41 protein-coding genes and 1 pseudogene (1 of these 42 only partly in view) are annotated in these 57671 nt (G+C 36.4%); 12 read left to right on the top strand and 30 right to left on the bottom strand.

The genetic code is table 11. The features are described from left to right. Positions 1 to 144: 144 nt before the first annotated feature. Positions 145 to 7197 carry a type I pullulanase gene (gene pulA, locus H7K77_RS16350; protein WP_186579286.1) on the bottom strand — a complete coding sequence of 2351 codons (7053 nt, stop codon included), beginning with the start codon at positions 7195 to 7197 and terminating at the stop codon, positions 145 to 147. 298 nt (positions 7198 to 7495) lie between these two features. Here pulA and H7K77_RS16355 point away from each other — a divergent pair, with 298 nt between their 5' ends. Continuing rightward, entirely contained in the window at positions 7496 to 8317 is an 822-nt protein-coding gene (locus H7K77_RS16355; RefSeq protein WP_186579288.1) for an alpha/beta fold hydrolase, read from the top strand. Between the two features lie 53 nt (positions 8318 to 8370). Here H7K77_RS16355 and H7K77_RS16360 read toward each other — a convergent pair whose 3' ends face one another. The 9 genes and pseudogenes from H7K77_RS16360 to H7K77_RS16400 form a co-directional block, all read right to left on the bottom strand. Next, the gene (locus H7K77_RS16360; RefSeq protein WP_186579290.1) at positions 8371 to 9669 is read right to left on the bottom strand and encodes a globin-coupled sensor protein; all 1299 of its coding nucleotides are present in this window, start codon (positions 9667 to 9669) and stop codon (positions 8371 to 8373) included. A gap of 145 nt (positions 9670 to 9814) precedes the next feature. After that, positions 9815 to 10037 (bottom strand): annotated as a pseudogene (locus H7K77_RS16365) (metal-sensitive transcriptional regulator). A 41-nt stretch (positions 10038 to 10078) separates the two neighbouring features. Beyond that, positions 10079 to 10426 (bottom strand): hypothetical protein, encoded by a 348-nt coding sequence (locus H7K77_RS16370; RefSeq protein WP_222599410.1) that lies wholly within the window; start codon positions 10424 to 10426, stop codon positions 10079 to 10081. A gap of 174 nt (positions 10427 to 10600) precedes the next feature. Beyond that, positions 10601 to 10759: a hypothetical protein gene (locus H7K77_RS16375; protein WP_186579292.1), complete on the bottom strand. Its 159-nt coding sequence runs from the start codon at positions 10757 to 10759 to the stop codon at positions 10601 to 10603. A 100-nt stretch (positions 10760 to 10859) separates the two neighbouring features. Continuing rightward, positions 10860 to 12227: a dipeptidase gene (locus H7K77_RS16380; RefSeq protein ID WP_186579294.1), complete on the bottom strand. Its 1368-nt coding sequence runs from the start codon at positions 12225 to 12227 to the stop codon at positions 10860 to 10862. A gap of 154 nt (positions 12228 to 12381) precedes the next feature. Continuing rightward, complete coding sequence (locus H7K77_RS16385) at positions 12382 to 12849, bottom strand: S-ribosylhomocysteine lyase (RefSeq protein WP_328701146.1); 468 nt, start codon at positions 12847 to 12849, stop codon at positions 12382 to 12384. A gap of 216 nt (positions 12850 to 13065) precedes the next feature. Beyond that, positions 13066 to 15279, bottom strand: coding sequence for a YhgE/Pip domain-containing protein (locus H7K77_RS16390; protein ID WP_186579296.1), 2214 nt, complete (start codon positions 15277 to 15279; stop codon positions 13066 to 13068). A 144-nt stretch (positions 15280 to 15423) separates the two neighbouring features. Then, complete coding sequence (locus H7K77_RS16395; RefSeq protein WP_186579298.1) at positions 15424 to 15999, bottom strand: TetR/AcrR family transcriptional regulator; 576 nt, start codon at positions 15997 to 15999, stop codon at positions 15424 to 15426. 402 nt (positions 16000 to 16401) lie between these two features. Beyond that, entirely contained in the window at positions 16402 to 17106 is a 705-nt protein-coding gene (locus H7K77_RS16400) for a YhcN/YlaJ family sporulation lipoprotein (protein WP_186579300.1), read from the bottom strand. A gap of 357 nt (positions 17107 to 17463) precedes the next feature. On the opposite strand from H7K77_RS16400, the gene H7K77_RS16405 reads away from it, so the two are divergent. Then, positions 17464 to 17703 (top strand): YhdB family protein, encoded by a 240-nt coding sequence (locus H7K77_RS16405; RefSeq protein WP_186579302.1) that lies wholly within the window; start codon positions 17464 to 17466, stop codon positions 17701 to 17703. Between the two features lie 40 nt (positions 17704 to 17743). Here the strand turns inward: H7K77_RS16405 and H7K77_RS16410 are convergent, their stop codons facing one another. The 8 genes from H7K77_RS16410 to H7K77_RS16445 all read right to left on the bottom strand — a co-directional run bounded on the left by H7K77_RS16410 (position 17744) and on the right by H7K77_RS16445 (position 27303). Beyond that, positions 17744 to 19294, bottom strand: coding sequence for a bifunctional GNAT family N-acetyltransferase/carbon-nitrogen hydrolase family protein (locus tag H7K77_RS16410; protein ID WP_186579304.1), 1551 nt, complete (start codon positions 19292 to 19294; stop codon positions 17744 to 17746). A gap of 18 nt (positions 19295 to 19312) precedes the next feature. Beyond that, positions 19313 to 20236, bottom strand: coding sequence for a Gfo/Idh/MocA family protein (locus tag H7K77_RS16415; RefSeq protein WP_186579306.1), 924 nt, complete (start codon positions 20234 to 20236; stop codon positions 19313 to 19315). A 243-nt stretch (positions 20237 to 20479) separates the two neighbouring features. Then, positions 20480 to 21211, bottom strand: a complete 732-nt coding sequence (locus H7K77_RS16420) for an anti-sigma-I factor RsgI family protein (RefSeq protein ID WP_186579308.1) — start codon at positions 21209 to 21211, stop codon at positions 20480 to 20482. Further along, positions 21208 to 21942 (bottom strand): RNA polymerase sigma-I factor, encoded by a 735-nt coding sequence (sigI, locus tag H7K77_RS16425; RefSeq protein ID WP_186579310.1) that lies wholly within the window; start codon positions 21940 to 21942, stop codon positions 21208 to 21210. The genes H7K77_RS16420 and sigI overlap by 4 nt, the downstream gene beginning before the upstream one ends. A gap of 325 nt (positions 21943 to 22267) precedes the next feature. Further along, complete coding sequence (locus H7K77_RS16430) at positions 22268 to 23080, bottom strand: S1C family serine protease (RefSeq protein ID WP_186579312.1); 813 nt, start codon at positions 23078 to 23080, stop codon at positions 22268 to 22270. A gap of 187 nt (positions 23081 to 23267) precedes the next feature. Beyond that, positions 23268 to 25298: an ABC transporter ATP-binding protein gene (locus H7K77_RS16435; protein ID WP_186579314.1), complete on the bottom strand. Its 2031-nt coding sequence runs from the start codon at positions 25296 to 25298 to the stop codon at positions 23268 to 23270. Continuing rightward, the gene (locus tag H7K77_RS16440) at positions 25298 to 27046 is read right to left on the bottom strand and encodes an ABC transporter ATP-binding protein (protein ID WP_186579315.1); all 1749 of its coding nucleotides are present in this window, start codon (positions 27044 to 27046) and stop codon (positions 25298 to 25300) included. The genes H7K77_RS16435 and H7K77_RS16440 overlap by 1 nt, the downstream gene beginning before the upstream one ends. A 116-nt stretch (positions 27047 to 27162) precedes the next feature. After that, positions 27163 to 27303 (bottom strand): hypothetical protein, encoded by a 141-nt coding sequence (locus tag H7K77_RS16445; RefSeq protein WP_186579317.1) that lies wholly within the window; start codon positions 27301 to 27303, stop codon positions 27163 to 27165. A gap of 666 nt (positions 27304 to 27969) precedes the next feature. On the opposite strand from H7K77_RS16445, the gene H7K77_RS16450 reads away from it, so the two are divergent. From H7K77_RS16450 to H7K77_RS16470, 5 genes are all read left to right on the top strand, one after another. Further along, positions 27970 to 28515 carry a beta-class carbonic anhydrase gene (locus tag H7K77_RS16450; RefSeq protein WP_222599411.1) on the top strand — a complete coding sequence of 182 codons (546 nt, stop codon included), beginning with the start codon at positions 27970 to 27972 and terminating at the stop codon, positions 28513 to 28515. Positions 28516 to 28788: 273 nt separating this feature from the next. Beyond that, positions 28789 to 30297: a spore germination protein gene (locus H7K77_RS16455; protein ID WP_186579318.1), complete on the top strand. Its 1509-nt coding sequence runs from the start codon at positions 28789 to 28791 to the stop codon at positions 30295 to 30297. Positions 30298 to 30309: 12 nt separating this feature from the next. After that, on the top strand, positions 30310 to 31422 hold the full coding sequence (locus H7K77_RS16460; protein ID WP_186579320.1) for a GerAB/ArcD/ProY family transporter: 1113 nt from the start codon (positions 30310 to 30312) through the stop codon (positions 31420 to 31422). Further along, positions 31419 to 32549, top strand: coding sequence for a Ger(x)C family spore germination protein (locus H7K77_RS16465; protein ID WP_186579322.1), 1131 nt, complete (start codon positions 31419 to 31421; stop codon positions 32547 to 32549). Before H7K77_RS16460 ends, H7K77_RS16465 begins: the two co-directional genes overlap by 4 nt. A gap of 168 nt (positions 32550 to 32717) precedes the next feature. Continuing rightward, complete coding sequence (locus tag H7K77_RS16470; protein WP_186579324.1) at positions 32718 to 33257, top strand: CBO0543 family protein; 540 nt, start codon at positions 32718 to 32720, stop codon at positions 33255 to 33257. A 1-nt stretch (position 33258) separates the two neighbouring features. On the opposite strand, the gene H7K77_RS16475 is transcribed toward H7K77_RS16470, so the two are convergent. Next, positions 33259 to 33603, bottom strand: a complete 345-nt coding sequence (locus H7K77_RS16475) for an ASCH domain-containing protein (protein WP_222599412.1) — start codon at positions 33601 to 33603, stop codon at positions 33259 to 33261. A 151-nt stretch (positions 33604 to 33754) separates the two neighbouring features. On the opposite strand from H7K77_RS16475, the gene H7K77_RS16480 reads away from it, so the two are divergent. Both H7K77_RS16480 and H7K77_RS16485 read left to right on the top strand, forming a co-directional pair. After that, positions 33755 to 34237, top strand: a complete 483-nt coding sequence (locus H7K77_RS16480; RefSeq protein WP_235988966.1) for a MarR family winged helix-turn-helix transcriptional regulator — start codon at positions 33755 to 33757, stop codon at positions 34235 to 34237. A 42-nt stretch (positions 34238 to 34279) separates the two neighbouring features. Next, positions 34280 to 37396 (top strand): MMPL family transporter, encoded by a 3117-nt coding sequence (locus H7K77_RS16485; RefSeq protein WP_186579328.1) that lies wholly within the window; start codon positions 34280 to 34282, stop codon positions 37394 to 37396. Positions 37397 to 38080: 684 nt separating this feature from the next. Here the strand turns inward: H7K77_RS16485 and H7K77_RS16490 are convergent. Together H7K77_RS16490 and H7K77_RS16495 are read right to left on the bottom strand one after the other, a co-directional pair. Further along, positions 38081 to 38524, bottom strand: coding sequence for a hypothetical protein (locus H7K77_RS16490; protein WP_186579330.1), 444 nt, complete (start codon positions 38522 to 38524; stop codon positions 38081 to 38083). A 75-nt stretch (positions 38525 to 38599) separates the two neighbouring features. Further along, complete coding sequence (locus H7K77_RS16495; protein WP_186579332.1) at positions 38600 to 39673, bottom strand: undecaprenyldiphospho-muramoylpentapeptide beta-N-acetylglucosaminyltransferase; 1074 nt, start codon at positions 39671 to 39673, stop codon at positions 38600 to 38602. 65 nt (positions 39674 to 39738) lie between these two features. Here H7K77_RS16495 and H7K77_RS16500 point away from each other — a divergent pair, with 65 nt between their 5' ends. Continuing rightward, positions 39739 to 41151, top strand: a complete 1413-nt coding sequence (locus H7K77_RS16500) for an MATE family efflux transporter (protein ID WP_328701149.1) — start codon at positions 39739 to 39741, stop codon at positions 41149 to 41151. Between the two features lie 100 nt (positions 41152 to 41251). Here the strand turns inward: H7K77_RS16500 and H7K77_RS16505 are convergent, their stop codons facing one another. The 5 genes from H7K77_RS16505 to H7K77_RS16525 all read right to left on the bottom strand — a co-directional run bounded on the left by H7K77_RS16505 (position 41252) and on the right by H7K77_RS16525 (position 49727). Further along, on the bottom strand, positions 41252 to 42679 hold the full coding sequence (locus H7K77_RS16505) for an aldehyde dehydrogenase family protein (RefSeq protein WP_186579334.1): 1428 nt from the start codon (positions 42677 to 42679) through the stop codon (positions 41252 to 41254). 122 nt (positions 42680 to 42801) lie between these two features. Beyond that, positions 42802 to 43311, bottom strand: a complete 510-nt coding sequence (locus H7K77_RS16510; protein ID WP_186579336.1) for a hypothetical protein — start codon at positions 43309 to 43311, stop codon at positions 42802 to 42804. Between the two features lie 445 nt (positions 43312 to 43756). Continuing rightward, positions 43757 to 46705, bottom strand: a complete 2949-nt coding sequence (locus H7K77_RS16515) for a sensor domain-containing protein (RefSeq protein WP_186579338.1) — start codon at positions 46703 to 46705, stop codon at positions 43757 to 43759. A 244-nt stretch (positions 46706 to 46949) separates the two neighbouring features. Continuing rightward, positions 46950 to 48125, bottom strand: a complete 1176-nt coding sequence (gene yhbH, locus H7K77_RS16520) for a sporulation protein YhbH (protein ID WP_186579340.1) — start codon at positions 48123 to 48125, stop codon at positions 46950 to 46952. 345 nt (positions 48126 to 48470) lie between these two features. Next, on the bottom strand, positions 48471 to 49727 hold the full coding sequence (locus tag H7K77_RS16525; protein ID WP_186579342.1) for an MDR family MFS transporter: 1257 nt from the start codon (positions 49725 to 49727) through the stop codon (positions 48471 to 48473). Positions 49728 to 49823: 96 nt separating this feature from the next. On the opposite strand from H7K77_RS16525, the gene H7K77_RS16530 reads away from it, so the two are divergent. Continuing rightward, positions 49824 to 51548 carry an SgrR family transcriptional regulator gene (locus H7K77_RS16530; protein ID WP_186579344.1) on the top strand — a complete coding sequence of 575 codons (1725 nt, stop codon included), beginning with the start codon at positions 49824 to 49826 and terminating at the stop codon, positions 51546 to 51548. A gap of 121 nt (positions 51549 to 51669) precedes the next feature. Here H7K77_RS16530 and odhB read toward each other — a convergent pair whose 3' ends face one another. The 3 genes from odhB to H7K77_RS16545 all read right to left on the bottom strand — a co-directional run bounded on the left by odhB (position 51670) and on the right by H7K77_RS16545 (position 56398). Further along, positions 51670 to 52938, bottom strand: a complete 1269-nt coding sequence (gene odhB / locus H7K77_RS16535; RefSeq protein WP_186579346.1) for a 2-oxoglutarate dehydrogenase complex dihydrolipoyllysine-residue succinyltransferase — start codon at positions 52936 to 52938, stop codon at positions 51670 to 51672. After that, on the bottom strand, positions 52935 to 55787 hold the full coding sequence (locus H7K77_RS16540) for a 2-oxoglutarate dehydrogenase E1 component (RefSeq protein ID WP_186579348.1): 2853 nt from the start codon (positions 55785 to 55787) through the stop codon (positions 52935 to 52937). Before H7K77_RS16540 ends, odhB begins: the two co-directional genes overlap by 4 nt. 359 nt (positions 55788 to 56146) lie before the next feature. Further along, the gene (locus tag H7K77_RS16545; RefSeq protein ID WP_186579350.1) at positions 56147 to 56398 is read right to left on the bottom strand and encodes a hypothetical protein; all 252 of its coding nucleotides are present in this window, start codon (positions 56396 to 56398) and stop codon (positions 56147 to 56149) included. A gap of 152 nt (positions 56399 to 56550) precedes the next feature. Between H7K77_RS16545 and H7K77_RS16550 the strand changes: the two genes are divergently transcribed. After that, entirely contained in the window at positions 56551 to 56706 is a 156-nt protein-coding gene (locus H7K77_RS16550) for a DUF4021 domain-containing protein (RefSeq protein WP_186579352.1), read from the top strand. 67 nt (positions 56707 to 56773) lie between these two features. Here the strand turns inward: H7K77_RS16550 and H7K77_RS16555 are convergent, their stop codons facing one another. Continuing rightward, positions 56774 to 57671 carry the final stretch of a PrkA family serine protein kinase gene (locus H7K77_RS16555; protein WP_186579354.1) on the bottom strand. The gene runs 998 nt beyond the window's last position, so the window shows 898 of its 1896 coding nt (coding positions 999–1896); its start codon lies beyond the right edge, outside the window; its stop codon occupies positions 56774 to 56776.

Below are 57671 nucleotides of genomic sequence, written 5' to 3' on the forward strand. Positions count from 1 at the left end.
TAATGATGCTTTTTAACTTTATATCAAGATTTCTCTATAATACTAGTTAACATTGTGACTTAAGAATTTCTCATTCTGAAATGTAGAGACATGAGTATAAATAAAAGGGGGATATCCCCTAAATGAGATATCCCCCTTAATTTACTAAGCATTTTTTCTTCGCTGGCCGATAAATACCGATCCACCTAATAGGATTAATATCAATCCTAATATAATCCAATTAAAAATGGAAGTTGCTGTATCTGGTAATTCATATTTATCATTTGATGGAGCAACTAAGTTTTCAACTTCCTCTTCATTCTCAACCTCTACTACAGAATAAATACTTAAGTGGTCAGTAGAAACGGTTACGACTCCGTTTGCATAAGTTGCCCCCGGTACGATTTCCCATTTCTCAGTATTTTCATTAAAGTAAACAGCTTTCAAATTATCTGGATTATTAACCGTTTTTGGATCTACTTTGAATTCTAGTTGAAGTGGTTCATCGAATTGATGAAGTGTAGCATTCCCCACTTTAATTGTAAAATCATAGATACCACTTACAAACCGCTTATCTGTTGAATCTTTTAGACGTTTTACTTCAACATCCGCACCATCTGGAAGTTGAGATACCGGGATACTAATGCTAGTATCTAATCCTCTTGAAGATAAAACAACCCTTTCAATCCCTTTATCTTTCAATAGTTCGATGTTTTCTTTTGTTAATGTAAAGATTGTATTTGTAACTTTCTTATCATCAACCTCAATGACAATTGATTCTGTATCCTCTTTAACTTTTTCAATCACTTTATTATCAACAGTTGCTTTACCATTTTTCACTTTCGATTTAACAACCACAGGATTTTGTTCCTTCTTCGGTTGCTCTGGTTTAGACGTCGTTGGTGTTGTCGGTGTCTTTTCATCATTTCCATTGTTTGGATTTGTTGTCGGTGTCTCTCCTCCACCTTCTCCTGGTTGCTCTGGTTCTGGTTGGACAATAGGATCAAGCGCTAAGATTAATGTCCCACCGCTGCTATTAGTAGGGATTTCAACCGTTACTTCTTGATCTGAACTAACTTGATATTGTACTCCACTATATTGATCTATAACAATTGTATTAGCAGGATAATCTACTTTAAATGTTGCTTTTTGTATTGAATCTTTTGTATTTAAGCCAACATAGACGCTTTCCCCATCATATTCTCTCGAAAATACTGTATAGCCTACTTCGTTACTACCTGCAACTTTGCTACGTGTACCTTTAGAAAATACTATTGAATAGTCTGCGCGAATATTCAATAGTTTTGTATAGTGATTGTGTAATGCCATTGCTTCGGTATCTTGATTTCCATACAATTCCCAAGGCATATCTGCACGATTTTGACCAAAGTTCAAGATAGTTTCTCCATCTTTTTCCCAGTCTGACTTTCCAGATCTACCAAGCTCTTCACCATAGTAAATTACCGGTTGACCTTTTGCTGTAATCTGAAGGGCTGCAGCAACCTTTAATTTAGCTACATCTCCTCCAACATATTCGGTCAAGAAACCATTTTGGTCGTGACTGCTTAGGAATTGTCCTAGTGTCGCAGTATTATCTAGTTTACCGTTTCTTTCTTGAAGGTATGTTTCAACACCGTCGATATCACCGTCAACGAATGCTTTCGCTTTTTCTTTAAAATCAAAGTCTAATAGCGAGTCCATTTGTCCGGTGCCTAAATAACCACCATCATTATTGACACTAGCACCCCAATATTCACCGATCATTTTAAACTTAGGGTCAATTTCTGTTAATCCATTTTTTAGGGCTTGCCAGGTTGCATCGTCAACATGTTTTACTGTGTCAATACGGAAGAAATCAATCGTATCACCGCGATCAGTTCTCGCCCTATTCAACCATGCAGTTTGCCACTCCACTAATTGTTGACGTACTTCAGGATCCTCTGTTTTAAAATCAGGAAGTCCATCTAGTTCGCCTCTTATTTCATGTCCTTCTATATTATCTTTTTCAGTACGTAGCATACCATCAAAGTTTGCTAATTCCTCTTTTGTTGGAAGGTTTTCAGCATCAGCATTCCAAGTTTCTTCAAACTCGCCATTCATACCGTAACCTGCATGGTTTACAACTACGTCAAGCATGATTTTAATACCCTTATCGTGCGCCTTTTCAATTAACTCTTTAAACTTATTAATGTCCCCTAGATGGGCATCTAATTTTTCAAAGTCTTCAGCCCAATAGCCATGATAGCCATATTGTTTTGGAGCAAGACCTTCCGTTGTATCAAAATCTATCCCTTTGTTAAAGTCAATATTATCAACGACTGGTGTAATCCAAATTGTATTAATACCAAGGTCATCAATGTAGTCCAATTTATTAATAATACCTTGGAAATCACCACCATGAAAAGCTTCTGGGTGGTTAGGATCATACTCAGATAGATCGCCATCTTCTCCACCGTTATTTGATAAATCACCATCTGAAAATCTGTCCGTTAACATAAAATAAATTCTGGCTTCATCCCAATCAAAGCTAAGCTCATCCCCTACAGTTTGCTTAGGAATCACTGTAATCTTGACAGTTTTCTTATGATTATTACCATATTCATCTATTACTGTTACGACTATTTCCTTTTCCCCTGCGGTTACTGTGTCACTGGCGCTAATGCTTACTGCTCCTACTGATTGATCAATCACTATTTTATCTTTTCCACCTAAAGCAGTTAAGTTAGCAGAAATTTCTTTAATAGCTACTTCTTCTTCAGTAGAGCTTGAAACTCTTAGTACAGCAGATTGACCTGCACTAATCTCATTTTGCGAAACAGATGCATCAATCGTTATATCAGGTCGATTGTAAGTAATCACTGACTTACCATCTTTTGTATTATATGGATCCGTCACTTCACTTGTCTTGCCGTCTTTCGTAACCAAGAATGTATACGCTTGTATACCTTCTTCAAGTTCTGACAACGTGTAAGAGAAGTATTCATTAGCTTGGCTATATTCCATTTCGTATTCTTTACCATCTACTTTTACTTTCACAGACTCAATTGTATCCATCTCATCTGTTTTGAATAGCTCTTCATCACGATAGTAAAACGTAACTTCTCCATTTTGTAAAACAGGACCTTCTACATGTGGTACTTGCGTAAATCCTGCAACTCCAGTAACAACGGTTACCTTTGTAATAATAGCATCTGGATCTATTTGTACATTATGGTCATCACTATCTGGCGGAATTTTAGCTGTATCCCAGTTTGTTCCTTTTCGTATTAAGAAACCAATCGATTCCGTTTCTGGAGCGATTTCTATGTTGGCTGTAGCTGTATCTCCGTCAAATGATTCAAAGTTTATTTGATCGTTTTTCACGCCTGTGTTCCATGCCCACAGGTTCCATTCACCAAAGTCACCAGTGAAGTCACCATCTGGTCTAACATATTTCACACGTACATAACGCTTCACATTTTCTTTTACTACCATATCGAAAGTTGCGATTGCATCACCTGATTTGGCCGTTATTGTTACAGAACCTGGTTTAACACCAGTAACTTGTCCTGAATTATTAACTGTTGCTATAGAAGAATCACTTGAAAACCAAGTTACCTTTGAACCTAGTAATACTTGATTGTATTGGTCTTTTACAAGCATCGTTAACTGAGTGGAATAGGTTTCAAAAACAGATTCATTTCCGGAAATAAAGATAGTATTTGGTACTAGTTGATCAACTGTAACTTTTATGTCAGTCTCAATCGAGCTAGACTTAACAGTTATCGTTGCATCTCCTTTTGAAACACCCGTAACTCTTCCGTTACTCACTACTGCAACTTCAGGATTAGAAGATGTCCAAGTCAACGTTTCCCCAAGCATAACGCGACCTTTTTGGTCTTTCACATAAGCTGTAACACCCTTTTCTTCTCCTGGGTTAATAGCAAATGAGTCTGTGTTAACCTCGATAGAATTTGCCTCTGGAGTATAAGCAGATTCTGATTGGTCATAAAGAACCATCATAGATAATCCCTCTACGTTAACCGTGCCGCCATCTACTGTTCTAATTACTTCAGTACCAGCAGCTTGATCATCCACAACTACGTTCCATTGTCCTGCTGTCGGAAGTGTAATGTCCTTAGCGCTTTCGTTTGCGTTATAGATTACAACAATATTTTTCCATGTATCGTTATTTGCATTATCTTTTAACTGATAAGCAACAACATTTTCTTCTTGCTTCCATACCTCTAAACGTTCATTAACTTCAGTAGCAGAATCCATTTTAAAGGCAGCATGCTCTTTTCTCAATTCTATTAAACCTTTGTAGTAATCAAATACTGATTGATAGTTAGCTTTTAGATTCCATCGAATTTTGTTAATACTATCAGGACTTTTATAGCTGTTATGTTCACCATATTTACTTCGAAGTATTTCTTCACCAGCATGTAGGAAAGGAATACCTTGTGAAGTTAAAACAATACCATTAGCAAGAATACTACGTTTTACATATTCATTATCTAATGGGTTATCCTCTGTGATAACCTCGTGTGGATCATAAGTTTCCTCTCCATGACCACTATCCTCACCAGCAACTCTCATAATCTTATCCCATAAATTCAAGTTATCATGTGCAGTTACATAGTTAATACTTTCTGCTGGTCGATTGGTGAACTGGTCTATAGCACCTTTTACTCCTGCAACAATATCTGCTTCTTTATCGGCAGAACCCGTTGCAAATCCTGTACTTGTACCATCACTATCACCTTTAATCGCACCACGAAGGTTATCATTAAAAACTGCATATCCTTGATCTTTTTGTGAACCTTTAACATGTTGCATGGATGATGGAAGTGCCGATGATCCACCAGTCCACGGTTCTCCATAAATTAATACATTTGGGTCTACTTCGTTTCTAAGTTCTTTAGTCAACTCCTGCATTGTTTGCTTGTCAATCAGCCCCATTAAGTCAAAACGGAAACCATCGACACCATACTCAGTAGCCCAATAATTTACAGAGTCTTTAATATATTTACGTACCATTGGTCTTTCAGATGCTACTTCATTTCCTGTTCCAGAACCGTTAGTTAATACGCCAGCATCATCTGAGCGGTAATAATAATTTGGTACTATTTTGTTAAAAGAAGCACTTCCAGGTAATTGTGTGCTTTCATTTTCATACGTATGGTTATAAACTACGTCGGCAATTACTCTGATTCCATTGTCATGTAATGCTTGTACCATTTGCTTATATTCTTTAATTCTACTTGTTGGATCCGTAGGGTCAGTTGAATAAGAACCTTCAGGAACATTAAAGTTAACTGGATCATATCCCCAATTATACTTAGCATCTGTCGACTCTGGATCTTCCACAGTTAGTTCATTAACTGATCCAAAGTCATAAGTTGGTAATAAATGAACATAATTTACACCAAGTTCTTTTAAGGAATCAACACCAGTTTTCACACCACTAGGTCCTGTTGTTCCTTGTTCAGTAAAGGCTAAATACTTCCCTTTGTTTGTCATACCAGAATTTTCATCAATAGAGAAATCACGTACATGTAACTCGTAAATAATTGCATCTGATGGTGAAACTACTGTAGGTTTGTCCATTGGATCAAAACCGGCTGGATCTGTACTATCTAGATCAACAATTGCTGATCTTTGGCCATTTGCTGAGGTTGAGCGTGCGTATGGATCTACTGCATAGTTTACATCGCCATTAGCAAACTCTACTTTATACATGTAATACTTATTTTTTAAATCTCCATCAGCTGTCAAAGACCATACACCATTATCTGCTCTACTCATAACGGTTTCTTCTCCACCAGTGTGGTCTGTTACAAACGCACCCTCATAACTACTAGCCTCGTCATATAATGCAAGACTTACTTTAGTTGCAGTTGGTGCCCATAGCTTGAATGTAGATTTAGTTGGAGAATACGTATAACCTAAATCTTCACCACTGTAGAAAAATTTGTCGTCATTTAAAACATTTCGCATTACAATAGTTTTTGCTTCCGTATCATTAGCCGAAACTTCATATATTTTTCTAATATCTACTGATTCATCATCAGCTAACGTTAATCGGTAACTTTTGTCTCCAATGCTTGTTACATTAAAATCTAATGCTGTACCGGTCTCTTTTTCAATTACCGAAAGTTCTACATCTTCCGGAACTGCTTTATTAGTTGTTACTAGAATTTCAGATAAAGAATCCATTAGTGCTGACTCAATCGTAACTGGTTCTGATGATTTTATTCTAAAGCTTGAATTCCCATTTTTTTCATTTGGATTCAAGGGGTCTATAATATCCTGACCATTCCAAGCTCTTTCATTACGTAAAAACTTATATTCATATTCACCTGGTTCTAAACCCGATACAGTAGCAGAAAACACACCATCTTTCAGTGTCATTTCAACTGCTTTGGCTGTATCCCAACCATTTAAGCTACCGATAACATAGACAGACTCTTCCTCATCTTTTGATTGCTTATAGTTAAAGGTAACGCTTCCATCTCCGTTAATAATAGGACTTTGCAAACGTTCAACAGTAAATACAGAATTATCACCGCTTGAATTTGGGTTTGCAGGATCTTTTATAGATTCATCCCATGATCTTTTATTTTGAACAAATTTATACTCGTAGCTACCGTTCGCTAAATCCGAAATTGTCGTTGAATATATACCATTTTTTAGTTCCATTTCAACTGCCGTGTCTATGTTCCAATTATTAAAACTACCGACCACATAAACAGCTGTTTCACCTTGACTATCATAATTAAAGGTAACATTTCCATTTTGATCGACAATAGGACTAGTTATGGATACCTCTTCATCAGAAGTACCTGGAATAGTTAAAATAGAGTTTCCGTTTTCTTGATTCTCATTAAGCGTATCTACACTTGATTCCTCCCAAGATAAATCATTCAGCATGAATTTATACTGATAATCACCCGGAGCTAAATCAGGAACTGTTGTTGTGAAAATCCCATCCTTTAGTTCCATTTCTATCGCTTGATTTACATCCCAATCAGGGACAAAGTCACCATTTAGGTAAACAGCTGACTCTCCCTTACTAACGTAATTAAACGTTACGCTTCCATCCTCATTAATTACCGGACTGCCTACTGTATCTTCTTCGGCATGAACAATGCCTGTTGGAATTGCAGCAGAAAGCATTTGGAAGACTAAACTTATAATCATAAGTAATGAAAGCATTTTAGCATATGACCGTTTCAAATAAACTGCCTCCTTTATGTAATAATAGTTTAATCAGTGCAATCGTTTGCATTTAGTGGTAAATAAAAAAACAATTTAATAGTTATTTCATTCACAATATAAATCTATAAAATTATCAACAAGGTGCAAACGATTTCACTAATCTATCTATTAAGATATCATTATGTAACCTATTTTTCAAGCCATTTTTGTAAGCGCTTCTAAATTAACTATTTGAAATTGTTTTTCTAGACAGGCAACAAGACCTATAGAAAACATACCTTAACCATGAACGGAAATATAAGGGGAGAGATATCAGATGCATCATGAAAAAAAAATTAATGTTGGAAACTATGAAATGAATACACGTTTTTTTAATCCCGGGAATTGTAGCGAAGTAGTCGTCCTTATTCATGGAATACCAACAAACTCTCATCTATGGGATCGTGTCATTCCCTATTTAGAGAAGAATTATGCTGTCCTTGCCATTGATTTAGTCGGGTATGGCAAATCAGATCGCGGACCATATTATGATTTAACTTTACCAAAACAAGCTGAGTATATCGTTCATGCATTGGATCAATTTAATATACCTGCAGCACATTTTGCTGGCCATGATCTTGGTGGAGGTATTGTTCAAATCCTTGCTGTGACACAACCCAATCGAGTGAAAAGCATTGCCATTGTTGATGGAGTCTGTTTTTCCAATTGGCCACTTCCAAAAGTGGTTTCTATGCTATATCCTGTAGCAGATGAGTTCATTCCAAATCCATTATTTATCGAACGGATGCTTCGAGAAGGTGTTTATTTTCCGAATATGCTAACACCTGAATTAATCAATGTGTTTAAAGAACCCTTTGATTCACCAAATGGACCTGCAGAATTACAACAGGCTGCACTTGCTTTAGATCATCGTCAAACAGAAAATTTAGTTCCTTACTTACCACATATTAAATGCCCAGCAACGTTCCTTTGGGGACAGCACGATCGTTATCTTGTACCTTATTGGGGCAAACTGTTACACGAAACCGTTCCTCATTCCACTTTTAAGCTAATTCCAGATGCTAGCCATTATTCTATGATTGATCAACCGAGTATAGTAGCAGAGGAATTACTAAAGCATTTGGCATACGTACAATAATAATTTTCTGATTAATAAAAAGGATGTCCCATACTTTGCGGGACATCTTTTTATTAATCATTAGTCAATTCAACTAATTCATCTACAGACTTAGTTACATGAGTTAACGCGTTACTTACTTCTTCTAAACTATTCCAGAAAGTCTCTATTTCTTTTTCAACCGTATCGCTTTGACTTTTACTTTCATTCATTTGTTTTACAATTTCATCAAAGGACATGTTTATTTGTTTCATATGATTCGTACCCTCTGTTACGGAGGTTCTTACCTCTTCAATATAGGTAGATACTGTGTTAATCTGCGTGTTCGTTTTATCAATCAAACCAGAGACATTTGATACGGAACTCTTTGTTTCTTCGGCTAGCTTTCTAACTTCGTCTGCCACTACGGCAAACCCCTTACCATGTTCACCTGCTCTTGCCGCTTCGATTGCAGCATTTAAAGCAAGTAAATTTGTTTGTTCAGCAATCCCAGTAACTATACTAACAATCCCGCCAATTTGGTTGGAGATATCTTTTAGTCCTTCTGTTTGCTCCTTAATTTCGTGCATTCTTTCGTCAATATCATTCATCTTTGCCTGTTGGTCCTCTAAATCTCGTTTACCACGAATGGACGTTTCTTCAACATCCACTGATGTTTTTGTACCCTCTTTAGATGTATGGAGGATACCGTCTAACTTAGATACTAATTCTTGTATGGACGCTGTTGTTTGTTGAAAGACAGCTGCTAATTCTTCAGAAGTATCCCCAATCTTTTCATGTAACTGATTCTTCTCTTGTTCCTGCTTTTTAGTTACTTGATCAACTTCTGCTTGGAAAGCATCTAAAACTAATTGCTGTTCAATGTTTAAAATCTTTGTTGTGGCATTAACCGCTTCTCTAAATTCTTTCTTGCTAGCAAATCTTTCATCAAATATATCCATTAAGGACATTAACAAATCCTGAAAAGCACACATATACCATTTCGGAAGAAGACCTATTCTAAAATGAATATGAGCAATTTGCTTTCGCTTTGCTATAAAAGTATCATCAACGATACCGTCAAACATCTCTTGAATATGAATCGTTAACGTCTTCTTTAACCTTTCAACAGAGCTATTTGTTTGTATAATCTCCATAAGAGAGCCCTCGTGTTCTAGGTTTTTATAAAATTGATTGACAATACTGTCGATATTCTCTGATACATACGGCTTTACTGACTTTAGTGTAACTAAGTCTGTTTCTGTAAGATTGATCATTGCTAATTGTTGATTAATGTCATGATTGTCTTCAATACTTATAATATGACTTTTACTTTGATTGAGAACTGTATGTGGTTGCTTTTCTATTTTCTTTCTCTTTGTAATAAACTTCATTTTAGTAACCCCCAAGTTGTATTAAGAAAAACCCTCATTATAGGTAGTATCGGATGGACCTATTTTTTATAAAGTAATTTATACGCATTGGGGGTATTTTTCTAAATAAAAAAAGAAGTCCTCTACTGATTTGTTAGAGAATTAATTACCTACTTTTTACAAGTAAGTCAACTGCTTCTCTAACGAATTCCTCAGAGTCTTCTCCCTTTTCTTCTGCCTCACGAACGCATTCCACCAAGTTTGTACTAACGATTAGCCCCATTGTCCGGTCAATTGCAGTTCGAACTGCAGACATCTGTGTGATAACATCTTTACACTCGGATCCCATTATCCATCATTTTCAGGATCCCTCTTGACCCTAATCTCATTTGATCTGTATATTCTAAATTAAATATCTCCTCTAAAATAACTAATCCTTACAAATACAATTTGTCAGCGTATAACCAACAACTTTAAATCCTTTATTATGCAAAAAACGAATACCTAAATTTTTTTCCATATGATCAGAAGCGATAACATGAATCTCCTTACCCGGGATTTCATGATGGTATCTCTTCAAATATGCAATCGGCATCACTATAGAATCATCAACCATTTGTTTTGCGGCTATATTGTAGTCACGAATGTCTAACTTAACCTTCTTTTGTTCTGAGTGGCTATTGGCATCTATACACGGAATCCCCTTAACAGGAACATATCTTGAATACAAAAAATATAAGCACAAACTAATGACAAAAACAGAAAATAGAATGAGCAATCCTTTTCCCCCACATCTATATATTCAATGTTGATTAAATACATGTTATGTCTTTAAAGGTATTAATGTCAACTAATTACCCCATCGCTTATTCTATGCTTTAAGTATTGATTGATTAACAATAAAAGTATGCTCTTATTCAAGAGCATACTTTAGATCAAACAATAACTGCAATTACTCTACATTTCTCCCAGTTGCGCCAACATTTCTATTCGAGTTTCCACGTTGGTTTGCCTTTGGATCTGGATTAACTCCTTTTTCTCCATTCCCGGGATACAGACTCTTATGCCCTTTTTGTGCTTTCATGAATTGATCAAAATCTGGATTTACCATTATCCATCCCTCCTCTCTATTAGGTTACCCAATCGAGGATTCCTTACCACATTTGTAACAAAAAAGCCTATGTAGCTTTCGCAGCTACATAGGCTTTCATTTAATTACTTACTTCTTCCCAATAATAAACTAATGTTTCCATCCCTTTGTCAAAGCTATCCAATGGGAAACTTTCATTAGGTGAGTGCAACCTGTCTTCTGGTGTTCCGAATCCAAGTAAAACAATCGGCATCTTAAACAAAGAATCAAACCACTCTACGACGGGAATCGATCCACCCATTCGTACATAAACCGCTTCTTTTCCGAATCCCTTTTCTAAGCTTTTCGCTGCTTTCTCAATTAGCGGGTGATTTGGATCAACTTTATACGCTTTTGCCGATAATGGTTCCCGTGTGATAGTAAGCTTCACTCCAGATGGGACATGTTTTTCAAGATGTTTAACTAGCAGATCCTGAATATGATTAGGATCTTGCCCAGGAACAAGGCGACATGTTAACTTAGCAGTTGCAGAAGAAGGAATAATTGTCTTTGTTCCTTCTCCTTGATATCCACCAAACATTCCGTTTATTTCTAATGTTGGACGTGCCATCGTATGTTCTTTTGCTGTGTAACCTTTTTCAGAAACTGTTTCGGATACACCAGTAGATAGTTGATAATCCTCTCCAGGTACTTCCTTTATTAACTGTCTCTCTTTCTCTTCCAGGTCATCCACATCATCATAGAATCCAGGGACTTTGACTACTTCGTCTTCTCCTTTAAGAGAGGCAAGTAAGTGTGCCATTGCCATTACAGGATTACGAACAGCACCCCCGTAAATTCCCGAGTGTAAATCACTAGAAGGTCCAGTCAAAGTAAATTCCAATCCTGTAAATCCTTTTAGCCCATAACAAATAGTTGGTTGTCCCTTTTCGACCATACCAGAATCAGAAATAACTACAAAGTCTGCTTCAAACTGCTCCTTCTTATTTTGAAGCAAGTCATACAGATTTTCACTTCCAATTTCCTCTTCCCCTTCAATACAAACCTTAACATTGATCGGGAGTTTACCAACTGTTTTCATATAAGCTTCAAACACAGCTAGATGCATAAATACTTGTCCTTTATCATCACTAGCGCCACGAGCAAATAACCTTCCATCTCTAACTTCTGGTTTAAAAGGCTCACTTTCCCATAGCTCTAATGGATCTGCTGGTTGAACATCATAATGCCCATAAAATAAAGCAGTTGGAGCATTGTCCCCTGCACCTTTCCATTCAGCTGTAACTAAAGGGTGTCTCTTAGTCTCTTGCACTTCTACAGATTCAAATCCTATCTCTTTCAAATAATCTGCGACAAAACGAGCAGCATTAGCTACATCACCCTTATGTGCACTATCCGTACTAACACTTGGAATTGACAAGAACTCATTTAATTTATGTAAATTATTTTCTCTATTCTCTTTTAAATATTGGAGAATTTTCTCAGTCAATTTTTTCACTTCCCTTTCTTCTTTTTCCTTATTTTAGCACAGGTCAATCCTTCTTTACTATTGTCTACTAAATGAATTAAATCTAATAATCCGCAAAATGCTTTTTTCTGTAAAAAAACAGTGTTCATAAAAAGAACACTGCCTTGTGACAATCCTATTCAGCAAACACTATATGCCATTCGTCTTTACCCTCTAGCATGCGAGCAGCAATATCTTTTGCCCCTTGTAGGCTATGATTAGCGGCCCAACCACATTGAACTTCATTACAAGCTGGAACTTCATCAGCTTCTAATACATCCTTGAGTGTTTTTTCTAGAGCCACAGCAATATCATCAAAACTATCATTATTGAGTATTGCAAGGTAAAACCCAGTTTGACATCCCATTGGTCCAATATCTAATACATTGTCAATGTGATTGCGGATGTTTTCTGCCATTAAATGTTCAATCGAATGTAGGCCAGGCATGTCCATATGATCCCTATTAGGCTGACAGAAACGGATGTCATATTTATACACCTTGTCTCCACTATGGCCAGTAGTAACACCTACTAATCGTATATAAGGTGCTTTTACTTTTGTATGATCCAAATTAAAGCTTTCCACATTCATTTTTTTAACCAAAAAATCATCTCCCTTATATTACGGATAAATATTAGTTCATTTACTTAGATATCCGTTACCTGTTAAACTAAGTATCTTACTTCAAATCACCATTGTTCGATATCATTGTATCACATTGTGTACATATATTTGATGATAAAACATCTTAATATAAAGGAAATGCTAGTATAGTTAAGTAAAGGGTCTTGATCATAATTATTCAAGACCCTTCCTTCTTTAGATTGAGAGTTGTTCAAGGTTTTCCAACCGTACGTTCTTTTTATGCTTAATTATAAAGTAAGCTAACGTTATTAGGAGGCTACTCACTAAGAAAATGGACAAGATACTTAAATCATGCCACATAACATTATAGTTTCCGATTGAAATAATCTCCCTAAATCCTTCTAACGTATAAGACATTGGTAATAAGGAATGTATTGGCTGAAGTGGTTGAGGAATTAACTGAACAGGGAAAGTCCCACCACTTGTAGTTAATTGTCCAATAAGAATCAAAATAGCCAAGAAACGTCCTGGATTCCCCATTGTAGTAACTAACATTTGAATAATCGCAACAAACGTTAGACTTGTTGCAACAGCAAAGACATAGAACATTCCAATGCTATTCACCTGTAAATCCAACCCGAAAAGGATAAAGCTTGCTACAATTAGCGCTTGTAGAATACCAGCTACGGCCAACACACCAAATTTCGCCATAAACCAACCAATGCCCGAAGATGGCAAAGCTGCAGGTTTGTTAATATCGTAAATAATCGTTAACAATAAGGCACCTACGAATAATCCTAATGAAAGAAAGTAAGGTGTTAGTCCTGTACCATAGTTAGGCACACTATGATATTCCTGTTCCTTTACTTCAACTGGACTGGCCATCATATCTTCCGTTTTCGAATTAGGCTGAAACTGATTGGCTTCCTCGCTAGCTGTGCTTAGTGTATTTTTGAATTCATTTGTTCCATCATGTAAATCAACCGTTCCATTCGATAATTCAACTGCACCTGTACTTAAGTTCTTTGAACCATCTGCCAACTGACTTGAAGAACTAGTTAAGGTGTCTGTTTTTGCATGCAATTGATTCGTGCCATCTGCTAATTTTTGAGCACCACTACTAGCATCTGATAAGTTACTTGCAAAGGTTTCTATTCCCACTTTTAATTTTGTTTGTCCCTTTATTAGCTCAGTGGTACCAGCGTATAGTTTCTGATTCCCCTCATACATCTCATTTGTTGCTTGATAAAGTGCTGTTTGACCTTCTGCCAGTTTACCTATATTCGTAGGCAAATCCTTCGCTTTACTAGCTAATTGTTCTGTTGAGCTTGCAAGTACCAACGTCTGTTCAGAAAGTTTTTTAGACCCATTTGCTAACGCCGCTATCTGCGCTCTAATTTGCTTTTGCTGTTCTTCAGATAATGATGCTATAACTGGCTCTAATGATTTCTGTAATTGGTTCATTCCTTCATTTAAAGTTTCTGCACCAGACTGAGTTGCAGAAGTACCCTGACTCAATTTTGAGAGTTTTCCTGATAAAGAATCAGCTCCTGTTTGCAATTCCTCTGTCTTTGTCATTAGTTCAGAAAAGTTGGCCTGGAAATCTTTAATTCCGTCTCCGCCCTCTTTAATTCCATTTTTAATCGATGTAATCCCATCTATTGAATCCGATGCACCTGATTTAATTTCATTAAAGCCAGAATCTAATTTTGTTAAACCACTGCTTAGCTCCTGAGTTTTTGTTGTCAGCTCAGAAATACCATTTGCCATTTTATTAGTCGACTGACTGAACTGTACTTGTTTAGAGGCGAACTGAGCCAAATTTGTTTTTAGTTCTTTTGCACCTTTATTTAATTCTTTTGCACCTTTATTTAATTCAGATGCTTTATTGTTAGCCTCAGTGAATCCTTCTTGCATGTCTTGGAACTTTTTAAACATCGTATCAGCATAAGTCTTACTAATTTCATTCGACAAATCAGACTTCATTTTTTCTGTAGCACTATCGCCTATTTTACCTGCAATATAATTCATACCTTCATTAGAAATATACGTAAGCTCTAATTTCTTAGGTTCTTTATCTAGTAAAGTGGAAGCATGTTCAGAAAAGTTTGCTGGAATTTTGAATACCAAGTAGTAAGTTTGATTGTCTAATCCTGCATACGCTTCTTCTTCCGTCACCAACTTGTAATCGAAATTTCCTTTCTTTTGCAATTCTTCAACAAAGTCTTTCCCAATTTCTAAGTTCTCCCCATCGAGCTTAGCACCTGTATCCTGATTAACGATAGCTACAGGTAGTTGTTCCACAGTACCATAAGGATCCCAATTGGCCCATAAAAACATTCCCCCATATATGAGCGGCACAAACAGAAGAACAAAAAACGGAATCAAAACCTTACGATTTGTTGCAATCCCCTTCCATTCAGCCAACCATAAACGAAACCCATTCATGCTGTCATCTCCCCTTTTCTGGTGCCTGTCACCACCCGGTTTTTGTCGAATGGTGCAGGGCTTCAGTAATGCATGACCACATTAGACATTTGGTCAATTGTCATCATAATAAAACCCGGTTAGACCGAGTTGAATTTTCCTATTTTAACATTTGCTTAATGCCAATCCTTTAAATATATATTCATCAAAGTAGCTAAGTATTTGTTCTTTTTCTAAAGGTTGGTGATTTTCCTCCCAATCAAATATAAAGGAGATGTATATCTTTAGAAGTACAAATGCTGTTACTTCTGGATCACACTTACGAATAAATCCTTTTTTAATTGCTGCAGTTAATTTTTCCTTGATATATTCAATAATCGCTTGTTCCATTTCATTGATGGCTTGTTTAGCTTCTTTCGTACCCATTTCCTTTGCCTCTTGAAATAATTTAGCGGTCAATTGGTGATCCTTCCTATAAGTAAGTAAGACAAATAGAGAATTGTGTAAATTTAACTTGAAATGCTCATTATCGTCTATCACTGCTTCTGCCTTCGACTTCATGTCTCGGAGTAACTCTAAAATGATTTGTTGGAATAGCTCTTCTTTATTTGTGAAAAATGTATAAATCGTACCCTTTCCAACATTGGCTATTTTGGCTACTTGATCCATGGTTGTTGCTTTATACCCAAACATGCCAAAAGAATCTCTTGCAGCATTCATTATACTCTGTCTTTTATCCATTTAATCACCACCAACTGACTGTATCGGTATTTTGGTCATTTTTGTATTATAAATGCTTCTTTTGTTTTTTTCAACTATTCTTTATAAAATAATTACCTTATATACCAAACAAAGAACAAAAGCGCAGAGCGCCGGTAAGCGACGTACGGACTGGGACTGAGGTTACTCGTCCCACCGAAAACATTTGGACTGAGCCGTAGGAGATAAAGGCAACACGGTGAACGAAGTGACTTCGGAAATTCGACTAAGCGTCGAATTGTTATCGTACGAAGGTGAGGGAAGTCTCGCTAGTCGCTGGCGCTCGGAGCTGGACGAGACTAATCTTGCGTTATCCGCATTTAGCAGATTTTATAATTTCCTAAACTACAAGCAAAAAGTGAGGGTATTGTACCCTCACTTTATTTAGCCTCTATTTGGAAAAATTCGTTCAATCATTTGACCCATTTGATCAAAGAACCCTTCTACTGGTTCCCCATTCTCAGCGTCATTAACATAATTATTTGTCAAATCAACAAAATCTGGATTTGTGGAAACATACACGTTCTCGATACCAGGATCCACACTCTTTACTGCTCTTGATACTGAATCTTTAACTTCATTACTAATCTCATCCGTATTATTTGTCAATTGAGTAGCGACATAAGCATTATTTTCAGTCGTTAAAACATAAGCTCTATCAACTTGTTTCACTTGTTCCGTAATCCGATCTGCTGCACGATCAGCGATTTCAAAACGGTTTTCATCCTGTTTGTTGTCCGCAATATTTCTGTTTTTGTTTTGGTTATTCTTACCGATATTTAAATCAATGTTCCCTGGGGCGTTCTGAACGTTACGAGTTCCAGGCAATTCATTTCTATTATCGTTATCAACATCATTGCCTCGTTGATACGTACCATCGTAGGTCCCTCGATTTGCCCCATAATCATTTGTATTATATTGTGGATTTAGGTCTCCACGATTGGTTGGATAATCAGTTGTACTATTAAACCTTGTTTGTTGTACTCCGTCATTCATGTCACCTTGACCAATATTCTGATCATTTTGTGCCCCACAAGCTGCTAAAGTAAAGGTTGCTGCTATTGTTAACCCCATGCCTTTCCAATTCATCTATGACTCCTCCTTTATAAAGAGTTGCCTTTAGTATGTTTTATCTGACACATCTTATTCCATTATAAAGCACCCAAACAATGTATTTAAAAAGGATTTTTTTTCAACTATTTTTAACGAATAACTTTAGTACTGATTCCGAACACTGTTTAAATACGGGGCATATAAATATTGAATACGAAAAAAGTAGAACTCGTTAAGATTTGGAAACATGTCCATAAACGATTACTACTTAGCATTCAAAAATGACAAATACTAAATAAAACTTGATCCATTTGCTTAAGCAAAGGCTAGTTTAACTTATACTATTAATCCATAGTATAAAATACCCTTTGATAAAAGAAAGGGGAGTGTATTATGTATATCCCGGATTATGATAAAGCTTTGTATTTTACACTATGGGGCCAATGGGATGATCTACTCGTCCTTATGGTCAGAACAAATGATGATTTATTATCTAAAAAAATTGAAATCTTTCTCCATGCTTTCCATTACAAAAGAAGTGAACAAGAAGTAATGGATAGTCATGAACAACTACTCCATTATATAGACCATGCTATGGGTCACATCCCTGCTGCTGCTATGATGGAGGTATAAGGAAAGGGACCAGTTCATTCAGAACTGGTCCCTTTGTATTTTATTGCGTTTCTATGTCTTTATATTTTATTTCAAACAAGTCTCTACGACGGTCTCTTAGTTGTCTAACTGTACCTGATTTTCTTTGTCTACGGAGGATCTCTAGATCTACATCCCCTACAACAACCGTTTCAATATTTGGGTGACACTCACCAATGATACCATCTCGAGCAAATTCAAAATCAGATGGTGTAAAAATACCAGACTGTGCATACTGAATATCCATATTGTCAACCTGTGTCAAGTTACCTACTGTACCAGCAATTACTGTATAGACTTGATTTTCAACAGCACGTGCTTGCGCGCAGTATCTTACACGGAGATAGCCTTGACGATCATCCGTACAAAACGGAACAAAGATAATATTCGCCCCTTGATCAACAGCATAACGAGCAAGTTCAGGAAATTGGATATCGTAACAGATTTGGATAGCTATTTTCCCACAATCCGTATCAAACACTTTTACTGTATCTCCAGGTTGTATCCCCCACCATTTGCGTTCATTCGGTGTGACATGTATTTTATATTGTTTTTCAATTGTACCATCTCTTCTAAATAAGTAGGCAATGTTATACACATGATCATCTTCCTCCACAAAATGGGAGCCCCCAACGATATTCACATTATATTTAACTGCGAGATTGGTGAACAACTCAATATAATCCTCAGTATATTCTGCTAACCTTCTAATTGATTTGGATGGTACCTTTTCCTCAAGAAACGACATCAACTGCGTCGTAATTATTTCTGGAAACACTGCAAAATCAGAATCAAAGTCATAAGCAACATCTACATAATATTCAACTTGTTTAGCAAATTCTTCAAATGATTCTATGCTTTTCATCATATACTGGATAACAGTTATCCTTACCGGATAGGCTGTCTTGAAATGGCGCTTAGTTTTAGCATGATATTCAATATTATTCCATTCCATCAATGTCGCATATTGCGCTGACTGTTTATCATCAGGTAAGTAACCGGGGTTTATTCGCATAACCGTAAAACCATTCATTACTTGGAAAGTTAATACAGGATCATAAATATTTTTGCTCATTACTTCCTCAACATATTCCCGAGGTGACATCTCTTCCTCATATTTATGATAATTAGGAATTCTTCCTCCGATAATTATACTTTTCAAATTCATCTCTCTTGCTAATTCTTTACGAGCTTCATACAGCCTTTTGCCAATCTTCATCCCCCGATAATTCGGATCAACCATCACTTCGATTCCATATAGGTTATAACCCTCTTGATTATGATTGGTTATATATCCGCCGTCGGTTATATCATCCCATGTATGTTTATCATCATATTCATCGAAATTAATGATTAAACTAGAACAACTTCCAATAATCTTCCCGTCATATTCCACACAAAATTGACCTTCTGGAAAAACATCTAAATGACTCTCTAAGTGCTCTTTTTTCCATGGCTCCATATTAGGAAAACAAATTTTCTGCATCTCTAATATCTGAGTAAAATCGTCTTTTGTTATGTTACGTACCTCTAGCTTCTTCTCAAAACTTGATAAATCCAATTTATCGGACATATATTCATCTGTCCCTTCCTATCGTTTTGCATTTATGATTAGTTTTTCTACTAGTTGCTGGGACTTCAATGCTTCTAAGCCATCCACATCTGGTATTGTATCGTTTAGGACACTATCAATAAAATGTTGCACACAATCCTCAAAACCTCTAGTCTTTAATATAGATTCCCAGGATCCTGGGGTTTCAATCCCTTTTTTTTGCTTATTTTCTACTTCTAGAGAATTCATATTCACAACCCTTATCAGGCTTCCTTCTGTGATTATCTCTAATCTTTCCAAGTCGGTACCAGCATGCCTGTGCATTGCAGTGGAGAAAATTTGTTGTTTTTGTTGAAAGCTATGTCTTGCATAGATTAATTGATCCTCTATATTAATATTAGTAAAACTCCCAATAATCTGCAATTCATCTGCAGCTAACCATCTTATTGTGTCAATTAAATGCAAATAATCATCTAGCATAACAATAGAAAAGGGTTGTGGTCCAATTGCAGTAGGTCGGTGTTTTTCGATTTGAACCGAATCAAATTCGCTGGCCATTTCTTTTGCTTGTTTGTACATCGGCGCAAATCTACGGTTAAAGCCAACCATAAGTTTTCTTCCATGCTTCTCAGATAGATGAACTAATCTTTCTGAATCCTCTACATTTGTAGCAAGCGGTTTATCAACATAAACATCAACTCCATGCGACAGTAAGTAAGCAACTACTTCGTAATGGGAAGCTGTAGAGCTATGAACAAACGCAGCATCACAAGATTGACTAGCATGTCTTAAGCTAGTCAATCTATTTAACCTATATGCAGATGAGACAGCTTTGCTTTTCGCTTCATTCGGCGTAAAAACACCAACTAGTTCCCAATTATTTTCCCTCGATAATATAGGTAGATATGCCTTCTGTGCAATATTACCTAGTCCAATCATCGCGACTTTTAATTTCCTCTCCATTCTTATGACTCCTCATAACTGACCTAAAACAAGTGTAACATTTTTATGTATAGAGGTCGCATCCCTAAGAACTGTAGCCCTATTCGATTGCTATGAAGTGAGTATCAGATTCTATCTGGACATAAACAGTAGTTATTAATTTATATATCAAAAGGACTAGAAGCAAGTCTTCTAGTCCTTTCTACTATCTTAAATATATATTTCCATATGCTACTCATAGGTTATACGAGGTGTTTAAGTTGATTATTTATAAAATAATTGTATAAGTTCTTCTTCATTACTGTCTAAGCTATTGCCTTTAGCCTCTTCAAAGGTGCTAGCTTGGTAGCCTCTTTCTATTTCATTAGCCATTACCTGGTTAACTGATACTTGTTGCTCATGAGCTAAATTTCTAATGTCCACTGGTACCTTATAAATCACCAAATTATATAACTTATTATTTTGGAAGTAGTCATCTAATTCAGAAGTAATATCATCTTTTTCTTGTTTATTGTTTATATAGCTAACTCCGATTAAAACGGACTCCCTCTCCTTTAACATGGAAAGCTCAGCAGTTTTATCCAGTATTGCTGCTGTACCATTCGAGACAAAGCTTCCTTTTATATCACTTAGATTGTCCAATAAAGTTTCGGCTTCCTCGTTTAAAGCAACAATTGATTTAATATTCATATCTTCATTTAAAACTAATTCAAGACTCGGTTGTATATCAATACTAACAAAGGCATAAGTATCTTCACTAGAATTCCAAATATAAAAAGGGAGGATACACGTTAGAAGTAAAAGCAAAATAGCTGGAAGTATAAATTTTGAACTAGTTAGAAAACGATATATAATAAACCACTTTGGGTTCTTATTCTCGTAGTAGGTTTGGGCTCCTATATCAAGTTCTAATGGAATAGCTTTGTGAAATTGACCATTTTCATCCATTACAATGGTATAATTTCGTCGTTTCTCCATTATAATCCCTTTTTTCACAAATCTATCCCCCTCAAGTATTCTTTTAAATATACGTAATCTTCATTTAAGATAATAAAGATCGCTAGTATAAATTTCCGATTTCTTTCCAATGTCTTCTTACTAACATCTACTAAATTAACTAAAGACTTAATCGGCACTTTCTTCTTTGTTAATACATATTCTTTTAATTTAACATCATTAAATAATATTTTAGCAACGTTAATAGCCGATTCCCTAGCATCCTTATGCTTCGGAGAAACACGCGTTAAATCATCAAAAGATAGTTTGAATTCTTTCAATTTCATACTGAATTCCTTTATTTCTTCCCGTCTATGTGACTGGTCAAGCTCATATTCATACTTGGCTTTGGCAGCACTTACCTCTAAAGGGTTTTCTATTTGATCCCTTTGTAATAATTCATCTAATGAGGTAGCTTTTATTTTATTTTTTTCTTTTCGAATATAGTCAATAATCTTACGCTTTATCACAAGTCTAGCAAATGTTAAGAATGTGCTCCCTTTTCCTGGCATATAAGCATACATCGCTTCATTAAATGCCATAAGTCCAATACTAAACTCATCATCTTTCGTTCTACTTATATATCGCTTACAGACCTCAGATACACATTTAGCAATAAACGGCTGATAGATTTTCAGCAAGTAATTTTCAATTTCACTGTCACCATGTTTCACTAACTCAACTTGTTCTTCAATTGTAAGTAATACGCTACTAGCTTGGGATTCAATCACTCCTCTTCACCACCAGCACTATAAGTTTCGTTAGCATCTCTATTAATTTGACGGTTAGATTTATGTACTTTCTCATTATTTATCATTTAAAACGCTCCAATTTAGCTCTAGTATGGATAATCATACAGGAACATTTTGTTACTATCTATCATCTTTTGGTTACATTTTCATTAAGTTCAATAACAAAACACACTACAAAATACCCATTTATTAAAGAAATTGAAAACTATCTGTAAATTTAGAAAGTTACTTAGATTATTGTATGAATATAAAAAATAATGCTATTTTATACCATTTAAAAGCCTATGGAAACAAATCCATAGGCTTAATCTTTTGCCCTATCATGATAATAATCTATTGGTACTGCCAGGCCAATTCTGCCATGTTTTTCGTGGTTCAACGTAGCAAAAATGACAGCAATCACTTCTCCATCACTATTTATAACCGGGCTTCCGCTATTTCCACGGTAAACTGGTGCATCTAACATGAGCACTTCTTGGTCCCAATCTTTTAACTGCGTGTAGCCTAATACGTTTCCTTCATTGGCAATCCCATTAAATTTAAGAGGATTCCCAATGAAATTGATGTGCTCTTTTTCAGAAAAAGTAGTTTCTGTCGCTAGAGGCAAAAATGGTAATTTTTCCCCCTCCACTTTCAGTAAAGCGAGATCAACTTCTGGGTAAGTCTCAACTATTTTCGCGTCAAATAAGCCTTCTTCCGGAAAAGCTGCTAACGCATCCCGGGTATCATCAATGACATGATAATTTGTAATAATGTAGCCGTCGCTAGAAATTGAAAAACCAGTTCCTTTGCCCGTTTCGGTTTCAATAACCACTATCGATTCCTGGTATTCGTCTATCGCTGGGTCTGCTACCAATCGTGCTGATGTAACTAAAAATTCTAGAGCAGGAATGGAAAAGGTTTTTGGCAATATAGCAATGACATTTATAAACATTGCAATAGCTATTAACCAAAACGCCCATTTAGGAAACGGACGTTTTGGCTTCTTTTCCTCTTTCGATTTTGCAAGTGCTTTTTGTCTTTCCATTTCAATTAACTCGAATAACTCTTCATCATCGAATTCTTCATATAAATCCTCATCAATAACATCTCGATGAAATTCATCTGATTTATTCATTGCCCACCTACCTCGTTACAAAAACTTATCTAGCGGGTGTTTCTGCGTAAAGCTTATCATATTTTTTGCTAGATCTAAGATTTACCAAGCCTAACACTCCATATACTAGCCACTACTTGTCGATGCGTCGAATTCTATGATAGGTAATATATCAAAATGTGCGTAAAGTGACTAACCAAAACTCTTATTAACTAACTGACTGTACCTTTTTTCCTTGTTGCATTTGGTACATATTGTAATAAATGCCTTGTTGTTCTAGTAATTCCTGATGATTTCCCTTTTCTTTTATTATACCATGGTCCAATACAAAAATCTGGTCAGCCTTTTGAATCGTCGATAGTCGGTGGGCAATAACTAAGGTAGTCCGACCCTTTTTTAAGACTTCGAGAGCTTGTTGGATAATTGTTTCGGTCTCTGTGTCAATATTTGCTGTAGCTTCATCAAGAATTAAGATTGCTGGATCAAAGGCAAGTGCCCTTGCAAACGAAATTAGCTGACGTTCACCCATAGATAACGTACTTCCGCCCTCTTTTACTGGCTCATCATAGCCATTCGGCAATTTCTCGATAAATTGATCTGCTCCCACAGACTTTAATGCGTCAATCGCCATTTCCCGGGAAATATCTTGGTCATTCATGGTGACATTCGACAAAACCGTTCCACTGAATAGAAAGGGGTCTTGTAGAACAATGCCCATATGACTCCTAACTTGTTGTCTCGACAAATCATTAATATCTTTACCATCGATCCTAATCGACCCTTTTTGCGGATCGTAAAATCGAAACAATAAATTCATGATCGAACTTTTACCTGAACCTGTGTGACCGACAAATGCCGCAGTTTTTCCAGGTTGAATATCCATGTTTATATCTTTTAACACATATTCATCCTGATTATAAGCGAATGACACAGAATCAAATTGGACATGCCCTTTGTATCTATCAATATTTCTTTGATCAACCTTTTCTCCTTCATGGTCCATTAATTCAAAAACTCGGCTCGAAGCTACTCGTGCTTGCTCTAGTAAAGGAAGTTGGTTCACAATATCATTAACTGGGCCAAATAATCTATTTAGATAGTCGACAAATGCGTATAATACCCCTGCCGTCACAATTCCTTCTACCCCCATTGAAGCTGAACCGAAGTACCATATAAATGCCACGAACGCTAAATTTCGAAGTACCGTTACTAGGTTATGGGAAGTTAAAGCACTTAATTTTACAAGTTTTCGTTGATAAACGAAATGCCGATCATTTAGCGCTTCAAATTCATTACTTATCTGCTTCTCTTTTTGAAATGCTTGAATAATAGACATTCCTCTTATTGACTCATTTATATTCCCATTTATTTCACTGAGAGTCGAACGAACTACTTTGTTGTACTTTGTTCCATAATGTTTATATAATTTCATCCAACCATAAATGATTGGTAACAATAGTAAACAAATGGCTGCTAGTTTTGCATCTAGAAGCGTTAATGCCACAAAAATTCCCGTCATATAAAACGCACTTGTTACAAACACAGATAATACTCTTTCGTAAAGGTCACGAATTGCTTCTGTATCATTGGTGATCCTTGCAACAATTTTACCTGCTGGTTGTTCTACATAATAATTAATTGGTACTTCTTGCGTGTGATTAAATACATCATTTCGCATTTTTTGCACAATACGATTAGAGGATTGTTGTAACAGATAAGTTTTTCCAAACTGAAACAATGCGGCAACTAATAACAAGGCTACATACAGAATTAGTAAGTACAAGATTGGCTTCTGTTCTGGTTTAAAGAAATGATATAATTCAGCCAATGACATTTTTTCAACTTGTACTGTTTGACTATTTTCTGCTGTTTCAACGATCAGCATATTATCTTCTAATTTCATTTTCCCGTTAAGCGGAATCTCTTGATTTGTCCAATAATACCCTCTATTAATTTGCACAATTGTGGCGGTACCTAATGTTTCTTGATTCGAATCAATCCTGTCTTGTCTCTTATAGAAGTTATTTTCATAAGAAACCGCAGTTCCATCGTTATTATCTTCTACTTGATACCAATGATTTTCCACACCTGTAATGTGTTCATCAATAATTATCTTCGCTATAAATGGACCAGCTAACTCTAATGCAACAGCTACTACTAAACATGTTAAGCCTAATAAAATCGTCTTTTTAAAAGATAGTGCATAATCGAGAAGCCTTTTTTCTGTCGATCGTTTCATTAGGAGATCGCCTCCTGTTCCTCAAGCTGTTGTAACTTATATTGCGTACTATACCAATTACCTGTAGCAAGAAGTTCTTCATGCGTACCTTTTTCGGAGATCTTTCCATCTTCTAAAACAATGATAATATCAGCATGTTGTACTGCCGATAATCGATGGGCAGCAATAAAGGTTGTTTTCCCTTGTCGATCTTGTTTCAAATGACTGATAATCATCGATTCCGTTTTTCCATCTACTGCCGAAAGCGCATCGTCTAGCAGTAAAATTTCAGGATCTTTGATAAATGCACGTGCTAAAGCCACACGTTGCTTTTGCCCCCCTGATAAAGTCACACCACTTTCGCCTACTTTTGTATCTAACCCTTTAGATAAGTTTTTAATGTCCTGAATAAAGTGAGCTTTTTCCATTACACCGTAGATTTCGGTATCAGAGGCATTCTTTTTTCCAAACTGGATGTTTTCTCGAATCGTTTTGGAAAACATTACTTGGTCCTGTGGTACGTAACCAATCCATGATCTTGTTTTGCATAGTGGAATGGAATCAATAGGCACACCAGAGATGGTTAATGCACCTTTATTACCTGGGTATTCTCTTAGTAATTGGCGAAGTAGAGTTGTCTTTCCAGCTCCAGTTTTCCCTACAATTCCTACAGTTTGACCTCTCTGTACATTTAAATAAATGTCAGTTAAGCTATTTTGTTTCGCTTCTGGATAGGAGAAACTTAGATGGTCAAATGTAATCTGATTAGGTAACACAACATCCACTGGTTTATCCGCATCTTTGACGTCCATTGGATAATCTAACGTATCGTTAACACGATCTAAGGATGCATTACCCCTTTGCATAACATTGATTAATTCCCCTACAGCAAACATTGGCCATATTAACATCCCTAAATAGACGTTAAATGACACTAGTTCCCCTAATGTAATTAAGTTATCAAACACCAATAACGCTCCATAACCAAGGCCAATCGTATACGATAAACCGACTAGAATTTTCATCGTTGGTTCAAATAAAGCATCGATTTTAGCTACTTCGATGTTCTTTTGGTACACATTTTCTGTCATACGTTGAAACCTATCCACATCATGCTTTTCTTGAACAAATGCACGGATTACCCGAACACCACGTATGGATTCTAATACGTCATTGTTCATGTCACTAAATGCAGCCTGTGCCTTCATAAATCGTTCATGGATTGCACTTCCATATTTGTGCATGACCACTGCCATGATAGGCAGTGGTATAAGGGAAACAAGTGTTAATTTCCAACTAATGGTAATGCCCATCACAGCAATGATCATTAACATAAAGATACTAGAATCGACTAAAGTTAAAATTCCGAACCCAGTAGTCATTGAAATTGCTTTTAAATCATTTGTTGCTTTAGCCATTAAGTCACCTGTACGATATTTCCCATAAAAGGTCGGACTCATCTTTAGGAAATGATTCATTAGCCGTGAACGCATTAAACGTTCCATAATGGCTGCACCACCAAAAAGATTATAGTCCCACAAAAATGAGATAGTGTAACTTGCTACAATCAATACCCCATAGATCATGATTATCTCTACAATCCGATCAAAAGTTAAGGAATTAAATTGAATCTCATCAATTGCCATTCCAATTAACTTTGGAGGTAAGATATCGATAAAACTTGCAATAATTAATGCGATTATCGCAAACGTATATCTTTTCCAATACGTTTTAAAAAACCAGTCTAATTTTTTAAATATACTAAACATATAATCACCCGCTCCTTATAAACTTACTATCCACTATCTTTCCAATCATCATTTGTAATCCTTTTTACAGCTTGCCTAATCATATTCATTCTCCTTCCAAATTTTAGGTAATACACTTATTGACCATGTCTAGAAACGATAAATACCATCTGATCGATTAATGGACTATTTTTCTTAAACGTTACGACAAATACAAATCGATAACGGGGTATAAAATCAGAAATAAACCAATCAATCTTCCTAACTAACGAAAACATCCTCTCACCTACTCTTGTAATAAATTTACTAACTATCCGCCATCTTTCCTTTCATCCACCGCAATTTGTTTTGATAATCTTTTAGACATTTTCCATCTCTCCTTCAATTTGATTTTATATATATATAACTGGTAAACCAGTTTATATCGCCATTTACAATTTTTTCCTAAAGAAGACAAAAAAAAGCATACGCCCCTCGACGAATGCTTTTCTACATAGAAAAAGGTCACGGACTAATCGGCGTGACCTTTGGAATCAAAATATTGTGTGAAACACGTTCAAGATAAGAAATGCTAAAAAAAAGCGATAATCTTCCCTATCTTAATTGTGCTTATTAAACAACTTCCTGAAGGTCACATAATTATTTACTTTAGCTGCGAACTGTAACGATTGTAATACATGAATCTTTTTCATTTTCGTGACCTCCTCTCGTTTATTTGCGTTTTAATTATATTACTAAAAAAAGGCATAGTCAACGTAATTTTCACATTTTTGTAAATTTTGCCTATTTACAATTTTTCAGATTCAATGTTGCCATATAAATTGCAACAAATTGTTATTTGATTTATATTGAAAAATAAGAAAATTTGGTTAAGAACTACCCTAAAAAGGGTATTGTTACATAACCACTAATAGAATACATAAAAGAATGGAGTAGAGATTATTATGTTGTTAGATGACATCCTGACTTATAACGAAGAATTTGTTAGTAAAAAAGAATACGTGCCATATGAGACTGATAACCTACCGAATAAACGTGCTGTTATTTTCACTTGTATGGATACCCGTTTAATCGAACTATTACCAAAGGCATTAAATTTTAAAAACGGCGATGTGAAAATGGTTAAGAATGCCGGAGCTATTTTAACTGATCCCTATGATAGTGTCATGAAAAGTATTCTCGTTGCTGTACACGCATTACAAGCTGATGAGGTTTTTGTCATTGCCCATCACCGTTGTGGTATGAACCATTTAGATACTGACGGATTACTATCTACAATGCAAGAAAATGGAATTGATACAAAATCTATTCAATCTGTTGATAAAGATTTAAATCAATGGTTGCAAGGCTTTGATGATGTTGGAAATTCCGTAGAAAAATCCGTCGATATCATTAAAAACCATCCATTATTGCCAAACAATATTCCCGTACACGGTCTAGTCATTGATCCCGCTACCGGTGAGTTAGATCTAGTAACAAGAGGATACTAAAGAACTTAGAAAAGCAACCATCTTCTATATGAAAGGTGGTTGCTTTTCTATATACCCTATCAATACATTCACTTTTAATTTTAGATAAAACCGTAGCTCCCCCCTCTTTATGAATTGGTGCAAGTCCCAGGCATGTTAGAGCCCTCCTAATAATTAAGTCTATAAAAAATTTTTGTTGGAATAATCATTAAAATCACTAATATGCTCATTTTTTACATAATTTACTGTTATCTTCCCATAATAAAGTTGACCAATTGTGTATGGGAGGGCCATATGAGAAAACGACCATTCAGCAAAGATAAAGATATAAAATCTTTCCCAACAACTATTGAACAATTTAAGAGTATCCTTGAAAAGTACCTACAGAATAGTACAGATATATCCTTCACTCAATATGAGGTACAGGGCCAAAAAATAGCAGTCTTTTTCATTGATTATATGGTAGATAAAAACCTATTAGACGATAAACTTCTTGGTACATTGTTAGCTAGCAAAACCGATTGGGATGCTTCTTCTATACTTAATGAGGTACCTTTAGATGGAGGAAAACAACACATTAACCTAATCGAGCTTGCAACTACACTTCTCTCCGGATCAGTTGGTGTATATGTGGAGAATGAAGATCAAGCAGTATCTTTTTCTATTTCAAAACTAGAAAAAAGGCCTTTAGGTAAAGCAGAAACAGAATCCCTTGTATTAGGACCACAAGTATCCTTTACGGAGTCACTATCAACTAATCTAAACGTTATAAGGTGGCGCCTTGGGACACATGATTTAGTAACTGAGAAATTTATTATTGGGGAAAGAGGGCAATCTGAAGTTCGACTTGTCTATTTAAAATCCCTTGCGAACGACACAGATGTCCAAACAATGAGACAACGCTTAAAAGACCTGGTAGTCGATGAGGTGGAAGATGCATCTGTTTTATCACAATACATAGAAGATAATAATAGTTCCTTATTTCCACAATATTATTTAACAGAGTTACCAGACCGGCTCTGTTATGCGGTTAGTAAAGGGCGACTTGGTGTTTTGGTCGACAAAAGCCCTACAAGTATTATTGCACCGTCTACCTTTTTTAGTTTTTTTGAATCGACTGAAGATATTTATATGCGATGGAATATCGGTTCGTTCTTACGTATGCTCCGCTTCGTCGCCATGTTTATATCCTTTGTTGTGACACCTACTTACGTTGCCTGTGTGACGTTTCATTATGAAGTAATTCCAACTCCACTCTTAGCTTCACTAGGTTCATCTAGGGCACAAGTTCCCTTTCCACCTATTATAGAAGCAATGCTCTTGGAATTACTAATAGAGTTATTAAGAGAGTCTGGTGCACGTCTCCCGACAAAAGTCGGTCAGACGATCGGTATCGTGGGTGGTATTGTTCTTGGGCAAGCTGCCGTGGAAGCGGGATTAACGAGTAATGTATTAATTATTGTAGTAGCAAGTAGTTCCTTGGCATCTTTTACTGCACCTAGTTATTTAATGGGGTCTGCTATACGGGTTATTCGTTTTCCTTTAATCTTAATCGCAGGCCTAATTGGTCTTATTGGTGTGACATTAGGGTTAATCTTTTTTTTCATTCATTTGATTAGAATGACGTCTCTTGGTCGACCATATTTATTACCGGCTTATCCAGTCAATTGGAAAGACATGGATGATTCCTTTTTTCGTCTTCCTTTTTCACTTAACAACACTAGGTCAACATCATTTCGTCCTAAGGATATGAACCGATATCCAAAAAAGAAGGCAAAAAAGAAAAAAGATATAGATGAATAGGAGGTTAGGTCGATGGAAGTAAACAACGTTGTGAAACCTAACCTGCAGATACGGGCTTTCTATCTATTTTTTATAATTGTCAATATTCAAACAGGACTAGGTATCCTGGGGGCTCCACGACACATATTTCAAGAAGCTAAGCAAGACGGATGGATGTCTGTTTTAATTTGTGGGGTTCTCATGCACCTAGTTGTTTTTGCCATGTTATTTATTTTAAAAAAATATGAAAGTGCTGATTTGTTAGGGATACAAGTCGATATATTTGGAACATGGATTGGCAAGTTATTAGGAACACTTTACCTTGTTTATATTTTTGCAACACTTTTAAGTTCTTTAATCAATTATATCCAGATTGTACAAGTATTTATTTATCCGCAAATGCCTTCTTGGATGTTAGGCTCCCTATTAGTTATTCTGATTGTTTACACCGTATCAGGAGGAGTAAGGACTGCTGTAGGTATTGCCTTTGTTTTTTTCTTTTTGTCATTTTGGTTGTTTTTTTTCTTATATAAAACTGTTGGGTACATGGAATTAACGTCATTCAGACCTATACTAGAGGCTTCTCCAAGGGATTTATTACTCGGTTCTTATCAAGCTGGTTACTCTTTTATCGGGATTGAAATTCTCTTCTTTCTTTATCCATTTATAGAAGATAAAAAGAAAGTAGCCCTCCCAGCACATCTTGGAGTAGCAATGACTACTTTTTTGGTGCTTGTAGTCATGATCATTTCGATTGGTTACTTCAGTCCAACAGCACTCGAGCATATGCTTTGGCCTGTTCTTACCTTATTTAAAGTGGTCGAGTATCCCATTATCGAAAGATTTGACTTGATTGTTGTCACGCAATGGGCAATGGTTATTTTTCCAAACTTTATTCTATTCAGTTGGATAATCACGTATGGAATGAAACGTCTTTATGGGTTTACGCAACGTAAAACACTACTAGTTGTTGCGTCCCTATTATTGATTGGAATCACCTTTATTAAGAAACAATTACTCATATCTACCTTACTTGGTAGCGTTTCAAGTGCGGGCTTTTGGATTGCATTTATTTACCCGTTACTATTACTCCCCCTAGTATTGATTAAGAAGAAATTTTTTTCTAAGAAAGGGAATTCTGAATGAAAAAGGGCATTTTCAATCTACTATGTTGTACTCTTCTGATCGGGTGTGTTCCCACATATCATATCGAAGAACTTGGTGTCATTAGCGCACTCGGAATTGATTTAGTGGATGATGGAAAACTAGAGACAACATTCAACTACTTTAAGTTTGATCCAGAAAAAACTAGTCAATCAACGATAACATCAACAACCGCAAGAACGTTAAAAGGCACACAAGACCGTGGAAATTTAGAGTCCAATTTAAAACTTGTAGGCGGACAGTTACGGTTAATCATTTTTGGAAAAGAAATGGCTGAAGATGGTTTAATACGTGTTATCGATAATTTTTCAAGGGACGCTAAGTTATCAGACACGATGTACTTTTCAACAACAGATGCAACCGCAAAAGAAATTATCACTGCAGCGGATAAAAATAAAGATCTGGATGCGGAAAACTATCTGTTTGAGTTAATTGATAACAATATCAAAAGGGAAATTATTATGCGGTCATCGTTTCGTGACTTTATGCACGAATTCAATATGCCTGGAATAGATCCTGTTCTGCCTCTTATAGAATTGGAAAAAGATAAACCAATTATTAAAGACGTAGCTTTATTTCAAGATGATAAATATGTTGAAAAAGCAACACAACAAGAAGGGTTTTTCATCAAATTGCTTACAAGCAGGTTCAAGTCCGGTCAATTGGAACTTGCTATTCCAAAAGAACCATTTCAAGATTATATTAATAAGCATGCCAAAACTGACGATCAAGAGCAGATTACCGTGACACTAAGTGAAGTTAGAAGTAATAATAAGATTAAGTTAGTATCTGCTCAGGAGCTGTCCTTTAAGGTTGATATTGATATTGAAACCAGATTATTAGAAGTATCAGAAAAAGTTGCGATCAGTAATGAAGCAATTGCAAAGAGGTTTGAGAAAGAGATTGAGAAAAAGATAAATAGTAAATTAAATAATTTAACATCTAAGTTAAAGGAATTACAAGTAGATCCAATCGGTTTTGGTCAAGTTTACAATTCAACTGTTAGAGGGAAGAATTTGTCCGATGGTGAATGGAGAGACAAAATACCTGATATTCAAGTGGATTTTAATGTGACAGTTGCTATACTTCGACATGGATTAACTCAATAAACGCGGTTGTTTAGAGGAAGAATAATCAGCTACACTAAACGCTGGTCAACTTCTTCTAAACCTTCTTGCATCGAGAGTAATTGGTTATGCTTTAGAATCATTTGAATAAATGTTCGTTTACTCACTAATAATAAGATTAGTAAATTACCATTGAAGGGGTAGACTATTGTGGACGTATTTTCCGATATAATCAATACACAGAAGGAACTGAGATGGTTAAGGTGGGAGTATTGGGTAAATGAGGTATTCCTTACTTGGCAATGGCTATTTCTTATTTTCAGTGTATGTTTCACTATATTTATTTTCGTGAAGCTTGTAGATCGTACAAAACTAACGAAGGTTTTATTAGTAGGAACGTCTAGCCTTATGATTGTTACATTCTTAGATGTACTTGGTGCAGAGCTTGTTTTATGGGATTATCCGACAATGGTTGTTCCTTGGGGAAGTAGACTTATCTGTGTAGATATTATAATTTCGATTATATTTATGCTTATCTATCAATTTTTTCCTAACTGGAAAAAGTATGTGATAGCATCCTTAATCGTATCGGCAATTTTTTCATTTATATTAGAAAAAGTCGCTATCTGGATGGAGATCTATCATCCATTCGCATGGAAATCAATTTATTCTTTTCCTATTTATTGTTTACTCCTGATCACAATTAAATGGGTGGTGGACAGAGTTTACTCACTCGAAAATACTAAATAAATTACGCTACTACTTTCATTTTTATCGCTACTGTCCCCCACTTTACCTCTTCCTCTTTTGAATAGATTTCATAAGTTCCCTTGAGCATGTCTTCCATGGTCCAACCTTTACACCCTATTAAGTCAAATGGTAGATCACGATACATCTCTTCAAAAGTATCGTATTTTTGCAATTCTAGCACTTCAACCATTAAACAAGCCTTTGAGTCAGGATAGATTTGAAATGTAATGGTATCTCCAACTTTAATCTCTCTTCTCTTTCCGTCATTTAACCTAACTTCATATATTTTGTTTCCATTAATTACTTGCTGATAATATTCCTCATAAAGTCCCATTTGATGATCCATCTTGATTCATTCCCTTTTCGTCTTTTTTTCTAGAATAGTTTTAGAATACTGTAAATAAGAATAATAAGCGAATGTTTAACTAACTCTCCTTCGATTGATTTTCATACTTGCTTTTCTATTTAGTTGGTGATATTTTATAATAGTTCACCTATTGAACTATTCACTAGTCAAACTATTTGGTTGGGGTGTGATTATGAACAAAGAAAACTTAAATTTACTAGTAGATACGTACACAACAGCAATGAACGAGGTCAATCGTCGTATCAATGTGATTATGAACGAAAAGGTTCATCAGGAATTGACATCAGACCAATTTGGAACCCTTCGATTTTTACAAATGAAACAACCCTGTACGAGTTCTGATATTGCTCATGAATTCTCAATTGGAAAAAGTGCCGTAACCGCACAGATCAATCGACTTGTTGAGCGAAATTTAATTAATAGGACACGTGATGAACAGGATAGGCGGATCATTTACTTAACTTTAACCGAAGATGGGAAGAAGCTAATCAATGCTGGAACCAAAAAACTTTATGACGTACTGGGTGACATATTGTCTGAGTTCAAGGATGAAGAGATTTCCTGCTTTATTGAATCACTTGAAAAGCTTGCACGTATTATTCCTAGAAAATAAATAATTACAAAAACAGAAAAGTGTTAAGGGGGATATAAATTAATGAAGAGAGTCATACAATTTCGCTGGCCGATCTTTGTTTTATGGATCGTAGTAGCTGTCGGCTTACTATTATTTTCACCGAACCTACAAGAACTCGTTCGAGAAAAAGGCCAGATAGGGGTACCTGAAGGTTATTCTTCATCGGAAGCATCTAAATTGCTTGAACAAATGTCTGAGGACAATGATGAGAATACGATTAGCGGTGTAATGGTTTTTCATGAAAATGAGAAACTAACAGACACGCAGAAAGAAGAAGTTGCTAAAGCAATCGGTACATTAGAAGATCAACAAGAAAAACTAGAAGTATCGAACATACTTAATTTTACAGAAGATGAACGAATTGAAGAACAAGTTGTGTCAGAAGACGGAACTACTATTCTCGTACCGATGGATGTATCCATTGAGAATCGAACAATTGAGGAATCGAAAGAAGCGATCTATAATGCTGTAGAAGACGTCGAGGTTGAACACCATTTGACTGGTGAAGCCTACATTTCACATGATATTGTAATCAATTCGGAAGAAGGATTGAAAAAAACAGAGTACATTACTGTGGGATTTATCCTATTAATTTTATTTGTTGTCTTTAGATCCTTAATCGCACCATTTATCCCACTAGTGACGGTTGGGATTAGTTACTTGGCAGCACAAGGGATCGTATCGATTCTTGCAGATACAGTTAATTTTCCGTTATCAACCTTCACCCAGATCTTCATGGTCGCGGTCATGTTTGGTATCGGAACCGATTATTGTATCCTACTGATTAGTCGCTTTAAAGAAGAGTTAGCAAATTATGAGACGACTACAGAAGCAGTTATTGCTACCTATAAATCTGCTGGTAAAACAATTTTCTTTGCTGGATTAGCTGTATTAATTGGCTTTTCCACTATTGGATTATCGACCTTCTCCTTATATCAATCAGCAGTAGCAGTTGCTGTCGGTGTTGCGGTAGTATTAATTGCATTACCGACATTGGTACCGTTCTTCCTAGTCGTTCTAGGTAAGAAACTGTTCTGGCCATTTGATAAAAATGTCGAGCACAGTGAAAGCAAGCTGTGGAAATCTGTTGGATTGTTTGCATGGGCAAGACCATTAGTTGCTCTTATCATCGTACTAGCAATTGTCGTGCCTAGCTTAATCTCTTTTGATAACCAAAAATCATATAATTCTCTAGAAGAGATTGGTGATGATTACGGTTCAGTTAAAGCCTTTAACTGGTTAGCAGATAGTGTTGGACCTGGGGAAGCAATGCCAACAACTGTTGTATTTGAAACGCAGAAAAAAGTAGATAGCGCAGAACAATTCCAAGACATTGAATCAATCAGTGCTGCGTTAGAAAAAATTGATGGTGTAAAATCCGTAAGAAGTGCAACACGCCCTACCGGAGAAGTTATTGAGGACTTTACGATTAACAAGCAAACGGGACAACTTGGTAACGGTATTGGCCAAAGTGTCGATGGTATTAATGAAATCGAAAGTGGATTGAGTGAAGCTTCAGAGCAACTAAAAGACTCTGTACCACAATTAACGGAAGCAGAAAATGGCGTTACACAATTAATGGATGGTACACAACAAGCCAATAATGGAATTGGCGAAATGAAAAGTGCCTTAAGCCAGATTGAAGATGGTGTCGTCTCTAGTGCAGATGGAGTAGGACAAATTAAACAAAATCTGCAAAAATTAAAAACAGAATTACAAAAGAATCTAAGTACTGCTGTTAATGGTTACAATGAAATAGAAACTAATTTAACATCCGTTACGCAAGGGTATCAAGCTATTAATAATTTGTTGGCAGGGAACAAAGATCAGGAAATTACTGGGGTACAACAATATTTAGAAATGGCCCAACAACAGGATCCTACACTAGCTGAGAATCAAGCGTTCCAAGCTGCGTTAGGACAATTAAAAGTTGTAATAAATGGTAACGAACAACTTCCAGGATTAGCTAAATTAAATGGTAGCTTGCAAGCTATTACATCTGGTTTAGGCGAAGCAAACAAAGGAATTAGCCTCGCAGTAAGTGACAAAGGTGAGTTGATGAAAGGATTAGACCAACTTATTAACGCACTTGGTGAGTTGGAAAAAGGTTTAAATCAAGCTGCTAATGGTCAACAACAGGTTGTTAACGGCATTCCAAGTCTACAAAGTGGATTAACGCAGATTTACGGAGGCCAAGAAGAACTGAAAACTGCCTTTAGTGATATGCAAGATCAAATGACTCAGCTTACAGACGGATTAGACCAAAGTACAGACGGATTAACGCAAATATCTGATGGTTTATCAGAAGTGCAAAACTATCTAGGGGATTTTTCTAGTGAAGAAGAATCAACTGCTACTGTTCACATTCCGGAAGAAGCATTGGAAAATGAAGCATTTATGGAAGGAATAGCTCCATATTTGTCAGAGAACAAACAAATTGTGAAGTTTGAAGTCATTCTTTCAGAAAGCCCATATGCAACACAATCACTAGAAACGGTTGATAAAATTAATGATTCTGTTGATGGGGCTGTAAAAGGAACGTCGTTTGAAAATGCTAAATTTGCAATTGGTGGTATTAGTAGTACAAATAATGATTTACAGGAGATCTCCGATGCTGATTACTCTCGAACAGTTGTCTTAATGTTAGCTGGAATCTTTGTTATCTTAGTAATCCTGCTACGTTCTATTATTATGCCACTCTATTTAATTGGATCGTTAGTATTAACTTACTTTACAGCAATGGGTATTTCAGAATTTATTTTCGTAAATATCCTAGATTATGAAGGGATTAGTTGGGCTGTTAGCTTCTTTGCCTTTGTTATTCTCGTCGCGTTGGGAATTGACTATAGTATTTTCTTGATGGACCGTTTTAATGAAAATTCTAATATGTCCATTAAAGATGCATTGATCCATGCTATGAAGAATATGGGAACAGTTATTATCTCTGCTGCTGTCATTCTTGGGGGTACGTTCGCTGCAATGATGCCTTCTGGTGTTATGTCCTTACTCCAAATAGCAACAGTAGTCTTAACAGGTTTGTTCCTATATGGATTAATCATGCTACCTCTATTTGTACCAATTATGGTCAAACTATTTGGCAAAGCTAACTGGTGGCCGTTTATTAGAAAACAAGACTAGCAAGTAAAAACTGCTTGAGGATTTATACCTCAAGCAGTTTTTGTGTTTATTTAGAAGTATTGATCATTCGCAATGGAGATAAAATCACTAGCAACTTATAAGAACCTTTTGATGTGTGCTTGAACTCGTTCCGGCAGAATACTCCGCTTTCCGTGGGCACGGCCTCAAGCCTTCCCGTGACGCAAAGAATGCTCTTCCGGGATCTTCGGACTCGTGCTGCTCCCACAGGACAAGGAAGGCTTCGACAGCATTGACATCGCACGAAGAAAATTGGGTTGTATTTTCGAGGAGTCTCCGTATTCTGCCTACACTATGATATATTTCTAACTCTTTAGAACATTAACGACTAACCGTCCAACTAAAGAGCTTAATTCTAAGGACTGTTACTCCAATAATTTTTCCACCTTTGTTGTTGATTGGAGCGGAGGGCAGTTGACTCCTGTGGGAAAAGCAACAGGTGAAGACCCCACAGGATGCACCTGCGTCTACTAGAAACGCTTCGCAGCACGCTTCCTCGGTGCAAGGGCGCAAAGAAGCGGATTCAAGTAGTTCCCTGGCTTAGGCGTTGCCCACGGAAAGCAACTGCCCAGAGCGGAAATCAACGTCTTCACTTACTAGAGACTTTATAGATTATACGACGAAGAAGCAATATAGTATTAAAGTTATCTGGTAAGGTCTTTTCCTTTAAGCAACCGTTCCCCAAAGGGATTGAATGATCCCAACAAATAAAACAAATAGTACTCCAACAATAATAAAAACTATTGGTAACCATTTGGAATTTTCAACTTTGGCACATACAAGTATTTGAGAAATCAAAGCTACTAATGAAATAAAATAGAAAACATAGATAAACGGATAAAACTGAGTCAGTGGGCCAAGAAATAGACTAAAAGCTATTAGTTGGACGAGAAAAGAAAGGATAGACGTTGACATCCACCTTTCAGTACCTTTTGCTGTAGTTATTCCCAAAATAGAAATTATAACGGATATCACTAATAGAAATACAAGTAACCATTCAAATAGATAGAATAATGCCTCATTATTCACAGCAAACCAATACCCCAGAAAACACAGTGGGATGATCGCAATCAAGGTTGCCAAATTCCATTTCATATATTTATTTCCCATATCCTTCTCCCCAATTCAATATATCTAAACATTAAAATCGAGTATAAACCACACTCGACTATTTTCACCTTTTTCTTAGTTCTTTGCTATATCCTTAATAATCTTCACTACTTTTTCCTTTGCTTCAAAGCTTTCATAATGCCGCATATTTTTAAGGAAATTTCCTTTTCCCTCTTTTAATTCTAACAACTCTTTTACAAGACGATCTTCGGTTAGATCCTCTTCCTCAACCATCTTCGCATAACCCTGCTTCACAAAGGAATTAGCATTTAATATTTGATCGCCTCTACTTGCGTTACGGGATAAAGGAATTAATAGCATTGGTTTTTTTAGGGCAAGAAATTCATATATAGCGTTAGATCCAGCTCGTGATAATACGAAGTCAGTCGCTGCAAATAGGTCACTCAATTCTTCATTTACATACTCAAACTGGGCGTATCCTTCTGCCTCGACTTCACGGTCAACGTTCCCCTTACCACAAATATGTATAATCTGAAACTCGTTAAGTAACCTATCAAGTTGATCACGAACAGCTTGATTAATTTTTCTTGCTCCTCCACTGCCTCCCATTATTAGGAGAACGGGCTTATCAGAATGAAGATTGGCAAATTGCAAACCCTTTTGCCTACTCCCTTGGAACAACTCATTTCTCACAACTGCCCCAATCCATTCTGCTTTCTCTTCAGGCAAAAATTGCATCGTTTCAGGAAAGGTTGCTAATATTTTTTGTGCGAATGGCATTGCCAATTTATTGGCAAGACCTGGTGTGTAATCAGATTCATGTATGACTGCCGGTATTTTTCTTAATCGTGATGCCACTAAAACAGGAACCGAGACAAACCCACCCTTTGAAAAAATAACAGTCGGCTTTTTCTTCCCTAGGATTCTGAAAGCTTGTAATGTCCCGTTCAACACTTTAAATGGATCTTTAAAATTTTCTATAGAAAAGTATCTTCTTAATTTTCCAGTTGAAATCGGATGGTAATTTACCCCATCTAATCGTCCGATCAATTCTCGTTCAATTCCATTTTTGGAACCAATGTAGTCTATCTCCCAGCCTTCTTTTTGGAAAGTAGGAATAATAGCAAGATTAACAATTACGTGTCCTGCACTTCCCCCACCTGTAAACAATATACGTTTCTCGCTCATGTTGGACGCCCTTTCTAAGTGTTAAAGATTCTAAAACATGTCTTCCATACCTTATTTGTGCTATAATCCTCTCTATCCTAATCCAAATCTATCTAAAAAGGAAGAACATCATGTATGAAACTAGCACATTGAAACAAAAGATTAAATTATTTATTTATATACTTATTCCTATTCTAATAACACAACTCAGTATGTATGCCATGAATTTCTTTGATACGGTCATGTCAGGGAAAACTGGTGCTGTTGAATTAGCAGGAGTTGCCATAGGCTCTAGTCTCTGGGTCCCCATCTCAACTGGTATTAACGGAATCCTAATGGCAATTTCACCCATTGTCGCACAGATGATTGGTGCGAAAGACGAGAAGAATATCACTGAAACCGTTAGGCAAGGGATATCTTTGGCGATTGGTTTAGGAATAGTCGTATCCATTATTGGCTTCCTTCTCATTGACCCAATTGTTCAATCCATGGATTTAGAAGCACATGTAGCTTACGTTGCTAAATATTACTTATTAGCGATAGGAATTGGTATTATACCCTTATTTATCTTTAACCTACTACGTTGTTACATTGACGCTTTAGGTCAAACAAGAATATCCATGTTTATTATCTTACTATCTTTACCACTAAATTTCATGTTTAATTATATTTTTATTTTTGGGAAACTTGGTCTCCCTGCATATGGTGGGATCGGTGCTGGGATTGCTTCAGCATTAACTTACTGGATTTGCTGTGTGATATCCATATGGATCGTACACCGAATCAAACCTTTTGCTAACCATAATATATTTAAAACGTGGTCTCGCCCTTCGCTTCTTGCTTGGTGGGAACAGTTAAAGGTTGGTGTACCTATAGGTTTTTCTATTTTTTTCGAGGTTAGTATTTTCTCAGCGGTAACTTTGTTCATGAGTTCCTATAATACGTACACAATAGCAGCACACCAAGCTGCAATTAACTTTGCTTCCTTTTTATACATGGTCCCACTAAGTATAGCAACGGCTCTTACAATTGCCGTTGGCTATGAAGTTGGTGCAAAACGGATTAAAGATGCAAGAACTTATTCGTATATGGGAATTACGTCTGGTATTATCATCGCCTTTGTAGCGGGATTAATTTTGTATATATTTGATGACCCTGTTGCTAAACTCTATAACACGAATCCAGCGGTTGTTGAGTTAACAAAGAATTTCTTATACTATGCAATCTTTTTTCAATTTGCTGATGCATTTGGCGCTCCTTTACAAGGTGCCCTTCGTGGTTATAAAGATGTAAATATCACCTTTTGGATGTCACTGGTATCTTACTGGTTGATTGGTCTGCCGAGTGGATGGCTATTAGCTAATTATACGAACCTAAACGCTTATGGCTATTGGCTTGGTCTCATAATCGGGTTGAGTGCAGGTGCGATCACTTTATTTGGAAGAATACAGTTTTTACAAAGAAAATTATTGAAAAAGTATGCAGCTGAGAATGGATAAGGACGACAGATGTCTTTTTTAAGGTAGTATAAGCCTGATTGGCGCATTCACCTAATTAAAACGAAGATGGGGTAGCCCTAAAGCTTGGGCCACCCCGTCTTTATTTTTGCAAATTCAATACAATTAATCTTTCCTCAGTCATTTCATCAATTGAGTATTTGGGACCTTCTTTACCATTCCCGCTATCCTTAACCCCACCATAAGGCATAAGATCGACTCTGTATTGGGAAGCATCGTTGATCATTAAGCCACCAACTTCGACTTTTCGTGCTGCATAAAAGGCTGTATCAATATTGTTTGTAAAAATACCTCCTTGCAGGCCAAATGCTGACTCATTCACTTCTTCGATACAGGTATCTAGATCATCGAAAGCCATAATGCTAACAACAGGTGCGAAAATCTCCTCACAGACTACACGCAGATCTTTAGTTACATTGGTTAGCACTGTCGGCTGTAAGATTGCACCTTGTCTATTCCCACCTTCGATTACTTTTGCTCCATTATCGGTTGCTTCTTTAATCCACTGTTCCGCTCTTTCTGCTTCTTTTTCTGAAATCATCGGTCCTACATCCGTGTTGATATCATTTGGATCACCAACCTGTAACGACCGGACTTCCTCTAGGAACTTGAGTTCAAATTGGTCTAGTAAGGAATCGTGCACATAAATACGCTGAACGGATATACATACCTGGCCTGCATAAGCAAAGCTTTTTTGAGCGATCGTTCTTGCCGCCAAATCAATGTCTGCTTGTTCATCTACAATAACAGGTGAATTATTACCTAACTCAAGAATGGAACGCTTTAACCCAGTATTCTGTTTTAAGTGTAACCCTACTTCAGCACTTCCAGTGAACGTGTACAAATTAATTCGTTTGTCCTTCATCAGTTGATCACCAACTGTGGATCCAGGTCCTACTACAACATTAAATAATCCTTTAGGCAATCCCGCTTCTTCAAACAACACAGCCAACTTAAGAGCTGAAATAGGAGTTGAACTTGCTGGTTTAAGTACGACAGCGTTCCCTGCAGCGATAGCCGGTGCTACCTTATGAGATACTAGATTAAGAGGAAAATTAAAGGGACTTATCGCCCCAACTACACCTACTGGCACCTTTATCGTAAAGGCCATTCGATTTTCAGATCCCGGTGCAGCTTCCACTGGAATACCTTCGCCGCGAATACGCTTCGCTTCCTCTGCAGCCAATTCAAATGTCTGGGCCGATCGCTCGATCTCATTGATAGCTTGCTTAAGTGGTTTGCCAGCTTCTATTGTAATAACCTTGGCTAGCTCTTGTTTCCTATCTATCATCAATTCAGAAACCTTCTTTAAAATTTCGAATCGTTGATAAGGTGATATTTTACTATTCTTATAGGCTTTTTCAGCACTAGAAATTGCCTGCTCGACTTCCTGTTCTCCAGCTTTTGCAACAGTCGCATATACGTCTTGTGAATATTTATCTAAAACTTGAATGCTTTCACTTGTAGAAATCCACTCTCCACCTATGTATAACTTATATTCGTTCGTCATAAACATCCTCCTAGCGGTGTTTTAAATACTATTCCACACAGATTATATCTTTAAACCCTCATCGATTATGCAAAGAAGGTTCATCTTGGTATCGACAAAATTCGGGTGGTGACAGGCACCATCTAGAATGATTGGGCTACTTTGATTAGGTCTGATTTGGTGACGGATGCAGCTTGTTGGTTTGTATTGGTACTACTTGGGCGAAATGTCATCTGGTACGTAATTCCGCTTTTTATCCATGTCAATGTTTTGGCGAAGGAGTTGTCCATATATTTGCCTTCAATATTTTCAGAGATATTCACTTTTTCTGGATCGACTGTTTGTTGTTTCCGGATACCATCATAGAATTGAATAGATAAAAGATCATTATTCCTTGTATAAAAACTTATATCTAACGCCTCCATGTTTGAATCTTCCACAACATACTTATCTGATACTAATATTTCTACTTTCATTGGAATAAATCCAGGAAGCTCTGGTTGAAAAGAGAGTTCCTGAACAACAGATTTCACTTCCGATTTCTCATAAGGATAGAAACCCTCTGGGATCGTCTGTTTCTTCTCGTCCTGACAGGCAGATAAAACACCTAATGCGAGAAGAGAAATAATGATTAAACATAGCTTCTTTTTCATTCTAGCTCCCTCTCTTCTCCGTTTTTTAATATAATCTTCTGTACGTATATAGACGTTTGGAACGTTATTTTAGTTGCACCTTTTGACAAATTTTTACCAATTTCGGGTGGTTGTGTAAATATTTTAACATTCAAAATCTACTTTATATTAATATTCATCGTTTAGCCTGATGCATCCCACTTTACCCGTTACGACTTATCGACGAATCCTTTTGATTACAAACAACGCAAAAAAGCACTCACCATCGGGAGTGCCTTTTTAGAAATTAGTGTCAATTTGTCATGTACTGAATAATATAAGGTGAGATATATCTCTTATTATCCAATTCCTAACAAACTACCTAGTTGGCCAACTAGTTCAATTGCAACTTATTGTAATTGTTCGATAGCATAAAGAAGTTTGTGTAGGTAATAAGTTTAAGTGAATCATTATGATTTAAGTTAACTTATAAGCGGAACTGTTTTAAATACTTTGCTTTGTTAGAGAACTCGAAATGATTATCTGATATAGCTGCTTTCTTAATCAAGGTAGACAAGATAGGTAATAATCGCTTTAATCTCCTTTTCTCACTACTAGTTAAGTCCAACACAACATCATATTCATACAAATTAGCTACTTCTTTTTTATATACAATATGTCCATTATAGTTAAAATGGTGCCCCATTATATCGATGCTTAAGCGATAAATAAAATCATCACGGATAGGTAAGTTAATGGCAGATTGTAAATTTAAATTTGTATTAGATATTTCATTGATTAGAATGGGAGTAAATCCTAATTTAACCTTCTTCCCATTAATAGTAACTAAAGTCATACTTGATTTTAATGGGTGCTCAAATGACACCTTATTGGATTCCTTCTTCTTGTCCATTACAGCAGGGTTGATTGGAATTGATTTAGGAATCAGTACTCTCCGTTCTAGCAATAATTGGAAATCTGACTCAGGTACAGGTTTACTAAATATATATCCCTGCACTTCACTACAATTAAGCTTAGCTATAATATCTAATTGTTCGCTAGTTTCCACACCCTCCACAACTACATTCTTTTCTAGATCGTACGCCAGCTGAACAAGTGTTTTTAGGATAGCTCGACTATTTGAGTTTGAAACAATGCTATCAACAAATGCCTTATCGATTTTAATTGCGTCTACCGGATAGTCTTTTAAGTAGCTTAAAGAAGAATAACCTGTCCCAAAGTCATCCAGAGCAATTTTCACACCTAAACTTTGGAGGAATTCTAGATCAGAGTTAATTTCTTCTTCTCCATGAATTAAAGAACGTTCTGTAATTTCAAGTTCTATTAATTCAGGATTTACTTTAGTCGTCGTTAACGTATTCCTTATAAAATCAACCCAGTCATTTCGTAAGAATCTCTGAGCAGATATATTAATAGAGATAGGAACTACAGATAGACCTTTCTGTTCCCAGCGCTTTAAAAACATGCACACTTCCTCTAAAACCCAATCACCTATTTGTAAGATAAATCCACTCTCTTCTGCTAGCGGAATGAACTCCTTAGGGGATATAATTCCCCATTCTGGATGTCTCCATCTTACTAACGCCTCTGCTCTAGTGATTTCCCCTGTCTGCTTATTTACAATCGGTTGAAATTCTAAAAACAGTTCTCTCATTTCAATAGATTTCCGTAAATCTCTTTCGATCATAAATTGCTTATATGTTTCGATATTTAAGGACTGGAAAAAAACTTCATACGTGTTTTTCCCATTTATTTTGGCACGCTTCAGTGCTGCACCAGCATTTTTTCTCAATGAATTACCATCTAAGTCATCATCTAACATAGTACTACTAATCCCGATGCTCGTTGTCAAGAACAGCTCATAACCATTTACGATAAAGGGCTCCTTTAATAAATCCAATAGGAACTCAGCTAATTCAATTGATTTGTTTTTATCTTCATACCCCCACAATAGGATAAGAAATTCATCCCCACCTATTCTTGTAAAAAGAGTATGATTATTATCTAATTTCCGTTTCACCCTGTCGGCAAACTTAATTAGTAATTGATCTCCTACTTCAAAACCAAGTGTATTATTAATTAATTTAAAACGATCTAGGTTTAGATCGAGAAGCCCAACTGGAACATTCTTAGTTTTGTCTGATTTAACAAGTTGACTTAACTTCTCATCAAACATTCGTTTATTTGGCAATTGTGTTAAATAATCATGATATGCCAAATATTTAATCTCTTTTTCAGAATTTTTATAACTGGTTATATTGGTAATAATCCCGTCTAACCTAATTAAATTCCCATGTTCATCTAGGCTGGGTATAGATTGATCCTGAATCCAAATGACATCCCCATTTTTGTGGATGATTCTGTATTCTTGGTGTAATGTTTTTCCCACCCTTAGGACAGTTTGCCGCTCGAAAAGGGACGCTCGGTCATCTGGATGTACAACCGAATACCACGTTTCACGACTGCTAAAATAACTTGGAGGAAGCCCTGTTAAAATTTCCACCCCTTTAGATACGAGGGTAAACACATCTTTTTTGAAGCTAAAGGACCAAATTCCCGCTTCTAAGTTATCTAATAATTTTGCTTGCATTGCTTCATTTTTCGCAAGCTTTAGCTGACCAATTTTTTGATCGGTGATATCCTGAATTGTCCCGATAACACGGACAGGTTGTTGATTTTCATTAAAAATAACTTTTGCCTCTTCTTTTACGAACACGGTCTTGTTGTTAGTTAATAAGAAACGATATTCCACTTTCATTCCCTTATTTTCAAGAATGGCTTGATTCAACACGTCCCTATACCGCTCTCTATCATCTGGATGTACGAAGTGTACTATTTTAGTAGCTGATGGTGAAAAATTATCACTTTCTATTTCTAATAGCTCGTAAAGTTGCTGAGACCAATAAACTTCATCTTTTATAACGTCATAATCCCAGCTCCCTATTCTAGCCAAATCCTGTGCTAACTCTAAGCTACTACTAATTTTAGCTAATTCTTTTTCATTATCCCGAAAAGCTGTTATATCTCTAGCTATTCCTTGTATACAGTTTATTTGCTCATCTTCACCGAAAATAGGGATGTACGTTACATCAACGTCTAATACGTCTCCGTTTTTATGATAAATACGAGCTTGGTAATTTTGTGCGATGCCTTTCATTGCCTCTGTTAAGAAATATTGACGTTTGTTCTTATACTCAGGAAGGAAATAGGAATCAAAATAGCGAGTTATTTCCTTTTCGTTATACCCAAATACACGTATTACTGCTTCATTGTATTTTATTACTTTACCGTCCAAATCTACTTGGAAAACTGGTGTTGGATAATTCTTATACAACTTATTGTCGCCTTTTAAAGAAGAAAAGCTATTATTGTCTTTGTTCTGTATGTTTGGTTGCTTTCTTTTGAACAGGCTCATCTGCAAAATCCCTTTTTTTATTTCTATTGTAATATAATTATGAAAAGTAAAACAATGACAAAAATATGGGTTTTCTTTTAAAGTAGATAAGTCCGACTGTGTTAAGAGTTTAGTGAAAGTCACATTTACTATATACGCCAACGTGAATGTTTTCACACGTACTAATTAGCTATGATTTTTATTTAGCTTACATAAAAAGGCAGCTATAATACCATAGCTGCTCCTGTCACCTGTTCATTTATATTTAAGCATATACCTCTTCTTCACTATTACTGAAAAAATGCTTCATTGCATAAAATACATCTGTTTTATTTCTTAATACATGATATTTTAATTTTTCATCTTCTATTTGTTTAAATACTTGCATTAAAGTCGAATGACGATTGTATTGATTCACTTCACCATAACCAAACATACTAGAATATTCCACTAATTGTTCTACTAATGAAACACATCGTCTGTTATCAGAAGTTAGATTATCACCATCTGAAAAGTGAAATGGATAAATATTATACCTGGACGGTGAGTATTTATTCTCAATTAACTCTATTGCCTTGCGGTATGCGGAGGAACAAATCGTACCTCCACTTTCTCCTTTAGTAAAAAAGGATTCTTCATCAACTACTTTTGCTTCGGTATGATGGGCGATAAATTCTATTTCTACTGTCTCATATTTTTGTCTTAGGAATCTTGTCATCCAGAAAAAGAAGCTTCTTGCCATATATTTTTCAAACTGTCCCATGCTTCCACTAGTATCCATCATCGCCAACACGACTGCTTTCGATTCAGGCTTTTCAATATCGTCCCATGTTTTAAAGCGTAGATCGTCAGGGTAAATGGGATTAAACTGAGGTTTTCCCTCCATCGCATTCCGTTTGAACGCTTCAAGCATTGTCCGCTTCTTATCAATGTTACCTTGGAGGCCCTGTTTTCGTATGTCTCTAAATTCATAATCCAGCGTGACAATGTTATCTTTTTCCTTTTCTTGTAAATTAGGTAATTCTAAGTGTTCAAAAAAAGTCTCTTCCAATTCTTCGAATGAGACTTCTGCTTCATAATAATCTTCACCAGGATCTTTCCCTGCTCCAGGACCTTTACCAGCACCTTTTTGTGGGGTACCGTCTTTAGCAATAACATCTCCTACGTTGCTATCACCACTGCCTTGGCCTGCATGTTTATTTTTTTCTTGGCTGTATCGGATTTTGTATTCATCAAGTGAGCGAATTGGAATGCGAACTACATCTTTCCCTCGGGACATGACAATATTCTCTTCACTTACTAGATCGGGGAGTTTTTTCTTGAGGACTTCTTGCACTTTATCTTGGTGGCGTTTCTGGTCATCATACCCTTTTCTATGGAGGGACCAATCTTCTTCTGCAATCATGAAGCTTTTGGAATCAGTGCCTTTTGACTCAGCCATCTATTCCCCTCCTTTTCAAGTATTATTTCATTGTATGCAGCAACAAGCGGTTTGATTAAACTTTTTTGAAAAAACAGAAAGAACGGACAAACTCATTTTCTAATTACTAGGACAAAAAGTTAGATTAAATAGGTGACATAAAACTAATATTTTTTTACTAGGTAAACGAAATGTACCATGCAGCGGAAATTCCCTTTCAGAAGTATTGTCTTCCACCTCTTGAATCGCACATTTCCAAAGCATTGGTTAGCACCCATCTAATCCGTACGGACGTGGTTTATTTAACATGAAAGCACCATGATGGCTTATATCTTTTTTAAACTTACCTATTCGTTCAAATTTATGTTATACTCTAGCCTCACTAGCGCTAGTACCGAATCTCCTTTTTATCGCTACTCTAGTAAAGGCAATACCGAAGAAAACGAAGCATAAATAAAGGACACCCATGCTTATTCCGCCTATTACCTCTCCAACGATAATACCTAGTGCTCCGAACATTTTTCCAATTTGGAATACGAAGCCATTGAAAGCCATATATGCTCCCCGACGTGAGTCATCTACAATATCAGCTAATAGTGATTGTCTAGTCGGAACATACATTAACTCTCCAACAGATAATATGAACACTGCAATAAATAGAGCGATCGTATTATTTGTCACCGCCATTAAAGCAAACCCTATTCCAAATAAAATGAAGCCGATATACATTATTGGCTGTTCCTTTTTGCCCTTAATCCATTTCGAAATTAAAGCAGTAAATAAGACAATCATTAGTGTATTCTCAACAGTTAGTAGGCTGATCAATTTTACACCATCCATTGTAAAATTCACTTTTTCAAAGAATGATATCGTTTTTGTAACATAATCCTGTTCTAATCTTACAGCTAGATAGTTATTGCGTTGAAATTCTAAAGATAGTATGGCAATTCCACCAATAGTAAACAGTAGGAAGGGCATGTCTTTCATCACTGATTGGTAGCTTTTTAACAGAGGAACCAACCCATAGTCTTTCCTACTAATCCCTTGTTTCACTTGATACGTCTCTTGAATTAGTGTAGCTGTCATCCAAAGTGTCAAGACACTCATTGCTATTAATCCCAAAATCAACTCGAAAAAGTGGGTTTTAAAAAACCACCCTCCGACGATAAGACCTAGCATTAGCGACATATTTACTGCCCAGTAATTAATGGAATACATAAACCCTCTTGTCTCTTTTGTACTAACATCAATTAACATTGCTTCAGCAGCTGGATTAACAAAGCCAGAAGCAATGCTGATTATGAGCATCATCATAAATGTTACAATGGCTGATGTTCCAAGTGGTGAATTCGCTAAACCCATTCCGATAAAAGCAATTAATTTCATCACTTCTCCAATCACCATGAGACGCTTCCTACCCATTAAATCTGCTAAAAATCCTCCATAAAGACCTGCAAGAAACTGAACGATCACATTAACTAGTAATAAAACCCCAGCTGCAGTCGCATTTATTTGATACGTGAAATAAATCGCCATATACGGGAAGATCATTGAACCGATTACCCGACTTAAAAAAGATGTGTAAATACGTATTCTTATATTTGGATGTAATTGTTTAAACACGTCCATTCCCCCTCTAGATATTCATTTTGCCTTTTTCAAAAGGGGAAAAAAAGGGTATAATCATCTTAATTATGTCCCCTTTTAGGAGGTAAAGTATTGAAGGACTTATCCTATTTCATACTAAGATCCTTTTATTATGCAGAGGAAAAAAGCCAGACCGTATTCGTAAAAATTGAAGATATTGAGAAGATATGGTTTTGCTCGAAGAAAAATGTAACCCGTAAATTAAAGCAATTAGAGGCGCAAGAAAAACTCACCTATATTCCTGGTCGTGGACGAGGCAATAAATCTAGCTTGTTATTTTCTCACCCTTTTCAAAAAGAAGTGGAGTTATTTACAAGCAACTGTATTCGTGACAACCAACTAGATGATTTAGTCCAACTTCTACAACTTCCGATTCCAAAACCATGGATAGCTGCAGTTTCCAATGAAGTACGAGAATTATTCGGTATGCAGGAAACAGATGAAAACAAAGATGTACTGCGGTCGATCATCTCTCGCGATATGACGACACTTGATCCGGTTAACTGTTCCGTCACTTTTGAAAGCCATTTGATCAGACAAATCGGAGACACACTCGTAATCTATAATTCAGAAACAGACGAGATTGAGCCACATCTGGCGCATCATTGGAAAGTAAATGAAGACTATACAGTGTGGAAGTTCTATTTGCATAAAGGGGTACGCTTCCATCATCAAAGTTTGCTTACTAGCGAGGATGTGAAATATACATTCGAGCGATTCCACCCGAACACAGCCTATTACTGGCTAGTAGAAGACATTGAAAAAATAGACTGTCTGACTCCTTATACTATTCAAATTAAATTGACTAAGCCGAACCCATTCTTTTTAAGGTACGTAAGCACATGTAATCTAGTAATCTTACCTCAGGATATCCCGTTTGATGAGTTTCAATGGATTGGAACTGGACCCTTTCATTTAAAACGAAGAGATAAACAACGGATCGTCATAGAGGCACATGATCATTACTTTTTAGCAAGACCGTTTTTGGATAGAATTGAATTCTGGAAGATACCAATGGAAACCGCTAAGACTGTTTCCTATACGATTAATTCTAATGAAACACTTAAGACTGGCATCCTAAAAAAAGATGTAGAAGTTGGTTTCCGTTTTCTAGCGTTTAATTTTAACCGAAATTCAGTTGTACATGACAAGCTATTTCGAGAAGCAGTATTTCATATCTTAAATGTTCAGAAGTTATGCAAGGAGTTAGGACGAGATCCAGTTAAAGATGCTTCCAGTTTTTTTCCTTGGAATTCTATAGCTCCCCATAAAGACTTAAACAAAGTAACTAATCTACTTAAACAATCGAATTACAATGGGGAAACCTTATCCTTATACTGTCTTAACTTTCCGGGTGCAATCGAGGAAGCAACCTGGTTTAAACAAGAGGCAAGTAAGTTTGGTATGACGTTTGAACTCCAGACTTTTTCATTAGAAGAGTTTTATACAAATAAACTTGAAAAGGGTGCTGACCTTTTATTTATGGGAGAGGTATCTGCTATTGATTATCACCTTTCATTTTTAGGGGCTTTTTACAACAAAATGTTGATCTTTCGACGATTCCTTGGAAAAGATAACTTGCTTGCCATCGAACAACTTCTAGAGAATTTTAAACAGATTCCTTTAAAAAATAAACGAGATGAGATAATAGAACAAGTTGAAGCGATAATTAAAGAAAATAATTTATTTATTTTTATGCACCACCCTATTAAAAATCGAGTCTTTCATCCAATGATTCAGGATATTCAGCTTGAATCTTTTGGCCAGGTTGATTTTCGCAAGCTTTGGATTAAGTAAAATCGTATCCACTCTCGCTCTATTTTGAAAAAATATATGCCGAGTCTATTATTTACTATTTCATAGAAATTAAAAAAAGCGTTGCACGGATTATATCTGCGCAACGCTTTGTAGCTAACTTTTAACCTTCCAATAGTAGGCTATATGGATCTTCTAATAACTGTTTGATTCTTACTAAAAATTGTACTGCTTCTTTTCCATCTACGATTCTATGATCATAGGATAGAGCAATATACATCATTGGACGGACTTCGATTGAATCATCTGGCATGACTACCGGACGTTTTTGGATGGAGTGCATTCCTAGAATACCAACTTGCGGCGCATTGATGATCGGTGTGGATAACAACGATCCGAAAATGCCTCCGTTTGTGATCGTAAATGTTCCACCTTGCAAGTCACTAATTTGTAACTCTTTATCACGAGCCTTCTTACCTAATCGCGATACTTCTGATTCTACCCCTGCAAAATCTAAACGATCTGCATCTCTTACAACCGGAACAACGAGCCCATCATCTGTTGAAACAGCGATACCAATATCATAGAATTTCTTAAGTACGATTTCATTATCTTGAATTTCTGCATTAATAAGCGGAAATTCCTTCAACGCACCTACAACCGCTTTTGTAAAGAATGACATAAACCCAAGCTTCACACCATGCTTTTTCAAAAACTTGTCTTTGCGTTCGCTTCGAAGCTTCATAACCGAAGTCATATCAACCTCATTAAAAGTAGTCAGCATTGCCGCGTTATGTTGGGCATCTACTAATCTATTTGCAATTGTTTGACGACGACGTGACATTTTCACGCGCTCTACCGGCTTATCAAATTCTGTTTTCTCTGAAGACTTTGCTTCTTGCTTCGCTTTTTTCGGTTCTTCTGTCGTGTTAGATGCCTTAGATGCATGCGCCTCTATATCCTCAGGACGAATACGACCTAGTGGATCTCTTGGCATAACTTGATTTAAATCAATCCCAAGCTCACGAGCACGTTTCCTAGCAGCGGGGGATGCTACAATTTGGTTACTCTTACCTGCTGTTTTTGGCGCTTCAGCTACTGGCTTAGACTCTTCTGCCTTTGTTTCTTGTTTAGATTCAGTTGTTGATTCAGATTGGGATGGCTCACTGCTTGTTTCGGCAGATGTGCTAACTTCCCCATTTTCATCCACATTTGCGACTACATCTCCAACTTCCACGTCATCGCCAGCTTCTTTAAGAAGCTTAGCGACAACACCAGTATAATCAGAGTTTACTTCCACATTTACTTTATCTGTTTCTAATTCTAGAATAGGGTCACCTTTTTCTACACGCTCCCCTTCCTTTACAAGCCATTGGGCAATGGTGCCTTCTGTAATAGATTCTGCTAATTCTGGGACTTTAATTTCCTTCACTTGGAATCTCCTCCTTTAGACAGCTCTAGGGCTTCTTGAACAATGCGGCTTTGTTCTGCTTTGTGAATATTAGGTTCACCTACAGCCGGGGACGATCTTTCACATCTACCTACATATTTTAATTCTTTTTCCCCATTAGTTAATTTATATAACGGTTCCTTTACAAAATTCCAACTTCCCATATTTCGTGGTTCTTCTTGGACCCAAACTACTTCTTCTAGATTCGGGCATCCTTTGATAACCTCTTCAATTTGCTTAAGTGGGAACGGATATACTTGTTCAACCCTTACGACATGAATGTCATCATAACGCTTATCGGATTGACTCATTGCTTCCTCAATATCAACCATCACTTTTCCACTTCCAATGACTAAACGCTTAGCCTTTTTAGTCGTCTTTGGTAGACCTGGTTGTGGAATTAGTGGTTGGAATTTACCTTCAATAAATGCTTCCGCTGCAGAGGCAACACGTTGATTTCTAAGCAAGCTCTTTGGAGTCATCACTATTAGTGGACGAGCTGACTCACTATCGACTAATGCTGCTTGACGACGTAGCAAATGGAAATATTGCGCACTAGTTGTCACATTAGCAATAATCCAGTTATTTTCAGCTGCTAGATTTAAAAATCTTTCTAATCTAGCACTAGAGTGTTCTGGACCTTGCCCTTCAAAACCATGCGGAAGTAGAATAACCATATTGGATTTTTCTCCCCACTTCGCACGACCTGCGGCAATAAATTGGTCAAAAATAACTTGACCAGCATTCGCAAAGTCACCGAACTGGGCTTCCCAAAGCACTAATGTTTTTGGCGCTTTTACACTATAGCCGTATTCAAATCCTAAGACAGCCGCTTCAGATAACGGACTATTGTGAATATCAAATGATGCTTTCGCCTCTTCTAAGCCATGCATCGGGCAATACGTATCACCTGTTTCTACATCATGTAGGACAAGGTGACGGTGTGCAAACGTACCACGTTCCGAGTCTTGACCAGTGATTCTAATCGGAATACCATCTTTTAAAATAGAAGCATAAGCCAAGGTTTCTGCTGTAGCCCAGTCTGCCTTGTTTCCATTTTCAAAAGCTTCCCCACGTTTCTTTAAGATTCTTTCTAGCTTTTTAAAGCTGTTAAAGCCTTCTGGACGATTAAGTAATCCTTTGTTCAATGCCTTTAATTGATCTAAAGGAACAGCTGTTTCAATATCACTTAATCCATTACGTAATGCCTGTGGCACTGGCTTAGGTTCCGTCTTAACAGCATTATTTTCAATCATATTATCGTAAATATCTTGTAATTTTTTCTGTACAGCCTCTTTCATTACCTCTAGAGTGGTATCATCTATAATTCCGCTATCTTTTAATCGATTTGCATAAATAGATGTGATAGTCGGATGCGAATCAATATCCCCATACAATTGCGGTTGAGTTGCCCTTGGTTCGTCCATCTCGTTATGACCATACCTACGATAGCCAACAAGGTCAATTAAAATATCCTTGTGGAACTTCTGACGGTATTCATAAGCAAGCATGACCGCAGAAACACATGCTTCAGGATCATCTGCATTGACATGAATAATTGGAATCTCAAACCCTTTGGCTAAGTCACTAGCATACCTAGTTGATCTACCTTGATCTTGACCAGTAGTGAAACCTACCAAATTATTAGCAATCAGGTGAATCGTTCCGCCTGTACTATAGCCAGGAAGAGCACTCATATTTAAAGTTTCAGCCACTACACCTTCTCCAATAAATGCGGCATCCCCATGAATCAGTAGACTAATTGCTTTATCCTGCCTCTGTTCTGGATATCCAGCTCTAAATCGGTAATCTTGTGCAGCTCTTGTGAATCCCTCGACTACAGGATTTACAAATTCTAAGTGAGACGGATTATGTGCCAGTGTGATACGAGTTGGCGAAGGCTTCTCTTCACCAACTTGCCTCTCTGCACCAAAGTGATACTTTACATCACCAGTCCATCCATACGTAATAGCTCTTGAGCCGGCAGAAGGGATTAATTCCTTATCTGCAGAATGATGAAATTCTGAAAATATTTTATCGAATGGCTTTCCTAGAATATGTGTTAACACGCTCAATCTTCCACGGTGTGCCATCCCCATTAGAATTTCTTCGGTTTCATCATAGAATGAGTTTTGAACAATGCGATCAAGCATTGGTACCATCACTTCTAATCCTTCAATCGAGAAACGTTTTTGAGCGACGAAGGTTTTAGCAAGGAAATTTTCAAAACCTTCTACATCTGTCAATTTTTCAAGTAATTGCTTCTTTTCTTCTTCGTTGAATTTAATTTGATAGGATCCTGTTTCGATTTTCTCACGAAGCCATGTTCTTTCATTATCATTATTTACATGATCATACTCGAAAGAAATGGTTCCAACATATCGATTACGGAGCAATTCGACAATGTCTAAAGCAGTCTTCATATTGCGTGGTAAATTGTCTGAAATCCAGCTAGCCGGAATCGCTTCCAAATCTTCATTCGTTAAACCATATTTCTCAGGATCTATCATCTGTGTCTTTCTACCTTTTAACAGGCCGACAGGATAAATTTCTGCTTCCAAATGACCATAACGACGAATAGCCTCCACAAGTTTCATTGCCGAGGTTAGTTTCTTAATATCGATATTTACATTGTTAAAAGACGGAGCAGTCCCTTTATCTCCTGTGTTATCTAGCCATTCTGGAGCACCGTGCTCGTCAAACATATCTTTAATAGACTTGTCGACTGCTTCCGGGTTCTCCAAATATCTTTCATATTGCTCTTCCAAATACCCCATGTTTGGACCATGAAAATTGTTCCAGAATCTTTCGCTAGATTCTTTCTGTGTCACGTCTTATACCCCCATTAGAAGTTCACTTTCTCCTACTATTAGTTTATAAATTACCCATCCATGTAAATTATAAATTTTTACTACATTCTTACAACAACTAATATACCCTATTTTGACTAGCTGTACAATAAAATAACAACGATAATTCAAATGATTATGGTTATTTTTAATTTTCTGTTCAATTACCTTCATACCTAATTTGCATATCGCTTACAATGGATGTCTAATAAGTTAACTAAAATGTTCACGCATAGTAGTGTGAATTAGTAAATCATATTACTATATGCCCCTTTAGGCAGAGTCTCAAACCCGTTCGTTTTTATTAGTTATTGTTCAACAATTTATCACTAATCTTGCCATTACCATACAAAGATAAACATTGCTAAAATAGCTAACAAAAAGGTGACGATATAAATAATAGTTAAGATCGGAACATTTGATTTTAATGACTTCGTTTCATACTCCCTTGATCTTTGTAATTCGTCCTCAGGAGAACCGCCTTCTTGCTCATATTGTTTCTGTCTTTTACTTTCTTGTAAGCCCACTAAAACTGTTCCAACTAATGCCCCTATACAGATAATACTTAATAACACAATTAGTTCTATACTCAACGTAATCCCTACCTTTTTATAGTTTACTTAACATAGTATAGCATGCCCGATGTTCCACCCTCCATATAACTGTAGGATTTCAAAAAGTATATTGGTTATTAAAGAATAATCTTATTCCTACCCAGACAAGCTAATAATTGGAGGTGACAGCAATGGCAAAATCTAAAAGAGCTACAGAGTCTTCCATAAAAAAAGCAGAAGAAGCAATTGGCTTAGATCAAGATGAACAAGCAATGAATGGCGAATATGGCATGGTTGAAACAATAGAAGAAGATCGTGCTAATGACAGAGATGGGAACAACCGTTAATTATCGATAGTTCCCACATAGAAAAAGTCAAAATAGTGATCCCGTTTTTACGAGATCACTATCTGATTTATCTATTTAATAAACTTCCCACATATTTTAATAACTCATTTGCTGATGAAGAGTTATAGCCATATTCATCTATCAACGTCGCAACAACTTCGTTCATTTTTTTCAATTGTTGCTCGTCAGGCGTTTTCGAGGACGTCGTAATCTTAACTACATCCTTTAAATCTGCGAATAATTTTTTCTGTATCGCTTCACGTAATCGCTCATGTGATTGATAATCAAATTTCTTACCTTTACGAGCGTAAGCAGAAATACGGATTAAAATTTCTTCCCGGAATGCTTTCTTCGCATTCTCAGAAATACCGATTTGTTCCTCAATTGAGCGCATTAGTTTTTCATCAGGATGTAGTTCTTCACCTGTCAATGGATCATGAAGCTTTGATTTGTTACAGTAAGCTTCCACATTATCTAAATAGTTATCCATCAATGTCTTGGCTGATTCTTCGTATGAATAAACGAATGCCTTCTGAACTTCCTTCTTCGCTATCTCATCATACTCTTTCCTAGCGACAGAAATATAATTCATGTATTCTTCCTTTTCTTCCTTTGATATCGAAGGATGATCATCTAATCCATCCTTTAACGACCGGAGAACATCAAGTGCATTAATGGATGTCATTTCTTTTTTTATAATAGTGGAGGAAATACGATTAATCACATAGCGTGGATCAATGCCACTCATCCCTTCATCATTAAACTCTCTCTGTAGCTCAGTAACGTCTGCATCACTATATCCTTCAACATTTTGTCCATCATATAAATACATTTTCTTCAGAACACTTAAATTCCCTTTTGTAGATTCTTTTAAACGTGTAAGAATCGTAAACATGGCAGCCACTCGTAACGTATGAGGTGCGATGTGGACATTTTTAATATCACTTTCCCCTATCATTTTTGCA

Source organism: Aquibacillus kalidii (assembly GCF_014280935.1).
GTDB classification, from domain to species: Bacteria; Bacillota; Bacilli; order Bacillales; family Amphibacillaceae; genus Aquibacillus_D; species Aquibacillus_D kalidii.

Coding starts and splice junctions, on each gene's coding strand:
- H7K77_RS16515 (WP_186579338.1), bottom strand. CDS start 46,705: ATGAGCCTGTTCAAAAGAAAGCAACCAAACATACAGAACAAAGACAAT.
- H7K77_RS16490 (WP_186579330.1), bottom strand. CDS start 38,524: ATGGGAAATAAATATATGAAATGGAATTTGGCAACCTTGATTGCGATC.
- H7K77_RS16390 (WP_186579296.1), bottom strand. CDS start 15,279: ATGAATGGGTTTCGTTTATGGTTGGCTGAATGGAAGGGGATTGCAACA.
- yhbH (WP_186579340.1), bottom strand. CDS start 48,125: ATGGCTGAGTCAAAAGGCACTGATTCCAAAAGCTTCATGATTGCAGAA.
- H7K77_RS16360 (WP_186579290.1), bottom strand. CDS start 9,669: ATGAAGTTTATTACAAAGAGAAAGAAAATAGAAAAGCAACCACATACA.
- H7K77_RS16510 (WP_186579336.1), bottom strand. CDS start 43,311: ATGAAAAAGAAGCTATGTTTAATCATTATTTCTCTTCTCGCATTAGGT.
- H7K77_RS16435 (WP_186579314.1), bottom strand. CDS start 25,298: ATGAAACGATCGACAGAAAAAAGGCTTCTCGATTATGCACTATCTTTT.
- H7K77_RS16455 (WP_186579318.1), top strand. CDS start 28,789: ATGAGAAAACGACCATTCAGCAAAGATAAAGATATAAAATCTTTCCCA.
- H7K77_RS16440 (WP_186579315.1), bottom strand. CDS start 27,046: ATGTTTAGTATATTTAAAAAATTAGACTGGTTTTTTAAAACGTATTGG.
- H7K77_RS16355 (WP_186579288.1), top strand. CDS start 7,496: ATGCATCATGAAAAAAAAATTAATGTTGGAAACTATGAAATGAATACA.
- H7K77_RS16475 (WP_222599412.1), bottom strand. CDS start 33,603: ATGGATCATCAAATGGGACTTTATGAGGAATATTATCAGCAAGTAATT.
- H7K77_RS16445 (WP_186579317.1), bottom strand. CDS start 27,303: ATGTTTTCGTTAGTTAGGAAGATTGATTGGTTTATTTCTGATTTTATA.
- H7K77_RS16465 (WP_186579322.1), top strand. CDS start 31,419: ATGAAAAAGGGCATTTTCAATCTACTATGTTGTACTCTTCTGATCGGG.
- H7K77_RS16395 (WP_186579298.1), bottom strand. CDS start 15,999: ATGGATAAAAGACAGAGTATAATGAATGCTGCAAGAGATTCTTTTGGC.
- H7K77_RS16505 (WP_186579334.1), bottom strand. CDS start 42,679: ATGACGAACGAATATAAGTTATACATAGGTGGAGAGTGGATTTCTACA.
- H7K77_RS16495 (WP_186579332.1), bottom strand. CDS start 39,673: ATGAGCGAGAAACGTATATTGTTTACAGGTGGGGGAAGTGCAGGACAC.
- H7K77_RS16550 (WP_186579352.1), top strand. CDS start 56,551: ATGGCAAAATCTAAAAGAGCTACAGAGTCTTCCATAAAAAAAGCAGAA.
- H7K77_RS16485 (WP_186579328.1), top strand. CDS start 34,280: ATGAAGAGAGTCATACAATTTCGCTGGCCGATCTTTGTTTTATGGATC.
- H7K77_RS16375 (WP_186579292.1), bottom strand. CDS start 10,759: ATGGTAAATCCAGATTTTGATCAATTCATGAAAGCACAAAAAGGGCAT.
- H7K77_RS16460 (WP_186579320.1), top strand. CDS start 30,310: ATGGAAGTAAACAACGTTGTGAAACCTAACCTGCAGATACGGGCTTTC.
- H7K77_RS16450 (WP_222599411.1), top strand. CDS start 27,970: ATGTTGTTAGATGACATCCTGACTTATAACGAAGAATTTGTTAGTAAA.
- H7K77_RS16415 (WP_186579306.1), bottom strand. CDS start 20,236: ATGGAGAGGAAATTAAAAGTCGCGATGATTGGACTAGGTAATATTGCA.
- H7K77_RS16430 (WP_186579312.1), bottom strand. CDS start 23,080: ATGAATAAATCAGATGAATTTCATCGAGATGTTATTGATGAGGATTTA.
- H7K77_RS16405 (WP_186579302.1), top strand. CDS start 17,464: ATGTATATCCCGGATTATGATAAAGCTTTGTATTTTACACTATGGGGC.
- H7K77_RS16400 (WP_186579300.1), bottom strand. CDS start 17,106: ATGAATTGGAAAGGCATGGGGTTAACAATAGCAGCAACCTTTACTTTA.
- H7K77_RS16410 (WP_186579304.1), bottom strand. CDS start 19,294: ATGTCCGATAAATTGGATTTATCAAGTTTTGAGAAGAAGCTAGAGGTA.